Raw genomic sequence first — 50,367 nt, 5'->3', positions numbered from 1 at the left:
TTGAAAAAGCGATATTTCTTAAAAAGCAAGGATAGGTTAAATCCAACTGTTCGTGTGAAACCTGAATTACAAAGAAATATTGCGCTTAAGCATGTGAATTTAATGGATAGTCACTACGATATAAGCGAAACATTTGATGTAATATTTTGTCGTAATGTTTTGATTTATTTCGATAGAGCTACTCAGGAAAAGGTAATTGGTAAATTATGTAATTACCTAAAGCCCGGAGGAATCTTTTTTATAGGACACTCCGAGTCATTATCGGGAATGAAAGTGCCGTTGGAACACATTAAACCAACAATTTTTAGGAAAATATAACTAGTCCGGAATATAAAAATTTGATTATGAGCAATTTATCTGACAAACAACTTTTACGCGAACTCAGGTTACGACTTGAAGAACGGAAAAAGTTAGATAATGAGATGAAAGAACTTTCAAAAGACTTTCAGAATGTCACGAAGAAACTCAAAGAGTCTGAAGCTTTGAAAAGTCACTTTATTTCAAATATCTCTAACGAAATTGTCAATCCGTTTACTTCAATCTTAGGTTTGTCAAAAGCTATACTTTCAGTCGAAAAAAACGATTGGAAAAAGGTGGTGTCAATGGTTGCATTAATTCATAGCGAGGCATTTAACCTTGATTTTCAATTGCGAAATATTTTCGTAGCTGCAAAAATTGAAGCTGGAGAAATCGCTCCAAATATTACAAAGGTTAATGTCCGCAGCCTGGTACAAACAGTTGTTGATTCGTTTAATATCATATCTCGCAAGATGGGGATTGATATTAAGATTGAGTTTAATATTGAGCATGGATTCGGTAAGAACTTCTATTTCAAAACAGATTCAGAAAAGCTAAAGCTAATTTTAAGCAACTTGCTGAATAACGCTTTAAAATACAGCTATAAAGACAGCCAAGTAGTTCTTAAAATGTGGGTGGATGAAGATATTCTTCATGCTTCGGTACAAGATTTTGGTACAGGTATTTCAGAAAAGAATCAGAAGATAATATTTGAGCGATTCAAACGCCTTGACTCTGGCATTAACTCTATCAATAGAGGACATGGTTTAGGTTTATCAATTACCAAAGCATTATTGGATGTGTTAGGTGGAGATATTGATATCAAGAGTCAGAAAGGTGAAGGGTCGGTATTTTCAATCGCTTTGCCGGAAGCACGTAATATCGTGGAAGGTTTTAGCGGCGACGGTAACGACGTTTTCTTTGATGACGATGATGAGATTTTTTAAGACGATGATAGATGGATAATAGATATTTGCAACATTTTCTATACCCCTCTTCATTGTTTGCTGCCAAAGACCCGTATGTTATCAAAACAATACTTGGTAGTTGTGTTGCTATTTGCCTCTGGGATAAAAAGCTGAAAATTGGCGGAATGAACCATTTTATGCTTCCTAACTGGAATGGTAATGACTTAGCCTCTCCCAAGTATGGAAATATAGCTATTGATAAGCTTGTTGAAAGGATGTTATACTTGGGTAGTGATATTAAAAACATACAAGCTAAAATATTCGGAGGAGGTGAGTTGCTGGAATCAGCAACCGGTAATTCGAATATGATTGGAGAACGAAATATTCGGGTAGCACGCTTAATGCTTGAGGAGAAAAAAATTCCGATAGTGGCATCAAGCACAGGAGGAAGAAGAGGAAGGAAGATTATTTTTTTTAATGATACTGGAGAGGTAAGGCATAAATTTCTTGAAAAAAAGGTATATTAAACACTTGTTGAATAAACAAGTATGATATAAGAAAGATTGATATCAAAAAAGTTCAATCTGAAAAGATTTTTGGGCTTCGAATAATATATTGATACATTAGAATTAATAATATTTGAAGACATTGAGAGATAGCCAGGTATTTCAGAAATTGAAAAAACTTTAAGCGCATGAAAAAAAAGATTCGAGTATTAGTTGTTGATGATTCTGCGGTTGTCAGACAGAGTTTGTCATCCATCCTTGAATCTGATCCGGGCATTGAAGTAATGGGAACGGCGGCTGATCCCATTATTGCGGTTAAGAAAATAATGAAAGAAATACCGGATGTTATAACTCTTGACATTGAAATGCCGCGTATGGATGGTTTAACTTTCCTACGCAAAATTATGTCCCAGCATCCGATTCCGGTTGTCGTTATCTCCAGCTTAACAACCGAAGGAACAGAGGTGGCCATGAAGGCACTAGAGTATGGTGCCAGTGAAATTATTGGTAAACCAGCCATGAACGCTGCACAGTTTATCAATGAATCAAAAATTATGCTGTGCGATGCTGTTAAAGCTGCCGCTCAGGTTAAGCTTAAGCGTAGAAAAATACCAACTCCTGTTGCACAGACTTCTGTTAAACCAAAGTATTCTGCCGATGTGATTTTGAATAAAGCGTCTAGCTTTAAGCAAATCATCGATACTGAAAAAGTTATTGCATTAGGTGCCTCTACTGGTGGAACAGAAGCAATACGTAACTTCCTGAAAGCACTTCCGGGCAAGATGCCTGGCATTGCCATTGTACAACATATGCCTGAAGGGTTTACCAAATCATTTGCTAATAGCCTGAATAATATTTGCGGACTTGAAGTTAAAGAGGCTGAAAATGGAGATAAACTCTATCAGGGACGTGTATTAATTGCACCTGGAAGTAAGCACATGTTACTTAAAAGAGTTGGTAAAGAATACATGGTTGAGGTTAAAGAAGGACCATTAGTTAATCGTCACCGACCGTCAGTGGATGTATTGTTCCGCTCAGCAGCCCGTTACGCTGGCAATAATGCTACAGGCATCTTATTAACAGGTATGGGTAATGATGGAGCCAAAGGATTACTTGAGCTAAAAGAGTCCGGAGCCCACACTATTGCACAAGATGAAGCCTCATCAGTTGTTTATGGTATGCCAAAAGAAGCTGTTAAGCTGGGTGCTGCTGAAAAAGTTTTACCGCTTGAAAAAATGGCAGGCTATCTGTTATCCCGTCTGGGTTAATAGCAATTTTATTAATTTTATCGCTCGTCTACACAATAAGAACAAATTGTATGGTTAAGGTCAGTATTAAGAATATCAGAAGCAGATATACATTACGAGGATTTATGCTCGGGATCATTATTTATCTTCTAACATTAATTTCGAGTACAAGTATATTTGAACATGTTAACCAGCCAGTAACATTTTATAATCTTTACAGATTCTTTCCGGGCTTATGGTTTATTACGTTTCTACCATTAATTACAGCTTTTGCCGGATATATAATAGCGGGGAATTTTGCTGTTTTTATTCGTAAGCAACGAAAACACATTAAGCAGGAAGCCAATAAGAGTGAGAAGGTATTAGAATTTGTCGATAATCTTCGTCAAGATAACTTTGAATCGGATCTAAATCTGAATCATCGTAAAGATAGATTGGCGCAATCACTTTTAAGACTTCGTGATTATCTGATCAAAAGTAAGAAAGACGAAGAACAACGCCGGATTGAAGAGGAGCAAAGAACATGGGTAACGCAGGGGTTAGCGCATTTTGGGGAGTTGCTTCGCAAAGAAAGTGATAATCTGGAAGATTTAAGTTACAACATTATCCGCTATTTGGTTGATTACATGAAGATCAATCAGGCAGGATTTTATCTTCTCAATTCAATAAATGATACCGATAAATACTTTGAGTTAAAGGCTTGCGTCGCATACGATCGGAAAAAATTTGCTGATAAACGTATTAACTGGGAAGAAGGTCTTATTGGGCGTTGTGCGTTGGAAAAACAAACTATTCATTTAACTGATATACCAGACGATTATTTAAATATTACTTCTGGTTTAGGTGATGCTAACCCAAGATCTATTTTAATTGTACCACTTAAAACCAACGATGAAATTTATGGGGTTCTTGAAATGGCTTCTTTCAAGGATTTTGCAGAATTTGAGGTTGAGTTTGTTGAGAAGATAGCTGAAAGTATAGCATTAACAATTTCATCTGTACAAAATACAATTCGAACAACTAAGCTTTTGAAGGAGACTCAAAACCAGGCAGAGCGAATGCTTCAACAAGAAGAGGAATTGCGTCAGAACCTGGAAGAGATGCAAGCCACGCAAGAAGAAAGTGATCGTCGTGAAGTGGAAATGAAAGGTATATTGGAAGCAATTGATCATGCTGCTATTAGTTCGGAGTTTGAAACAGATGGCACACTTATAAATGTCAATCAGAACTTCTTGAGAACATTCCGGTATAATCCTGAAGAGATCGATGGTCAGAATATTAAAATCTTCTTCTTTAAAGATGATGTTGCGGAAATGGATCAGATACTTACAGATTTGCGCAACGGTCATAATTTTAAAGGACGCGTACGTCGCCGGACAAAGATGGGTGATGAAATTTACTTGTTAACCACTTACACACCGGTAATCGACCATGAAGGAGAGATAATAAAGATACTTAGCCTCGAAAATGATATAACTGAGCAAGTGAAGATGGAAGAGGAATTGAAGCACAGTAAAGATGAATTGGGAGTTATGCTCGACGAGGCCAAGAAAGAGATTATCGAACAATTTAAAGAAGTTGAATCGGTTAAGATACGTAACGAAAAAACACTTGAGGGTGCTCTTGATGCCATTATTACCACCAATAAAAATGGTGAGGTTGAGTTCTTTAATGCTGCTGCAGAAAAGCTTTGGGGGTACGAAAGAAGTGAGGTGCTTGGGCAAAATGTTTCCATGTTATTCTCCGATAGCAGTATTGCTAATGATGAATTTGTTTCGGCTTTTGTAGCAACCGATAAAAACAAAATTATTGGTGAAAGACGAGAAGCTCCAATAAAGAATAAAGTTGGAAGTGAAGAGCCGGTATTATTCCTGTTGTCAGAGGCAGAGGTAGGTGAAGATCATTCATATACAGCATTTATCCAACAAGTCGAGGTTGAATTGTTTTAGATCGCCGAGATCAAAATAAGGATTAAAATGGATTTTAAACATTATCTGCAAGTGTTGAAAGAGCATTCGCCGTATGATTTTAGTAATTATTCAGATAATTCTATCAAACGTCGATTGCAAAAGGTGATAGCTGATAATGACTTGAGTATTGAGGAGTTACTTTTAAGAACTCAAAACGACAATCATTTTGTTGAGCAGTTAGTTGAAGATATAACGGTCAATACTACGGAGTTATTTCGTGATCCTGAAATTTGGCCGTCTTTTTACGAACAGTTGTACCCACAGTTAAAAGGTAAAAAGACATTTAACATCTGGCATGCCGGAAGTAGTTCGGGAATGGAAGTATATTCAAATATGATCATTCTTAACGAGCTTGGACTATTAGATCGTGCGCGAATATACGCTACAGATATAAGTAAAAGCATGGTACGCCAATGTCAAATGGGTAGCTATCAATACGAATTTAATAAGGTTCAGATTGAGCAGTTTGAGCGTATATTAAAGAAGAATCCTATTAACGGAATTTCTCGAATTGATTTTACGCAATATTTCGATTTCGATAGTGATAATGACAGGTTGAATGTAAAGGATTTCTTAAGAGATAAGGTTCAGGTAAGGCAGCATGATTTGGTGCAGGAAAAGAGCCCGTTTTACAACAAGTTTGACATTATTTTTTGTCGTAATGTATTAATTTATTTTAACGCGGCACTACAATCGAAAATATATCAGATGTTTCATAAACAACTGTATCCGAAAGGATGCATGATTTTGGGTAACCATGAAAATCTGACCGGATTTTTTAAAACAAAGTTCAAGAAGAGTGGGCCTTTATATGTGAAAACCAATGTTTTTCACTTTAAATATCAATAGCATGGCAGTAGGTTTTAATATCAGTGAAATAAGAGAGTTATCTGAACAATTAAGTGTTCGGTTAAATATGCCATTCAGACATATGACTCATTCGTTTCTAAAACGTCGGCTTGCTATGTTTTTTGAAAAGCATGGTTTTCGAAAAATCGAAAACCTATATGAAAGCATCAGACAGCCTGAATTTGTTGATGATTTAAGCCAGTTTTTCTCAATTAATACAACTGAACTATTTAGGGATGCAGGTTTCTGGAGACAATTAAGGAAGATCTTCAATGAAAAGTTTATCGCTAAAGACTGCCATGTTTGGTTTCCTGATGTAGCCTCAGGAGAGGAGTTATATAGTCTGTTGATACTTGTTGAGGAACTGAAGATTGAAGGAAATGTGCAAATAACTGTTAACCACCAATCGAAAACTGCATTGACAAATATCCAGAAGGGACTTTTATCAGTAAGGAAGATGGATACCAATGCCTATAATTATAAACGTTTTGAAGGGATAAGCAGCATTGATAGTTATTTTGTAGAGAAACCTGAAGGCATTAATTTTAAGTCTGATCGGTTAAAGAAAGTAAATTATCAGCAAGGAGGCATTGAGAATATACCTTCAAAAAAATGTGATATCGTTATTATGCGTAACAACCTCTTATATTTTACCAAAGATTACCATGTAACTATTAAGGAATTTATCGATGAATGTCTTAACAAAGGAGGATATGTATGTTTAGGGGTTAAGGAGCAATTGCCGGTGCCATATAACGATCGCTTTGAATGCATTGACAAAAAGGAAAAAATTTTTAGCAAGTTTAGTTTTTTGAGAGATTAATGATAAAACAAAGATATAAAGCAGTTGTCATAGGTGGTTCGGCCGGAAGTTTCTCCGTTGTTTCAAAATTATTGTCGCAATTAAGAGCTGACTTTCCTTTGCCTGTTATCATCTGTTTGCATCGTTTAAAGCATGTCCGGTCCGGACTGGTTGAAAGTATCCGTTTAAAATCTCAGCTTGAGGTTATCGAACCAAATGATAAAGAACAAATTGTTGGGGGGAAAGTCTATTTAGCGCCATCAAACTACCATATGTTTGTTGAATATGATGGAACCTTTTCACTATCAACAGAAGAACCTGTTAACCATAGCCGACCTTCTATTGACCATACACTTTCATCTGCCGCATATGTATATCGCAATAAATTAATTGGTGTTGTTCTGACAGGTGCCAATAAAGATGGTGCCAAAGGGATGAAAGATATTGCAGATAAGAAAGGTGTTACCATTATTCAGGACCCCAAAACATGTGAGATGGATACCATGCCCAAAAGTGTTGCCCGTATTATTAAACCTGATATGATTTTGTCTCCTGATGAAATATCAAAATATTTAAATCAATTGGCAGTTTAGTCATTTATGACTGAATAAGTTGTATTAGTAAAACTTATACAAATGAAAAAGAATCGACATATTTTCCTGTTAGGCATCTTATTTTTCTTGTTTGCACTCTGTAAATATTTGTTCTTATCGGTTGAATTATCAACTACTTTTTTTGTCTTTGAGGTATTGTCGTTTCTGGTTGTTTTGTATGTTATTTACTATGTATTAAATCATATTGACTCTTGCGTTCAAGGTTCGGAACAAGGCGGGATGGATAAAGAATGTGTTAAACGTCTTGCAGAAATAGATCGCTTAAGGAAGAAACTTGAGCAGTATGAGAACCGGAGTACTGAAGGAGCGGAGAAAAGCAATGACAGAAGTGATTTGATATCAGAAATGAAGGATAGCTTCAATGGCTATAATGAACAAGCAGCTAATGACCTGTTGAGTTGCATCATTAAACGATATGAGGTAATGGCAGCTGTAGCTTATTATCGCAAAGATGAAGTATTTGAGCCGTCAAAAACATTTGGAATAGATGAGGATGCAAGTATTGCCTCTATTAAAGAAGATGATGGAATTCATGCTCAGGCTATAAAAGATAACAAAGCGATGGAGATTACTGATGTGCCAGAGAATTATATTGTTGGTTCAGGTTCTGGAAGTTCGAAACCAATGTTTTTGTACATCTTACCATTAATAGGAGATGATAAAGAGAGTGTTGTTCTTGAGGTTGCCAGCTTTAAAAAGCTCGATCTTGAAACTGTCTGGAATCAATTGCAATTGTCTTAGTATTTACTTGTGAAAAGAAAGATATGGCTAAACTATCTAAAAAAATAAAGCAATTATCATCCATGTCGGGATTGACTGAACGTGATTGGTATTTCTTATCACTGGGACTTTTCTTTTTGCTCTTGTTGATCTGGTCTGGTTTCATGTCTTTTGACGACCTGAATTTTAGCGGTAGAAACATTGTGGTTATACACCGATCTTTATTGGTTTGGGGAATCGATTTATTAGTAGTTTCTATTCCAGTATGCATATTGGCAATAATTAATTACAACCGTGAGCAAAAAAAGAAACTAAGTCGAGAAATTGAAAGACTGCGAAAGCAATTTAGCCATAATATTAATCTGGCGGAAAAAATTGGACGTGGTGAGCTGGATGATATTGAATTAGTAGAAGGGCAATTATCTGAAACCTTGTACAATCTTGGTGCTAATCTTAGGAATACAAAGTCAAAAGAAGAAGCCTATAATTGGGTTTCAAAAGGAAAAGAACGGATCTCAGATATCCTTCGTAGCCATAATAAGGTCAATTTGTTAGCAGATGATGTAATACGTGGTATCATTGAATATTCAGGTGGGGTTCAAGGATCACTGTATCTTCTGCAAGGAAAGGAATTGGTAAATATTGCTACCTATGCGCATAATCGAAAACGATTTGAAAAGCAAATAGTTCCAATTGGTAAAGGTCTTATAGGAGATGTGGCATATGAAAAGGAATTAATCTACCGAACAGAAATACCGGATGACTACTTTCATATAACCTCAGGTTTATTAGGCGATAAAAAACCTAAAAGTCTAATCATTGTTCCCCTACTTCAGGAAGAGGAGCTGCAAGGAGTATTTGAAATTGGCTATCTTCAACCAAGCTTACCAAAACACGTACTAAAGTTTGCTGAAGAGTTGAGCAGTGTAATCGGACGGACATTTTACAACCTTAAGATTAATGAACGTACCGAGTTGTTGTTGAAAGAGTCGCAGGAAATGACGGTGACGCTCAAAGAAAATGAGAAACAATTACAGTTAAATGCGGCTGAAATGCTGGAAGCTCAGGAGGAGCTTGAGAAATCAAACAAGCTTTTAGAAGGACATATTCAGGAGGTTGAGCACGCACAGCAACGCCTCGAAGCACTTTTGACCAATGCTTCGGAGTTTATTTCTATTTATAATGAGAAGCAGGAATTGGTATTTGAGAGCCCATCCGTGAAGCAAATACTAGGTTATGGTCCTGATGATGAGGTGAGTGGTATGGATCCGGAACTTATGACCCCTCGAGGTTATAAGACAATTAATAACCTGTTTCAATATTTATTGGTTACACCTGGAGGTGAACAAACCGCTCAATATACTTACTTGAAAAAGAGTGGTGAGAAATTGTTTCTGGAAACGACAGGTAAGAACCTGTTGCATGATCCGGCGATAAAAGGTATCATTTTTAACACGCAGGATATCACTGAAAGAAAGAGGGCCGAGAAAGAGGAGCGTATGAAAAGCCGTATGCAATCGCTTTCTGAGAATTCGCCCGATATGATCATTCGAATAAACACAGGTGGTAAATTGGTTTATGTCAATCCGAAGGTAGCTGACTTTGTTGGAGTACCGTCTACCGATTTGGTTAAAAAACGGGTGACAGAATTGGATATTGATGAACGCTTCAAAGCCTACATGCTTGATTCTCTGAAGCAGATAAGAGCTGGTGAAAAACAGATTATTTCGGAAGTAGAAGTTGAGGCTGGTGAACAAGTACTGATCATGGAGATCAAAGCGATCCCAGAGTTAAATGAAGAGAAGGATCTGGAATCAGTCTTGTTTGTTGCGCACGACATGACCGAGTTTAAAAAGATTGAACAAGAAATTAAGGAGAAAAACAAAAAGATATCTGATAGTATCAACTATGCGCAGCGCATTCAAACTGCCATATTACCAGATACAAATGTGTTGCAACAGTTTTTTCCGCGTTCATTTATTTTCTATCGTCCAAAAGATGTGGTGAGTGGGGATTTTCCCTGGATGTTCAAAAAAGATAATCATTTCTATGTGGCAGCAGTTGATTGTACAGGTCATGGTGTACCGGGTGCTTTGCTTTCGTTCATTGGGTACTTCCTGATGAATAATATTGTAAATGCAAGTGCTAACGTAACAGCGGCTGAATTACTGGATAAATTGCACCTGGATGTGCGTCGTACACTACGTCAGGATCAGGAAGGATCAAATGGTCGTGATGGTATGGATCTGGCTTTGGTCAAAATCGATTTAGACTCCAATGAATTGCAATTTTCAGGTGCTCATAACCCTCTCTATTTTTTAAGCGAAGGTGAACTAACCGTCTATAAAGGTTCACGTAAAGGAATTGGTGGTAAACCTTTGGCCCGAAAAGTTGAAAAAGATTTTGAGAACCACGTTGTTCAATATAATAAAGGTGATCAATTGTTTATTTTCTCCGATGGCTTACCAGATCAGGTTGGTGGACCAAAAGGGCGTAAGTATCAATCCAAACGTATTCGTGAAGCTTTAGAAGCTGCCCCAAATCAAACAATGGCACATTTCGAGCGTCATTTCTCCAATGATTTTTATGATTGGATGGGAGAATGTAAGCAAGTTGACGATGTTCTGTTAATAGGAATTGAGTTGTAGTTTTTGCTACAACTCAATGATTAATTAAACAAGCTCATTGGCCAGGGCTTTAATATCAATACCTGAAAAGTTACCAGAAGTCATAATTAACAGGTTTTTATTAACGTAGCACTGTTGTTTAAGCCATGAAGCCAATTCTCTGGATTGAGTAAATACCTTTAGGTCATCTCGTCCAAAAGCCTTCATCACATCTTCCTTATTAATTGGCGGTAGTTTTTTATGCTCTAATACCTTCGGGTTAAAAAATACGACAGCTTCATCAGCTTCGTTCATTGTGCTATTATATTGAGGCAGAAACTCCTTGTTTAAACTACTAAACGTGTGAAGCTCCATCACAGCCAATAATTTTCGATTTTTAAATTGTTGCTTCATGGCAGAGGTTGTGGCAGCGAGTTTACTTGGTGAATGGGCAAAGTCCAGGTAGATATTGCTTAAATCATTCTTAGCCAATAATTGCAAACGTTTAGCTGCACCTTTAAAGCTTTGCATCGAAGTAAAGAACTGATGATCATCGATTCCTAACTCTTTGCATACCAACCGGGCACCATTCATGTTTTGCAGGTTGTGATCGCCAAAAACCAACATTGAGTAGTGTTTGTCGTTCCAAACCACATTGGTTTGTCCATCCACATTCTCATGTGGAAGTGTATTGTATGCCTGTGTATTCAACCGTGGCTTAATGGCAGTGGTAATTTTTTCCAATTCAGGATCTTCATCAAAATATACCAATGTACCATCATCCTTAATACTATCGGCAAAGATGCTGAACTGACTGATATAGCCCTCCCAGGTTGGAAATACATTCATATGATCCCAGGCAATGCCGGTTAACATGGCTACATGCGGTTTATACCAATGAAATTTGGGTGTTAAATCAATAGGGGATGACAGGTATTCATCACCCTCAAAAACTGCAATTGGAGCTTCGTGTGTTAACTTAACCATGGTATCAAATCCCTCCAATTGCGCCCCTACCATATAATCAAAATCCATGTTCAGGTCCTTGAGAACGTGCATTACCATTGCTGTCGTAGTCGTTTTACCATGACTGCCCCCTATCACTACCCGCTTTTTATCTTTAGTTTGTTCATAAAGGTATTCAGGGTAAGAATAGATTTTAATGCCCAGCTCTTGTGCTTTGATCAGTTCAGAATTATCCTTTCGGGCATGCATACCCAGGATTATCGAATCTAACTCTTTGGTTATCATATCCGGGTTCCAGCCTTCTTGCTTAGGTAATAAACCATGTTGCTTAAGCCTTGACTTGGAAGGCTCAAATATCTCATCGTCTGAACCAGTAACTACAAAACCTTTTAAATGAAGGGCAATGGCCAGATTATGCATGGCGCTGCCTCCTATAGCTATAAAATGAACTCTCATATATCGTGTGTTTTTTGCCTGTAAGGCTAATAAGGTAAATATATAGAAAGTTCTCCAGAAGGCTACGTCCAGATAAATGAATAATCAGTTTTGCTATTGGGTCGACTTATGAATACATCCGTTGATAAGTATTGAAGAGAAGCGTGTTTTTCTGATAGAAGTGGTTTAAAGGCTATACTTGTTCTTCGAACATGATTTATACACAGAATATTGCAGTGTTAAGTTGGATGAAGGTTCAGTTATTGTTGATAAAACTTATAACCTGGTTGATCGATGTCTCGTGGAAGTATTTTAAATGCTTTGCAGCAGAAGTTAGCTGAAAGATTACTTTATTGTCAATTTAATGTTAACTTTGTGTTAACGAATAAAGGTTTTCGTACGTAGTATTGATACGAAGAGTATACACACAGGACTTTTGGGATTAGTATAAACGTTAAAAAGGAGGCCTTATGAAAAAGTTAGTATTAGTCATTGCAATGGTTGTGGGTATTATTTCTTCCAATGCCCAGTTAACTGAAAGAGACGGTAAATTTTACGACCAAAATAATAAGCTTTACTCAGGAACCTATGTTGAGTATTTCGATTCTGGAAGTAAAAAAGTAGAAATGACAGTGGTTGAAGGCATGAAGCAAGGTCCATCAACATTGTATTTCGAAAATGGTAAAATTAAGGAAGTACGATCCTATTCTGGTAACATGATGGACGGAACGTGGCTGACTTATGATACCAAAGGTGTCAAAACGGGTGAGGCAAACTATAAGTCCGGTAAAAAGCACGGTAAATGGTTCATTTGGGATGAAAATGGCACAAAACGCTACGAGATGTCTTATAACGATGGTGCCAAAGATAGCACTTGGACAATATGGGATGAATCAGGAAAAGTAGTAGGGAAGAAACAATATTAGAGATCAATAAGATTTCAATAATAAAAAAGGCGACCGTTAAAGTCGCCTTTTTTATTACTGGGAGTGTAATTTACAAATCAGACTTAAGCTTAATTTGTAATTCCTTATCATTTTCTGTATTCACCGATATTTTTTCCTCAGTTTTGTATGATATATAATTGGTAGTTACTGTATAGTCACCAACTGTAACATCATTAAACTGGAAGTTTCCATCAAAATCGGTATAAACAACTGTATTTATTTCTTCTAAAACTACCTTCACTCCAACAAGGCTTTCACCTGTTGCAGCATCTGTAATTGTTCCAGAAATAGAGGTAGTTAGTTTTGCATTGGTTTCTTTAGTGGTTCCTTTTTCTTTGGCTTCAATGTTTGAGAATCCAATTAATAAGGTAGCTGCTAGTAGTATAATTTTCGCTTTCATCATTTTCCTGTTTTGTTCGTTAACAAAAGTAGAGGGGTAATGTTACTTAATCGTTAAGGCCAGTTTATATGATGATTAAGGCTTTGTTAATTTTTTGTGCTTGAACTTTTTAGAAAGGATGAATATCTTGTTATAAATATGTATTAGATGAACATATCCAAGCCATTTGGAAATATTGCCACCGCTGTCCTGGAATTATTCTTCCCTCCAATTTGTACCTCGTGCGGAACACATTTGTTTAAGAAAGAGGTGGAGATCTGTCAAATGTGTATTCACCGTTTGCCCCGCACTTATTTTGAAAAACGCCCTGACGAAAACAAAATGTCGTTACTGATGTGGGGGCGTTGTCATTTAGAGCATGCTTTCTCATTATTCTATTATAAAAAGGGTGAACTGGTGCAGCGTTTGCTACACGAAATAAAATATCGACGGAATATAGAACTTGGACGTGAATTGGGCCGTCAGCTGGCGAAGGTGATTCGCCAAACAAAACCTGAAGAATATGACTGTATAATTCCGATTCCTCTCCATCCACGAAAATTAAAGTTACGGGGTTTTAATCAGGCAGAGATAATTGCAGAAGGAATGGCAGAGATATTATCTGTTACATTGGAAACAAACAGTGTTCAAAGAAAGGTTCATACAGATTCGCAAACAAGGAAGGGACGTTTTGAAAGGTGGCTAAATGTTGAGAATATTTTTAGTGTCGCCAATGCGAGCGAACTCGCAAACAAACATGTACTTCTTATTGACGATGTGATTACAACCGGCTCAACAATGGAAGCCTGTATTAATGCAATTAATGAGGTTGATGGCACAAAGGTGAGCATTGCTACTATTGCATGCGCTGGCTTATAAGAGTCGATTAATTGAATAATACAAGGTCACAACAAAATTATTATTGTACTGACCTGGTTTGCGACTCAGCCAATGCGGTTTGGGATTGTAAACAGGAATCTCACCATCGAATGGAATACGAATCCGGTTGATAGAATACAACAATCTGGCATTGATCCATAAATGCTCATTAAAATGATAGTTTAAGCCAAATACAGTAGCCCATTCTGTACCTTGAAAAGGAACAGGATCTGAGTTTGGAAGATCTTCAACAGGCGTACCGTCTATTTCTTCCTGACTATCAAGCAAGGCTCCAACAGAAATGCCTGCTTCACCCGAAAACTTTTTGTACTGATAGCGAGCCACCAATGGGAACTGGATATATGACAAATGTATTTTGTAATCGTCTAACCTTCCTTTGTCCGGTTTTGGAGCTTCGCGACTTCCCTTTTGAGTATAAGCAATATCTAATTGGATGGTCCATTTATCGGAAATAGGACGGTAAACAAAACCACCAACGTTAATACCAACCTTATTAAACCCGACATAACTATCACCATCAACTTGCGAAAAAGAGGTTCCAAGAAGTGGCCCTGCTCTAAAATCCTGAGCTTGCGAAATAATTGTTGAAATGAAAAAGATAAATAGGATTATATATTTATGCATGGCTTGTTGAGGTTAATTTGGTAATTAATTGTTGTACGCCAACCGTACCTTTTTCCTGTATAAATGTAATATTTTTAGAAGGAGTAAAGGCTGGTTGATGAGGGTCAATGATGTAAATAGGTTTTTGTGGGGGTACATAATTGAGCAATCCGGCAGCAGGATAAACATTTAAGGAAGTGCCAACAACCACAAATATATCAGCTTGTTCAACAATCTCAATAGCTGTTTCAATGGCAGGAACCGCCTCACCAAACCAAACGATATGAGGGCGTAATTGGGCCCCTTTCTCACAGGTATCTCCCCATTTCAATTCCCAACCATCCAATTCATATACAAGTGATTCATACTTTGTGCTGCGCACCTTCTTTAGTTCACCATGAAGGTGCAATACTTTTGAACTTCCGGCCTGCTCGTGCAGGTCATCCACATTTTGCGTGATGACATGAACATCAAAAAACTCTTCAAGCCTTGCTAAACCTAAATGTCCGGCATTGGGTTTACACTCAAGTAATTGCTTTCGTCGCTGATTATAAAACTCCAGAACCAGATGTGGGTTTCTTGCCCATCCTTCAGGACTAGCGACCTCTGTTACATCGTGATTCTCCCATAATCCATTATTATCTCTGAAAGTTTTAATACCACTTTCTGCACTAACTCCTGCCCCTGTTAAAACAACTAACTTCTCTTTATCCATAAATATTTAAATTAATGGCTCCTACCTTATCTTCTTAACCATTGCCAGATGACAAAGTTGATTTGCACAGATAAAAGTAAATGAATTGCATGAGTATTCAAACCCTGTATTAACCGCTTCCTGCAATTAATTTATATAAATTAATGCCTATTTTTCTATCTTTGTGCACTGCTCAAGACACTACTAATAATTCCTATAAATGATAGATCAGGTTACAGTTGATAAAGTTCTGGAAACGGCCAATAGCCAAATTATTGAGGTTGTTTCAGACTATGTGACACTGCGACGGAGAGGAATTAATTATTTGGGTAACTGCCCGTTCCATAACGAAAAAACGCCATCGTTCACTGTATCACCCCATAAAGGTATTTTTAAATGCTTTGGGTGTGGCGAAGGAGGTAATGCGCTTAATTTTGTAATGAAGCATGACCAGCTTTCCTTTGTGGATGCTATTAAGTATCTGGGTAAGAAATTTAATATTGAAATTGAGGAAGAGGAATACTCACCTGAGCAGTTGAAGCAGAAGAATGAACGGGAGAGTATGATGGTGCTGAGTGAATTTGCAGGTCAGTATTTTAGTAAGAACTTGACAAGTACTGACGAAGGCAAGTCGGTTGGATTAAGTTATTTCAGGAGCCGGGGATTTCGCGATGATATCATAGAGAAGTTTCAGTTGGGATATTCGCCCGAGCAGCGCGATGCCTTAACAAAAGAGGCTCAGAAGCAAGGCTACAAGATCGAATACCTGGAGAAAACAGGATTGACGGTAGTAAGGGAAAATTATCAGGCCGACCGGTTCCGGGGGCGCGTGATGTTTCCTATTCATAGTCTGGCAGGTAAGGTCATTGCCTTTGGAGGCCGTATACTTAAAAATGATAAGAAGACCGCTAAGTACCTTAATTCACCGGAGTCGGAGATTTACCACAAGAGTCGTGTATTATACGGCATTTATCACGCCAAACAGGAAATCACCAGACAGGATCGATGTTACCTGGTAGAAGGTTACACTGATGTGTTGTCGTTTCATCAGGCAGGAATCAGCAATGTGGTAGCTTCGTCAGGCACGGCCTTAACTTCTGATCAAATCAGGTTAATTGCACGCTTTACTAAGAACATTACTATAATTTATGATGGAGACCCGGCCGGATTAAAAGCATCGTTACGAGGGATTGATCTGGTGCTGGCTGAGGGTATGAATGTGAAAGTGCTTCTTTTACCAGAAGGAGAAGATCCTGATACTTTTGCCAAGGAACGTAATGACGAGCAACTAACGCAATATATCGATGAGCATCAGCAGGATTTTATAAAGTTTAAAACATCACTTTTGCTTGCTGATGCACAAAACGATCCCATTAAAAAAGCGCAGTTGATTCAGGATATTGTTCGCAGCATTTCCATTATACCGGATAGCATTACCAGATCGGTATATGTGAAGGAGTGCAGTACCTTGTTGAAGGTAGATGAGCGTGTATTAATGCAGGAGACAGGTAAGCTACAAAAGAAAAAGCAGGAGGAGGATTTCAGAAGAAGTGCACCGCGACAGTACACCGGAGGTCAACAAGCAACATCAGCACACACTACCGGACAGGCTCCGACTCCTCAGCAAACAACAACTGCCAATCCACTGGAATTGGAAGAGCGAGAAATATTACGCTTTTTGGTGAAGTTTGGTGAACGACCGGTTAATCCTGAAGAAGAGAACCCGGTATCGGTAGGTCAATATATTTTACACGAATTGAAGCAGGATGACTTGTTGAGTGCCAATCCGCAATACAATAAAATGATGGAGGCTTACGGAGCAGTTTGTGAAAATACAGAGCTTCCTGCCCTGAAGTTTTTTGTCAATAATGCAGACCCGGACTTAAGTCGTTTGGCATCCGATCTGGTAGGTAAGGAACATGACTTGAGTCGTATTCATCACAAATTTGGTGTGGTGACTAATGCAGAAGAGAAGTTACCTGAATTAGTTCCAAAGATTGTGATGGAGCTTAAATGGAAAAAAGTAAAAACCGTACTCAAGGAGAAAAGACAACAGTTGCAACAGTTGGAGGCATCGGGCAGTATGGAAGAGATGATGGAGTTGATGCAGGAACTAAGTACCTGGCAGCAGGTGTTGTCTCACATATCAAAAGAACTGGGAGGAAGAACAATTGTATAAATGCTAATTTATAGATATGCAAACATTAAATCATACCGATAAGGAAGTTATTGAAGCTATCATTTTAAAAGCCAACATCTGTTTTGTGGGGGTGGTTGATCAGGAAAACAAACCTTATGTGCTGCCGATGAATTATGGCTATAAGGATAATGTAATTTACCTGCATTCGGCTCCGGAAGGACGTTTGATCGATATAGTAAATAACAATCCGAATATTTGCATTTCCTTTTCAATAGATAATGAGTTGGTGTTTCAGCATCCGGAGGTGGCATGTAGTTATCGTATGACATCCAAAAGTGTGGTGGCAATGGGCAAGGTGCAATGGATTGAGGATATGGACGAGAAGCGGGAAGCTTTGGATATTTTGATGAAGACTTATAGCGAAAAAGAATTTAAATATAGCGATCCGGCCGTACGTAATGTCAAGATGTGGAAGATTCCGATTGATGAAGTAACGTGTAAGGAATTTGGTGCTCCTCATGATGAGTATAAACTAAAGCGTAACCTTGAGGAGTTAAAAAAGCATCCGGGTCAATAAACTTTTATAAATTAGTAGACGATTATTCACTTTAATGATATACAACTGAATGCGAACCTCTCAACTCTTTTCGATTATTCTTTTGGGAATTAGTTTGGCAGTCAATGCTCAAGATGAAGTTTTCAAATCTTATAAGACAATATACTCGCAAGGCTTTAATAAAGACAAATCAATGGTTGATTTTGATTTTTCTGATGGCTCAAAGTGGTTGATCAGTAAAATTGGAAAACCTGGTAAGTCGCTTAAATGCCTGGGAACCGGAGCTTATCAGAATCCTTTTGAGGGGCCTTCCATATTAGCGATATTAAAAGGCATTGAGCTGAAAGATTTTGTGGTGGAGATGGACATTGTTCAGGACGGTAAGGACTTTAGTTTGCTTGACTTTTGCATCTTTTTTGGAGTTAAGGACACGGCCAATTATTGCTATGCCCAAATTGCCAGCAGTGCTGATAAGAAGTGCCACAACGTATTTATGATCAAGGGAGACAAGCCAAAGCGAGTTGGAGAAGTGAAGGACGAAGGTGTGATATGGCACATGAAAGAGTGGCAACATATTCGTATGGAACGCACTTCGGCAGATAAAATGGTAAAGGTTTATTTGGATGAGCAATTGGTTCTGGAATGTGCAGACGAACAGTTTGACGCCGGGTTGATCGGTTTTGGCTCAACAAAGAGTGCTATTAAAGTGGATAATTTTAAGGTGAGTGCTCCTTCATACGAAACTTCAGATAAAACTTTTTTCTAAATCTATATGGCACTTAATTATCTGTGGATAGCATTTTTTATTGTGGCCTTTATCGTTGGCCTGGCTCGCCTGATTTTCTTTGGTGATATTGATGTTTTTCCGCAGATGATGAATGCAACCTTCGACAGTGCCAAAACCGGATTTACCATCTCACTTGGGTTGACAGGTGCACTGACACTTTGGATGGGACTAATGCGCATTGGTGAAAAGGGAGGAATGATCAATGTGATGTCCCGATTAATAGGACCCTTCTTTAGTCGATTGTTTCCCGAGTTACCGAAGAATCATCCCGCTTACGGGAGTATGATGATGAATATTGCTGCTAACATGCTGGGGCTTGATAATGCAGCCACACCTGTTGGACTGAAGGCGATGCAAGAGCTGCAATCGACCAATAAAAGTAAGGATACAGCTTCTAATGCACAGATCATGTTCCTGGTGCTTAATACCAGCGGGCTAACGATCATTCCGATTAGCGTGATGGCTATTCGGGCAACGAAATTAGCGGCCAATCCATCCGATATATTTTTACCAATTCTTTTGGCAACATTCTTCAGTACCATTGTGGGTATTATCGCTGTTTCGCTGGTACAGCGCATTAATCTGTTTGATAAAGTGATCCTTGCCTATATTGGTGGATTCACTGCCTTGGTTGGTGGATTTATATATTATCTGAATTCCCTCAGCAAAGAAGAGGTGAATACGGTTTCATTGCTGGGAGCTAACCTGCTGTTATTTTCCGTTATTATCACCTTTATATTAATGGCCATTCGTAAAAAAGTAAATGTTTATGATGCATTTATTGATGGAGCCAAAGAAGGATTTAATATAGCGGTTAAAATCATCCCATTCCTTGTGGCTATTTTGGTAGCCGTTGGTGTTTTCAGAGCATCCGGTACTATGGATTTTCTTTTAGAAGGAGTGCGTGCTTTTTGTGTCTTTATTGGTATGGATACGCGCTTTGTGGATGCCTTACCCACCGCCTTTATGAAACCTTTAAGTGGTGGTGCTGCCAGGGGTATGATGGTGGATGCAATAAATGCCTTTGGAGTGGACTCATTTGCCGCCAGAGCAGCCAGTACTATACAGGGCTCAACCGACACTACTTTTTATGTATTAGCCGTGTATTTTGGTTCGGTAGGCATTAAACGAACACGGCACGCGCTTACCTGCGGTTTAATAGCCGATTTTGCCGGCATAATTGCTTCGATAATGTTGGCTTATTTGTTTTTTGGTTAGTGAGATTGGGCTTCTTCCAATAGTCAAAGAATACTTAGATTATTATTCCTTTATAGATATTCTGATGCAGTATTGACGAACTGTAAAATTTCTTTGATAAAATGAGATTCACGAAAGGTTACATTGAAGTATTTTTATTGCTGAATTAATCAAGCCTCTTATGAATACTACAGACTATTTCAAATTACAAACCAAGAAAGACATTTTGTACCTAAAACTTAAGAATCGCTGGAATAATCAAGTCGCTGAAGTTATTGGGGATACATTTAAAAGACAATATGCCGCGGCTGTAGATGGTTTTAATGGTCAACCTTTTTACTCATTGATTGAAATGGCACCTGAGTTTAAACCAGTCGATTCGAAAGTGAAAGAATTGATGAGTTTCGGAATGAAATATTCCAATACACATAACCTTGTGCGATCGGTTCAAATAATGCCTGATGCATTGCAACGATTGGGTTTGCAAGACGCAGCTCAAAATGCCAATCACAACGAATATAGAATTGTTGTTGACTCATTGGAGGAGGGGTTGAAAAAGATTGAGGAGTTAAAAGGAGTTTAGTATAGTTCAACAAGCCTAAATGATGAAAGGCTTACGGAAGGTGACTTTAATAAGAATGTCGTAAAGCGATTGCAGCGGATATCTTTATATATTTGATTGCACTAATTGTCGTGTTTCTAACCTCATACAACAATGAAATATCATCTTTTACTGTTTGTGTTGATTTATTCTTTTTGTTATGCTAATGCACAGGATGAATCAACGAATCGCCTTAAAATTATAGACTTCCATGTTGGCCCAAGTTTTAGCAATTTTATCAATACCGAGGCCCCACATAAAAGTTTTTTGATGCTTTCGGAGGATGAATATATTTTAACATCAGATCCTGAATCGACTTTTCAGAATTATGATGCCAGCATTACAAAAGATATCCGGTATAGCATCTCTTTAGGCCTTGGTTTCGAATATAGCTTAAAAAAGAATTGGAGTGTTTATGCATCTTTTAATTATGAGGGAAAAGGCATTAACCTGGATGATTCGAATTCTCAATATGAAGAACATCATTACGAGAGTGAATCGCAGGAATATACCATCCAGGAAATGACTTCGGAAAAAACCAAGGTAAAGCTATCCAATAACTATCTGACGATGCCCGTTCTAATGAGAAAGTACTTTACTGATAAGCAAACTTTTTATCTGCAAGGAGGTATGTACCTTGCATACTTATTGAAGTCGGAAGGTAATATCTCTCTTCAAAAAGCAGAACAAACTTCGTTTTTACAATATAACGGATTCGGAAGTTTTAATGATGAAAATACGACTAGTTATTTTTCATCCTTTGATGTAACAATTGATGATAAGGATAAGGTACACACTGCGAAATTTGATTTTGGTCTTTCGTTTGGAACTGGCTTGAGATTGCCGCTAAACGATCAGCTATACTTTAAAGCCGACCTACTTTTTAACTTTGGGTTAAAATCCATTGATAGCTTGAATAATAATGAGTATGCAGAAAAGGATTTTCCTTCTTCAAGCGGATATTCTACAGCATTTCAGTCAAAAAACTATTATGGGCTTAATTCTAAAGCTAAAAATATCAATAGTGTATTAACTGTTGGAGTTGGGATTAAATTGTAAAGGTTTCTGGTAAGCAAAGTATCATTATTAGCTATTGCCGCAAGCTTCTTCGACATCGCCGCGCTCTGCGGCAGTATAGAATAATGATTCAGCAATAAAGAATAATCGTTCGGCGATACAGCCGCAAGACAATTCCGTGTCGCCGAGGGCTTCGGCAGAAGGGAATATTTATTCTCAGGTGTAGCCGCAAGTCTCTTCGACGTTGCCGCGCTTTGCGGCGGTATGGAATAATGATTCTGCGATAGAGAATAATCGTCCGGCGATACAGCCGCAAAGCAATTCTGTGTCGCCGAAGGCTTCGGCTAAAGGGAATAATTGTTCTTCGGTAGCCACAAAGCTATTATATATGGAAGGATTAAAAAAAGCACTGCCGAAACTCAGTGCTTTTATAGGATTAGTTGCGGAACTTCCGCATCTTTTTAACAATTTCACTGTCCTTGCCTAGGATACCAGAAATCAGGTCAGCAGCATCTGATGCTGCTTTATAGGCAATATCCAATTTTTCATTGGCTAACTTGGTGGCATCTTTGGCTGCAGCCTGTGCTTTTTGCTGCTGCAGTTCGGCCTGGTCGCAAGCCGTCTTGTTTTCACTTAATTCTGTAATTTTTGCATCGGCTGTATAGCCTTTTGTTGCTAATGTTTCTTTTTCATCGTTTAATAGTTCGATCATTTGTGTAACAAAGTCTCTTTTTTTCGATTCGTTCATCATTTCTTAGGATTTAATGGTGAATAATTTTTCTTTAGTGTTTCGGATGTACTATTAAGAAAGTAATTATTATCGAAAGTACAAAGAGAATTATAAAACTTAATTCAAGTATCCACTGATTTAAGTTATTTATGATACCCTACAACAGTTCAATCTAAAATTGTTAATAACTTTTTGCATCCCTTTTGTGCAGCGGACTTCGGTGTGTACTAGCAGATTGTATCAAATGAAATATTATTGATGAATCGAGAATTATTGGTTAGTTTCGGATATTTTACAAAATGGGAGATTATATTTTAGTTATATGTACCTATTTAAAATGGAACCAAATCTTTTGTAGCCTAACAATCGAAAATCTAATTAATAATTAAATATTTGAAATGAAATTAAGTGTATTATTCTGTTTTTTAACTTGCTCTTTAGCTGTAATGGCGCAATATGATGTGCCAAAAAAGGAGTATTGTGATGAATTAAAAAATCGAACTCTTGCCATTGAGTTACTCGAAGGAAATAGTGAAACTGTAACCAACCTTAATAAAACTCTTAAAGAGGTTTTTACAGATGAGTGGAAATGGTCGGGGATTGAGTTTTTAAGTAAGAGCGAGATAGATAATATTCTGGACTCAAAAAATACAAATTACTTTGTGCTTCGTCAATCAAGCACTGCCAAAGAGGATATTAGACGAGGATATATCGATAAGTATGGACGACGAAGTAATGTTGGTATTGGAAGTTCGTATTCATATGTAGCATTTTCTTTTGCTTATTATGATTTCAACTTGTTAATGCCTACGAATAAAAAGCCAATAAAAGTAATGGATGTTGGTTTAGCTAATGGGGACCTTGCCAGGATTGATTTTTTGTATGTAGCACAACAGTTGAACAGGCATATTAAGGCTTCAATCGATGAGGTAGGAATGAAAGAGTTCTATAATATAGAGCGTAATATTGAGGCATGTAAAAATAAGAAGATTATCATCTTACAGGATTTTATTAAAGGGAAAGAAAGAGCAAAAATTGGCAACTACTACAAAGGTGAATATGAGCTTGTTGATTATAATGCCTATCAGGATGTTATCTTAAAACAAACTCCAGGTAATGCTTACGTTAAAATAATTTGGTCAAATCAGCATAAGCTTTATGTATGGGTTGTTGCTGATGCTGAAACGGGAGAAACCTTGTCGTTATTATCATTCGGAGGTGTTAAGTTCGGGCACAATCACAAAGCCAATGATATCATTAAGGTGAAGCACTTTCAATATATTGATTTTAAAAAAGGACAAAAATTTAATGATAAATACAACTAATAGTAAATAGATTGTATTTTAAACAAAAAAGCCACCTCAAGGTGGCTTTCCTATATTTTGATACTCAATTCTTTTTCTACTTCTGCAACGCCTCTGCTCCTCCAACAATTTCTAAAATTTCAGTGGTAATAGCTCCTTGACGGGCTTTATTGTATTGAAGTTGCAATTCACCTAGCATTTCAGTGGCATTATCTGTTGCCTTGTGCATCGATGTCATACGAGCTCCGTGTTCCGATGCCAATGATTCCAAAATAACGCGGTAAAACATGGTTTTAAGTGCATCAGGTATTACCGTTTTGATAAAGGTTGTTACATCTGGCTCAATAATGTAATCTGTTGGAATAATACTTGCCTCTTCTGCACTGGGAAGTTCCATTGGCAGAAATTGCTCAGAGCGAATGATCTGCACAGCAGCATTTTTGTATTCATTATAAACCAACACCACCTTATCATAGGTTTTGCTGCGGAATGCTTCCATTAACTCCGCTGCTATTTCAATTACATTTTCAAAACTGGTTTCTGAATACACATCGTTAAAATCCTTTGTTACATTTAAGCCACGTAACTTAAGGATTTTCTGAGCCTGCTTACCAACAGCAAAGATGTCAACATTACCGGCATCATTTTGCTGTTTGAAATTAACCTTACAAAGCTTTTCTACCTCCTTAATCACATTGGCATTAAATGCCCCGCAAAGTCCACGATTTGATGAAACAGGTACGATCAGAATTTTATTGGGTTCGCGTACCTCAGACCAATCCAACTCAAACCCTTCTTCCAATGAGCCGGATAGTTTAAATATAATACCAGCCAGCCTGTCTACATAAGGGCGAATGTAAGAAATATCATCCTGCGCCTTTTTAAATTTAGCAGCCGACACCATTTTCATGGCACTGGTTACCTGCCGGGTGGTTTTTACCGAATTAATGCGAATACGTATGTCCTTTAAACTTGGCATAAGCTATTATTCTTCGGTTAAGTATTTGTGAGCAGCTTCGCTGGCAAGAGATTTCAACTTAGCAGTGATTTCATCGTTATATGCACCCTTTTTAATTTCAGTTAATAAATCAGGGTGACTGATCTGCAGATTTTCAATAAATTCTTTTTGCCACTCTTTAACCTTGTCGGCAGGTACATCCTTCAAAAGACCTTGTGTACCACAGTAGATTAATGCTACTTGTTCTTCAACTTTTACAGGCTGATATTGTGGCTGCTTTAATAGTTCTACGTTCTTACGTCCCTTATCAAGCACCAGCATGGTTGCCGGATCAAGATCAGAACCGAACTTGGCAAAAGCTTCCAGTTCGCGATATTGTGCCTGGTCAAGCTTTAAAGTACCGGCCACCTTTTTCATTGGCTTGATTTGTGCACTACCGCCTACACGAGATACTGAGATACCTACGTTGATTGCCGGACGAACACCTGAGTTAAATAGGTCACTCTCCAGGAATATCTGTCCATCGGTAATTGAAATTACGTTTGTAGGAATATATGCAGATACATCACCAGCCTGTGTTTCAATAATCGGCAAAGCAGTTAAAGACCCTCCACCTTTTACTTTAGAACGAAGTGAATCTGGCAAATCATTCATCTGGGAAGCAATCTCATCTGATTCGATGATTTTGGCAGCGCGTTCTAATAAACGGCTATGCAAATAAAATACATCACCCGGATAGGCCTCCCGACCCGGTGGACGACGTAATAACAAACTCACCTCACGATAGGAAACTGCCTGTTTTGATAAATCATCGTAGATAATTAAAGCTGAACGACCTGTATCACGGAAATACTCACCGATTGCTGTTCCTGAGAATGGTGCGTAAAACTGCATAGCTGATGGATCAGCAGCAGGAGCAGATACAACAGTAGTATACTCCATTGCTCCATGTTTCTCAAGCGTATTTACGATTTGAGCAACCGTACTTCCTTTTTGACCTACAGCCACATAAATACAATAAACAGGTTCGCCATCATCGTAGAATGATCGCTGATTAATGATTGTATCAATAGCAATAGCTGTTTTACCAGTCTGTCGGTCACCAATAATTAACTCACGCTGACCACGGCCAATAGGCGTCATGGCGTCGACAGCTAAAAGACCTGTTTGTAAAGGCTCCTTTACCGGCTGACGATAAATTACCTGCGGAGCTTTACGTTCCAAAGGCATCTCAAAGGTTTCGCCCTGAATCGGACCTTTACCATCAATTGGTTCACCAATGGCATTGATGACACGGCCAACCATGCCTTCGCCAACATTGATAGAAGCAATACGCCCGGTTCGTTTCACTAAATCGCCTTCTTTAACAGCTTGTGATGAGCCAAATAGCACAACCCCAACATTGTCCTGTTCAAGGTTAAGTACTACACCCATACATGAATCCAACTCAACCAATTCGTTGGCCTTAACATTGGTGAGTCCAAAAACACGGGCAATACCATCACCCACCTGTAAAACAGTTCCTACTTCTTCCAGGTCAGTTGACGTTTGGAAGCCTGCAATCTGTTTTTTTAATAAATCCGATACTTCAGCCGGTTTTATCGTGTCCATCCGAAATCAATTTAGTACGTTTAACTAAGCAATTGCTTTTTAATTTGTTTCAACTTTGAGCTCATACTGGCATCGGCCATTTTACCATCTACTTTCAGAATAAAACCTCCCAGTAGTTCAGGCTTGACCTTAACTGTCAGCTCAATTGGTGCTTTAAACTGATCTTGCAGAAATTGGTCAAGAATAGCCTGCTGCTTGGCATCAAATTCTACTGCAGTAAATACAGTAACCTCTTTAATGCCCTTTTCATTCTTATACAGCCAGATAAAGCGTCTGTTGATATCTTCAAGCAGAACTTCACGGTTGTTGGCAATCAATAAATCAACCAGATTTAAAGTGTTGTTAGCAACCTTACCTTCCAATACAGAATGAAATGCTTGCTTTTTCTGTGCAGGTTTCAATACCGGACTAGTGAGTAATTCTGTAAATCCTTCAGCTTCCTTGCAATAGGATTGTAACAAATTCACATCCTCGTAAATGCGCTCTAACTCTTGCGTTTCGGTTGCAAGTTTAAAGAGTGCTTTGGCATACCTGTCTGCTATCAAACTTCTGTTCATTCTCGTGTATTAGAATGGTGTTCTATTTGTTAGTAGTCGAAGAACGACTACCAAAATTATCGCATATTAGTCGTGCTCCGACTAATTATTAATTAAAATTCACTTCCTGCAGATATTTGTCAATAATTGCTTGTTGCTTATCTGTTGTCTGAAGTTCTTCTTCCAACAGTTTACCGGCAATATCAACAGAGAATTCTGCAACTTTTTCTTTCAATTGAAGGATGGCCTCATTCTTTTCACGCTCAATTTGCAGGCGGGCAGATGCAATAATTTTATCTGCTTCCTCCTGAGCCTTGTTTTTGGCATCATCCAGCATTGATTGTTTTAATTCCCGAGCTTGCTTGATCAGTGTATCACGCTCAGCCTTGGCTTCGTTCACTATCTGAACTTTTGTGGCATTTAAATCTTCCACTTCTGCTTTGGCTTTTTCGGCGGCTGCCAGTGCATACTCTATCGTCTCTTCTCGAGATTTAACCGCATGCAATATTGGTTTCCAGGCGTAACGCTTTAATATGAAAACCAGCAGGCCAAACGTAAGGGCTGACCAAAAGACTAAACCGGGATCTGGTGTTAACAATCCCATAATCGTTTAGTTTTATCCTTTCATCAAAGCAACTACAATCGCAAATAGTGCAGCACCTTCAATAAGCGCAGCAGCAATAATCATTGCAGTCTGAATTTTAGAACTAATTTCTGGCTGACGTCCCATCGCTTCCATAGCGCTTTGAGCAATTCGACCAATTCCATATCCGGCTCCGATAATGATTAAGCCTAAACCGATTGTGGTTAATGATAAACCTTCCATTGTATTACGTTTAAAAATATTAACTATTAATGTTCTTCACTGTGTACAGCCATACCAATAAATAAGGCTGATAATAAGGTAAATATATAAGCTTGCAATACTGCAACCAATAATTCCAACATAAACATCATCAATGCCATCAGTAATGAAACCGGCGCAATTGCGATAGACTTCATAACAAATATCAATGAGAATAAACTTAAGATAATGATGTGGCCTGCAGTGATGTTAGCCAACAGACGAATCATCAGGGCAAATGGTTTTGTAAACAGCCCGATAAATTCAATGACAGATAACAAAATACGAATGGGAACGGGAACTCCCGGCATCCAGAAGATATGCCCCCAATAGCTTTTTGTACCACTAAAGTTGGTAACAAAAAAGGTAATGAGCGCCAACACCATAGTTAGCGAAATATTACCAGTCAGATTGCTTCCTCCAGGAAAAAATGGGATTAATCCAATCAGGTTATTAATCCAGATGAAAAAGAAAAGGGTTAACAAAAAAGGAATGAAGCGATCGGCTTTGTGTTTGTCGATCTGTGCGTATGCAATATCGTCTCTTACAAATAATATTAAAGGCTCAACAAATGATTGAACTCCTTTGGGGGCTGAGGGAGGACCTCTGTAGCGTTTGGCGGCACTTGTGAATAACCATATTATAATAATAATGCTTAGCCACATGGATGCAACATTACGCGTTATGGAAAAGTCAATTGGCTTTGTGTTGATTACTTCATGATTATCATCGTATTCAATTGTTCCTTCTGCATCTGTTTTATATATTTTGCCATGATACAGTTTGTAATAGGTATCCCCTTTTTTTACCACTTCCTCACCATGATGAAAAGCTGAGGACATAAATACATGTATTCCGTTGTCGATTAAAATAACGGGTAACGGAAGTGTAATGTGCTTTTCTTTACCATCGCTTTTATAAGAAATAATGTGCCATTCGTGAGAATCTGCAATGTGGTGCATGATCATTTCCATTGGATCAAATTCTTTTTCGGAATCATCACCATGTTTATCGGCGGCAAAAGAGCTTTGTGAAAATGCCCAAAAGGCTATTAAGGCAAGAAGTAATCGTATATGTTGCATTAATTGTATATAGGCTGTTTTACTTGTCTTGTTTCATTACTCGAACTTTAAGCGTCAAATCGACGATTAATAGCGCGAAATAGTTCATTAAGAACAATAGTACTTCTCTTTTGTTTTCGGAAGCGCTTGGATTTAGAAAAAGAAATAAATATCCGAAAATGAAACACAGCTTTAATGTCATTAAAATCAAAAAGATAAAGCCTCCTTTTTCGCTGTGTTTTTTTTGTATTAAAACGAAAAGATAATAAAAAAGAAGGTAAACTCCGGTTAGAAAAAACAGCCCGGAATATACCTTTGATAATTCTATTTGTATCCACCAATTACATACCCAACAACCAATTGCCAGAAGAACTGAAATAAGTGGGTAATACAGTGATTTTAATATAACCTGAAATGCCGAATTACTTTTTAGCATTGGTGACTCCCGCTGATGGTTGAGTTACCTTCTCGTCCATTTTACAGGTTCCGGTGAAAATGGCGCCTGGTTCAATTGATAATTTGCTTGTTTGTACATCACCGTGAAGTTTGCTCGATGCTTTTAATGATAACAATTCACTAACTGTTAATTTTCCATCAAACGCGCCATAGATATCGCAATTGGTACATTTAACTTCACCTGTTACAGTGCCGTTTTGACCAATTAACACTTTACCTTTCGAAATGATGTTTCCTTCAATAGAGCCATCGATTTTGATATCTCCATTTGTTTCAATATCTCCCTTTATCTTTGTACCCGGACCAATCATGTTGGGTAACTTATTTTCAGGTTCGTAATTTTTAGCCATTTTCCTAATGTTAGTTGTAGTGAAAGCAAATATAGATAAATTATACTATAACATTTGTTAATTGGACACGAGGACTTTTAATTTTTGTAACTGACGTTCCTTATTCACCTGACGCAATTTACGTGCTGTACTTGTATAGTAAGTGTGACCGGATATAAACTCGTACTGAAGTTTATTCCATTCTTCCAGGCTCATTTTCCCATTATAAAGGTTTAGTTCTTTATAAAGGTTATCTGAAATGGATATGAAATCGGCTCGTCCCAGGTAATCGAGGTCAGCATCCTTCATTATTTTCTCAAGATAATTACGAGGCTGACTACCAACGCGTGTTACATTAATCAATTCAACTACCTGTTCAATCTGGTAACCTTCATAATAATATGTAGGCAGTACCTCCCTTGCAAAACTAACACTGTTATCCTCGTGGTTTTCATACTCCACAATGAAACCAACATCATGTAAAAGTGCAGCAGTCTTTAAGATTAATAAATCCTCTGAGCTAACATTTTCACCCCTGGCAATAATTTCAATTTGCGTTAATACATCCTGAGTGTGTTCTTTGTTGTGATAAAAAAGACCTTCCATTAGCTCAGTCTCAAGCTTTCTTAGAATAAAATTCTCAAGGTCGTCAAATCGAATGTGTTGTAGTTTAATGTTAAAATCTTTGTTGGGAAAAACTCCTGATTTATCCTTTGACAAGTGTGGTTTAATTCGTTTCACAAAGTACATGTCTGTTTCACCTTTGTATTTGACAGGCATTTTACCTCTGTAATCGCATTCAAAAAAGTCCTTAATCAATTCATAGGTGACGCCGGTAATATTAATCATACCGGGCATGCCTGAGCTTTCCATTCGGGATGCAATATTTACAGTGTCACCCCAAATATCAAAAGATACATTCTTGCGGCCAACCTCGCCTGAAATAACAGGTCCCGTGTGAATACCAATACGAAGTTCCCAAAAGCCTAACTCGCTATCCTGTTGTACCTTACTATCCTTCATGTATTTTTGCATCTCAAGTCCTGCTAACACTACTTCAATCGGATTTGTACGATTGATTGTTGGAATACCTCCGGCGCACATATACGCATCACCTATAGTTTTAATTTTTTCGATGTTATATTTTTCTACCACGCCATCCAGATAGAAGAAGAAGCGGTCTAATTCATCGATTAGTGTTTCAGGATTGATATGTTCAACAATTTTAGTAAAACCCTGAATGTCTGCGAAAAGAACGGTTACTTTCTGGTATTTCCGTGACCTGATACGTGCCTGAGCTTTGACTGATTGAGCATTTACGCCAACGGTTTTTTCACGTGCTTTCTGTTTTATTTTAAATGCTTTTCGAAATTCAGCTTCTATGTTCCGGGATATTTTCCGGATTCTTTGTCGGAAGAGAATAACGATTAAGCCAAAAGCCAGAAAGCTTATAAATACAATACTTGAAATATAAAACAGTGCATGATGCCAGAATGGTAAATCAATGAATATTGTTATTTCCTTTGTTTGTCCTGATTCTAACTCCAACAAGAACAGATACTCACCTTCCTTTAGATTGAAAAATGTTGCTGTGTTTTTATTTGACCAATCGCTCCAACCTTTGATTCCAGGAATGATGCGATAGCGATATAAAGCACTTTGGGTTGAATCAATATTCCAGAATAAGGAAAAGGATCTCGAATCAATTGTCTTTGAATTTTTATTAGATATTACCTCTTGATGAGTAGAGGTTTCCAATGTAAAAGTGATTTCTTTATTTTGTGCATTTGAGTTTTTGGCGAACAAAATCGTACAGGCTGCGTATACAACCGCGAGTAATAGATTTTTTTTGAAAAGTAATAGTGCAGATTTTGATATGTTGATTGCTCCCTTCGGCATAATGAATAGGTCTCGTCCCTTACTTGCAATTAGAATCAAAAGTACTATATTTATTCCGTTAATAAAGAACATTCAGTAGAGCTTTTTATGGACACATCAAAGAACACTATCCTAGTACCGTATGATTTTACCGAGGTGGCTGATAATGCAGTTCAGCATGCCATTAAGGTAGCCAATGAATTTGATGCTGATATTCACTTGTTACATATCGCAAAAAAAGAAGAGCAGATTCCTGGTTTGGAGGAACAGCTCAAGCGTCAAGCTCAACAAATCAAAGAAAAATGGAATGTATTGCCATCAAGCTCAGTTAAAGAAGGAACAATATTCAAAACAATTAATGCTGTTGTTGAGGAGTTGGACTGCCTTTTGGTTGTTATGGGAACACATGGCATGAAAGGATTACAGAAACTAACTGGCAGCTGGGCCTTAAAAGTAATTGTTGGGTCTAAGGTTCCATATCTTGTCGTTCAATCTGCTCCTAAAAGATCTGATTATCAAAAAATCGTTTTCCCAATTGATTATAAGGCTGAAAATAAGGAAAAACTTAAGTGGATTCAATTCTTATATCAGTTCTCAAAACCGAAAGTATATATTTATGCATCCGCTACCAAAGAGGGAATTATTGATAGTAGAACGAAAGCCAACGTGGTATTCTCTAAGAAATATTTGAACGAAAAGGGAATTGATTTCGAATTAGTGCTATCAGAGGGTGATGCATCTTTCTCTCAGGAAACTATTCAGTTCTCTGAAAAGATTGATGCCGATATGGTGTTGGTAATGACTACACGGGATATTGCCTTTCATGATTATGTGCTCGGTGCTTATGAACAATACATCATTGCTAATAGTGCCAAGATGCCAGTTTTGGTAATTAATCCGCGAACTGACTTGATGAAGTATGGTTATGGAGGATTTGGTTGATTTAGACAATTGAAAATATAGAGGCGACTTCAATTAAGGTCGCCTTTTTTATGTGATGTGTTTTTTTCAATCATTTAAAATACTTTTGTATACCATACGTTTAATAGTAAAATGAATTTAGATGAAACTGGTATTTGCAACAAATAACCTACACAAATTAGAGGAAATTAAGGCTATGCTTGATACTAATAAGATTGAGTTGATGAGCCTTGCCGACATTGATTGTACTGACGAAATTCCAGAAACAGGAGCAACGTTAGAGGCAAATGCCAGTCAAAAATCAGAATACATACACAAGAGGTATTCGATAAATTGCTTTGCTGATGATACCGGTTTGGAAATTGAAGCACTGAATGGAGAACCGGGCGTTTATTCGGCTCGATATGCCGGAACAGAGAAGGACGCTGAGGCCAATATGAATAAAGTTCTAGCGAAGATGAAAAGTGCTACTAACCGAAAAGCTAGGTTTCGGACAGTAATTTCATTGATAATTGACAACCATGAACATCAATTTGAAGGAGTTGTGGATGGGATTATTTTGGAACAAAAATCGGGACAAAAGGGGTTTGGATATGATCCGATATTCAAACCAGATGGTTTTGACAAGTCGTTTGCAGAAATGGACGCCGATTCGAAAAACAAGATAAGTCACCGCGGAAGAGCAGTTAATAAATTGATTGAGTTTTTAAAGTGAAATTTGTAAAGTTTCTTAGTGGGCATGACTATGTAAAAATTGCTTTTATAGTCATATTGGCCTATTGGCCTATTAGTTTTTTTATTGCCTCTGTTAAATGGGATGCAATGAATATTTCTATACCTTGGCGGTATTATATTGCTGGATCATTGAAAGGTTTTAATCTGCCTTTATGGTATCCTAATCAGAACTTAGGATTTGCACAATATATTGATCCACAGACATGGTATTGGCCATCGTGGTTATTAAGTATTTTTGGCTATACAAACTTAACATTTCATATAGAGTTTGTTTTTCACCTTGTTGTTGCAGCAATAGGTGTTTATCATTTTTCATTGTATAAAAATATCTCGCGAAGTTCAAGTATAACGGTTGCAATAGTCTATAGTTTATCAGGTTTTTTTATTGGTAATGCTCAGCATTTTGGGTGGATAGTAAGTGCTACATGGATACCTATAGTAATGCTGCACTTTATTAAGTTTATTAAAACATTCTCTTATAAAAACCTTGTAGGTACAAGTTTATCACTGTTTTTATTAACGACAGGTGGCTATTGGGGATTTGTAATAAGTGTTTATTATTCTTTGGTTATCGTTTTTTTATTTAGATTTTTATTCTTGGTAATTAATAAAAAAAGTAGTCTGTCAGAGATTGTACTACTAATTAAACGATCATTGCTTCTGGTTATTCTAAATGTGCTTACAACAAGTATTGTTCTTTACTCTACAATAACAAACATTGAATTGATTGAAAGAGGAAACTTGGAGATTGAACAACTTTTATATGGGTCACTTTTCCCTGTAGACTTTCTGTCTTTATTTGCACCAATTGCAACGTATGTAGAAAGCTTTGCCTTTTGGCAAGGCGATATTTCCTTAATAAATATATTTATTGGATCCTTTTCGGTTCTTATTATTGTTTATAGCTTATTTTTTAATACTCACTTGATTAGGTTACATTGGAAGCTTGTTCTGGTAATCGTTATTAGTTTTGTTTTGGCAATGGGTGAAACACTGCCGTTGAGGCGCCTGTTGGCATTATATGTTCCTCTGTTTGATTATTTTAGATTTCCATCTTTGTATCGGGCTTTTGCAATATTCGCCATTTGTTTGTTGTTAGGGCATTGTATTGATCAGATAAGATCTTGGAGGTTATTTTCACAGTATCTTATGTTGGTAGTAGCTTGTTATCTACTTACTGCAATTATGTTATTTGTCATGTATTTTGATGAATTGAGATTGTTTGTTGCTAAGCTATCGTTAAAACCAAGAGATATGCCACTTGAATTGTTATTTATTGTTCAATTATTAATTTCAATGGCATTTTTTCTAGGCTTTTTAATTATATATAAAAAATATCGATTTAAGGCGTCTGCCCTATTGAAGTTTTTTTTAATCGCGGAGGTTATTTTAGTAGCCCAATTAATGTTTCCTCATACTGTTGTTAGCATAAAGTCGAGTCCTGTTTCAATATATTCAAATATTAAAGAATTAGAGAACGCTTCCAAAAATTTACTACTTGATAAAATATCTTTAAATGAGGCAGAGAACTTGAGTAGAAAGAGTTTTGAGTATGGATTAAATAAAGCGACATATTTGGGTTTAGTTTCATATTGGGCATATACACCTTACCAATTTAAGAATTATACAGTTCTTGAGAATGATTCTATTATGGAAAAGATTAAAAGCATGCCACTCATATACCTTAGTGATAATAACGGGCCTATAAAGGCTGATTATTATAAGCTAAACACTACAGTTGAACCCAACAAATTTACATTTGTTATTGATAATAAATGTGATGAGTATCTGAAATTGAATCTTTCGCAAAATTATCATTTTGGATGGCATTGTTATGTAAATAAGGAAAAAGTAGATATTAATATGAGTAATATAAGTTTAATGAGCATTGATTTAGCTTCGGGAAGAAGCGAAGTTGAGTTTGTATTTAGACCAGATTATGTTCATATTCTATTTGTTTTATCTGTAATATGTTTCTTGTTTCAGTTGTATTTCTACCTTAAAATTAAAGATTAATGATTCGATTAATTTCTATTTTTTTTCTATTAAATATTTGCATTCAAAATTTGGTCGCTCAAATATGGAAAAATCATCAGGCAATGAATTCTGCAACATCCATTGCATCAGGTGAAAAAGAAGTTGTTGTTGGGACATCATCCGGTGTTTATGTGTATTCTTTCCTATCAGGTGACATGAATACATTCAATAAAGGATTGCCCTTAAATGATGAAGAAGTCACTTCCGTTGCTTATGCTGACGAATTTGGGTATTTTATTATTGGTTATGCATCAGGTAATATTGATTTATTAATTGATGACTCAATTTATAATGTGCCGGGGCTCTCATTATATCCTGCAGCAAGTTCAAAGCGAATCAATGATATTGAAGTGAAAGGTGTGTTTGCGTACTTATCATCTGATATAGGGTTAGTTAGATTTGATCTTGAAAAACAAGAGATAAGGGAAGTTTACCCAATTATAGATCAAAAAGCACTGTCAGTTAATGAGGCTATAGTATTCAATGATAAGATTTATGTTGCAAGTGATGTCGGCGTGTATTATGCAGATGAATTTCATTATAACCTTATTGACTCTAAGGCATGGGAGCAATTGCAACTGCCAGTAACACAAAGTGATGTTTATAATGCAATTGAGAATGTGGCAGACAGCTATTTTGTCGTTAATTGCCATGTTTCAAATGGAATTGATGTTACTTATAAAGTAAACGATACAGGTATATTAGAAATAAAGACAGATGTTGAGGATGTCTATAAGATTGTGTTTAATGAAAATATTTATATAATTGGAGACAACCAAATCAGACAATTTGATGAAAATTTTAACTTTAAAAATGCGTTAAATTCTTATAATACAGAGAGCGGTTTAATCAAAAATATATATCCTATTGATATATCCCTATCTAAGGAACAAGCTTTTATTAGTGATAGAAGGTATGGGCTAATTTGGAAAAATAAAATCGATAAAATTATCATGCCTGATAGACCAGAGTCTAGTTATAATATTCACATGTGTTATGATGAAATGTTGGTTGTCGCTACTGGGAGTTTTGAGGGAGCAACCCAAATACCAGCACACTGGAATTTATTTTCAGAGAACTGGAATACGGTCAGAACAGAATCAAAGGTGTATGATATTATTAAATCCGCTGTTGATAGAGATGATAAATCGACAATATATGGTGCTAGTTGGGGGTATGGACTTATAGAAATTGGCAATGAAGAAATTGTTTATAATGAAAAAAACAGTCCTCTTCGCAAATTTGATAATTATTTAATTTGGGTAGGAGGGCCTGCTCTGGATAGTGACAATAATTTATGGATGACAAATTCTTTGGTGGATAATCCGATCCATGTTAAGTTGAACGAACCGTATTCAAATCAGAGCGATTTTATCGGTGATTACCCCGGCTGGTTAACACTTGATTATCCAGGTATTGTTACAAATATAGATGGATCTGAAGGTAATTTTCTTCCTGATATCTTTATTGATAGTCGGGACTATAAGTGGATAAATGTAGCCAATAATGGACTATTTATTTTTCATACAAATAACACACTCTTTAATTACAAAGATGATCAATATCGAGGACCATTAGCAAATACCATCGATAAAGATCCTCGTAATAAAGGACAGCTTCGGTTATGGGATGAAAACCGCAAAATTATTACTAATGTGGTGCTAAGTATAACAGAAGATAAATACGGTCACATCTGGTTAGGAACTGATGTTGGGGTTTTGGTTTATTATCGACCTTGGGCAATTTTTGATGAAGAATACCCCGTTGCCAGCCGAATAAAAGTTCCTCGAAATGATGGTAGCAATCTGGCTGATTTTTTATTAGAAGGAGAGCTCGTTACTTGCATTGAAGTAGATGGTGCAAATCGTAAATGGATAGGTACAAAGCACTCTGGATTGTATCTGGTTTCAGAAGATGGATTAAAGACATACCAATCCTTTAATGTGGAAAATAGTCCTTTACCCTCTAACCATATAACAAGTATTGCTATATCACCAAATTCGGGAGAGGTATTTATTGGTACTGAGAATGGAATAGTGTCATATAAAGCCAAAGCGACAGAAGGTTCAGATGCATTTAGTAAAGTTTATGCATATCCTAACCCGGTTCGGGAGGATTATAATGGTGAAATTACGATAACAGGTCTTGTGCAAAATAGTATCGTCAAAATAACTTCGGTTAGTGGTAAATTAGTACATGAAACAACCTCGCTTGGTGGTAATGCATATTGGGACGGAACAAACTTAACTGGTGAAAAGGTTAAAACAGGAGTGTATTTAGTTTATGTTAGTTCAACAGATGGTACACAATCGGCAGTAACTAAGATTTTAATCATTCGGTAGAAAGGTGTCTTTTTTTTTGCCCATTTAGCCTTTCAAAACTAGTTTTGTAATTGTGTTTTATGCACACGTTACATTTATTTTTAACCGAACAGCATTTAAAAATGAAGAAAGGTTGGGTTGTACTTACCATTGCAATTAGCTGCGCATTACTGGTATATGTATTTTTTCAGATTAATAGAATAAAGAGTTACAACAATGAGCACGCCTTGGGTGTGATTCCATCAGGTGCCGCAATTATTCTGAAAGCAGATAATTTCAATAGCCTTTATAATGCCTTCTTTAAGACGATTGATTATCAAGAGGCTATTAACAATGCTCATATGTTTCGGAGTGTTGGAGATGAACTGAAAATGCTCGATTCTATTAAAACTTCAGAGGGTGAGCTAATATCATCTGCGTTAAAAGATTTTCCGTTCTATTGTTCATTTCACTCTCAAGGAAAGGAAAGGGTTAGCAGATTGTGTGTGTTTGAGATACCCAATCGTCGAATTGAATCAAAAATAGAAAGATCTGTTAAGTATTTATCAGAACTCGGATTTCATGTAAGTGATCGTAAATATAACTCTAAGACTATTTATAAAATTAGCCAAGGCAATTCGCATCAGTATTTGTGCCTAGATAATGGAATTCTGTTACTAAGTCAATCTAATTTACTTATTGAATCGTCTATCAGGCAGCAACAAACACCTGATAATTGGATTGATAATGATGATTTTCAGCAAGTTTATAAAACCATTGGGGCAGGTTCAGAAATAAACTTGTTTGTCAATTTTGAGTATCTGCCGCCAGTTTTAAAACCTATCACGAGCAAGAACGAATGGAAGAAAGCAGAGATGCTCAAATACCAGAGTAATTGGGCTGAAATGGATGTTGATATTTCAGAAAATGCTTTGTTATTTAATGGTTTTTTAAGTACCAATAATAACGGAATTATAAGCCAAATGCTGATTAATGAACAGCCTCAAAGGGCTCAGATGCATAAGGTACTGCCAAGTAATACGAGAGCCTATATTTCTTATTCTCTGTCAGGAGGAGATGAAATGAAAAAGCGCCTCGATAAATATCTTAAGGAAAATAATCTTGAATCAGCACATCAACAGCGAGTAAGTAAGATCCGGAAACAATACGGGAGCGACGTAGAATCAAAATTATTTGATCTGATCACCGGAGATCTGGCTTTAGCTTACACAGATTATAATCATTTGCAACCAGATGCTAATGGATTTCTAATTTTAAAACTTAAAAGCTCTTCTGAAGGAAAAGAAACCATTCTTGAAATGTTGAAAAGAAATAATGGCGCATCAGGTGCTCCTAGGATTGTCAAAGAATATAAACCGGATGAAGGAGTTGGGTTTAAAATATATGAAGGTTTTGAACATGACTTGTTAATGAACAGTTTGAATTCGATGTTCCCTAAAGTTCCACAAAAATATCTGGCATTTTATGAGGATAATCTGATATTCGCTGATGCAACAGTATTAATCGAACAGTTTATTTATGACAATATCTTAAATAAGACACTGGGAAATGATAAGACGCACCAGATGTTTTTGAGTCATTTTTCGAGTCGTGAAAATGCTTTTGCGTTTTGTGAAACTGCACACTGGGCTTCTTTGTTAGGTTCCTATTTTAAGCCATTATTTACAGATTTATCAGAAGGACAAAAGGAAGCACTTAATAGTTTTTATGGATTAGGTATTCAGCTTAGCGGAACTGGTAAAATGATCTACACTACATCATTTCTGCAATATATGCCAAAACGAGAGTCCGAACCTCGTACAATCTGGCAGAGCTTGCTCGATACTACAGTTTATTCTAAACCGGCTTTGGTTAAGAATCACTATACGAAAGAACGCGAAGTAGTTGTGCAGGATAATGCAAATAATCTCTACCTGCTAAATAATAGTGGTCGTGTGCTATGGAAGAAACCATTGGATAGTCCGTTGATGAGTGAAGTAGTCCAAATTGATTATTACAGAAATAACAAGCTTCAGTATTTATTCAATACTGCACAAAGGATTTACCTTTTAGACAGAAATGGTAATCACGTTGCCAACTTTCCTGTTAAGCTACCATCAAAAGCAACAAATGGAATGGCCGTGTTCGACTATGACAACAACCGTAAGTATAGATTTTTTATTGCTTGCGAAAATAGGCATGTGTACTTATACAATGACAAAGGAAACATAGTTTCTGGATGGAAGTTTGGAAAGACAGATGGAAAAGTGACTTTGCCAATTCAACACTTTAGATCAAATAATAAAGACTACATCGCCTTTGCAGATGAAAAGCAAAATTATATCTGCGACCGTCGCGGAAACATTCGTGTTAAACTCAATAAACAGTTTGAACGAAATGCTAAATCTCCTTATTTTTTGTTGAATAAGAATCAAAGTGGAGATTGCCTTGTCACATCCTGTTCTGAAGGACTATTGAAGAAAATTGATTTAAATAGTGGCCATGTTTCTAGTTCAGATGAACTGCTTGTAGAGGGAGCACATGCTTTTGAAGTATGTAATGCAGGCACTCAGTTATGTTACCTGACTTCCGAGCCGCATCGCGTCGTTTGTCAGACTGTGGCAGGTAAAAAGCTATTTGATAAAGAATTTGATAATGAGATTAACCTGGATATTGATAGGTATCAATTTTCTGCTCAGAATATAAAATTTGGAATATCTGAAAAAGACGCAGGTAGTATTTATCTTCTTAATAGCGATGGAAGAACTTACAAGGGATTCCCATTAAAGGGGAATTCGCGATTTAGTATTGGATTTTTAAAGTCCTCAGCTTCGAGGTTTAATTTGATAGTTGGAGGCACCGAAAATTATATCTACAATTATCAGGTTGATTAATCTTGATGCGATGAAAAAAATAAAATTAGGAGTCCTTGGTGTTTCAAATCACTTTATCAAAAGAATTGTCCTGCCTTTAAAAGAACAGGAAGACATTGAGTTGAAAGCAATAGCATCGCGCTGCAGTGCCAAAGCATCAGATTGTGCTTACAGATTCGAAGTTCCAAAATCATTTAAGGATTATCAAAGCTTATTAAATAATGAGGAAATTGATGCAGTTTATATCCCTTTACCCAATCATCTACATGCCGAATGGATCAAAAAAGCAGCGTCAGCAGGTAAGCATGTTTTATGCGAAAAACCCTTGTGCTTAAATGCCGATGAGGTAGAAGAGGTTATAGAGCATTGCCAAAAAAATAATGTGGTTTTGATGGAGGCTTTCATGTATAAGCATCATCCACAATGGATCAAAGTACGTGATATTGTCCGAACAAACAATATTGGGACCATCCGATACATCAATACCTCATTTTCTTATAATAATCCAACTGCAACAAATATTCGAAACATTAAAGAGTATGGTGGTGGCGGAATGCGTGATATCGGGTGCTATGCTATTTCAGTTGCCCGATTCTTATTAGAGAAGGAGCCTAAACAAGTGATAGGATTGTTGGATTATCATTCTGAATTTGGTACAGATATTTTATCAACCGCAATACTTGATTTTGGAAAAGCACGAGCCACCTTTAATGTGTCAACTTCAGCCAATGCCTTTCAAAAAGTGGATATAGTTGGTTCAGCGGGACGCATTACAGTTCATCTTCCATTTAACACCTATACTGATGTAATAGCCCGGGTAACTGTTGATACGGCAATTGGTGAGCGCGAGATTCATTTTAAACCTAAAGATCAGTATGGTATGATGTTGGCTGATTTTGCAAGAATGATTAGAAGCGAGGAATCTGTTTCAAAGGAAGAAGAAGACGCTTATTTAAATCAAAAAGTAATTGATGCAGTCATAAAATCAGCTGATTCAGGTATTTGGGAGCCGGTTAATTAGTTGTTTTTCACATTTTTTAAACAACTTTGGCATGAATAATGCGTAACACCAATGATTCTATATTGTGGGTGATATGAGAAAACGCATTAATTATAATATTCTTGAGTTAACCAGTCGTACTCAGTTTGTTCCGGCAAAAGGGTATAATGAGAAGATCGAATTACTTCAGATCAGAAAGAATTCAGATTACGATTATCCGGTACCTTTTGAAAATCAGTTAAAGAAGGATTGGTGGAATAACTTATCTCTAAACAGAGATATTCTTGGCAACTTTCTGGCATATCCTGAGGTGCATTTCTTTATTGCCCTCTATAATGGAAATATCATTGGATCATTTGATATGATTGTATTGCCTGATCGACAAGTTGAAATCAAGAATTTTGGGATAACCGATGATTCATTTGACTTTGACATACGGGCCATGTTTTTGTCAAAGGCCGTAGATTATTGTTTTCAGTATGATCCCAAACGCATTTTTTTTCAAGCAAATGAGTTTGATAAAATGTCTGCTATCTCCAACTACTTATCTCAAGGTTTTAGTATTAGTACTCATAATGGGGAAATTGATGCCTCAAAAAGCAATAAAGAGCAAACAAAACTGCAATCCAATTTTCTTTTGAACCTCAACTAAATAAAGTATTATATTAGAAATAATACTAGCTGCACCTATTATTAAGGGATGCTATTAATCATCTCAAATTACCCATTAGTTCTGCACAATTGTCGATTAACGTAAATTATCACAACAAATCTGATATTTTTCCGTACTAGCACAGACGTGAGGCGAAAGAATTATTTATATCTTGGTCATCGCGTAATGATTGGTTAGTTACTAATCAATCATTAAGATGCAATTTCATTATGGGAACGAACAATTAGTTTACGTTGTTCTTCCTATTTTTGCATTTTTATTTGTAGTTGAATAAAGATTAGAAGTAGTAAGTCTAACACACTTCAGAGTATGGATAATAATAAAGAAAATCATGGTTTTCTGGACTTTGCTTATCAGATGTATAAGACGATGAAAACCAATGAAATTAATTTGGTTTATGAAGGTGAAGTAACACAGGAAATAACAAAAACATTTACCTCAATTACGGAAAAAAGCCTTGAAAAAAGCCAGGAATCAAATTCGGTTCAGAGAAAAGTATTTAATGTGATGGTTGAATGTCTCCAGAACATTAGTAAACATGCCGATTCGTTAGATAATGATGAGGAGGAACGCCGCGGAATTGTTATGGTGAGTCATGGTGAAAGCAGCTATAACATTATTACAGGTAATGTTATTAAAAATGAGAAAATTCCTGAATTGAAATCAAATCTTGAACAAGTCAACAGCCTTGATAAGAAAGGACTTAGCGAATTGTATAAAAAGCAAATGCGCGAAGGTAGAATATCCGAAAAGGGTGGTGCCGGTTTAGGCTTCATTGATATTGCAAAAAAGACAGGTAGCCAACTAACCTACGAATTTAAGCGTCTGAATGACGAAGTGAGCTTTTTTATCCTAACATCAACTATTAAACGAAATTAATCTGATAATATAATGGAAGTAATCAATATTGTGGGAACTGATGATACCCCTAATGTAATTCTCGATAAAGGCAACTCTAAGTTCGAAATATCAGGACGCTCTCTTCCTGAGGATGTAAATATGTTCTATGAACCAATATTGGAGTGGATTGATACATATGCTGAGGAACCGGTTGGAAAAACAGAGTTTCATTTCAAATTAGAATACTTCAATACTGCTTCATCAAAAGTAATTCTGGATATACTTTTAAAATTTGAAGAGATAGTTGAAAATGATAATGATGTCGTGATTAAATGGCATTATCACGAGGAGGAAGAAGACATGTTAGAAGCGGGTGAAGAATATGCCGACATCGTTGAAATTCCTTTTGATTATATATCATATACCGACTAGTAAAAACATATCGAGAATTAGAGTATGAGTGAAGAGATTCTGAAAGCACTGATGCAGTTGTTTGGTCTGATTGCTAAACAAGATGGGGGTGTTGAGGTGAATGAGACTGAGTATGTGCGAACTTTTCTGGAGCAACAACTAAATGCTGAGGCAGTAGAAGAATACTATTCGCTCTTTCTTAAATTTTCAAAAGATTCAAAGCTCGGAAAAGAGACGGAGGGGAAAGTTAAGCTGACATCAATGAAGGATTCCGTAAAGATTCTCGGGATCTGTAAGAAGATTAATAAAAAGCTTAACAAGGAGCAGAAGGTCGTTGTATTACTGCGATTGTATGAGTTGGTTAATGCCGATCATAAATTCACCGAGCAACGCATGGCTATCATCAATACAGTGGCCGATGTATTTAAGTTGCCTAAAGAAGAGATTGAGGCTATTGAAACTTATACAGTAAACAATGAATTGACAAAGCTTGATCTTGATGATGTGTTGGTGGTTAACCACATCGATCCTAAGCATAAGAATGCTAAACATATTCAATCGGGTGAATTGGATGGTGAGGTGTTAATACTTAGGGTTAAGAGTGCAGGCCTGTATTTCGTAAGGTATACTGGGAAGCAGGATATATTCCTGAATGGCTTATTAGTTAATAATCGTCGTATTTATCTTTTCCCCAAGGGAAGTTTTGTAAAATTACCCAAAGGGCAACCAGTTTATTATACCGATGTTGTATCGCACTTTATGTCCGATTCAGCAGTTTCAAAAATCTCTTACGAAGTCAAGAATGTAGGTTTTCAGTTTAAAACTGGTGGCATTGGTTTACGTGATGTTAATATTGCAGAGGAGCAGGGTAAGCTCATTGGCATAATGGGAGCAAGTGGTGCTGGAAAAACCACACTTCTAAATGTGCTCTGTGGAAATGAAACCCCGACAACGGGTGAAGTTTTAATCAATAGCTACAATCCTCATCATGAGCGGGATAAGGTTGAAGGTGTTATTGGTTACATTCCTCAGGATGATCTGTTAATTGAGGAATTAACAGTCTATGAGAATCTTTATTACAATGCTAAGCTATGTTTTAAGGATAAAGGAGAAGCTGAGATTGAAGAGATGGTGAACAACACCCTCATGAGTCTTGGTTTGTATGAACGCAGAAACCTGAAAGTTGGATCAGCACTCAACAAGATGATTAGTGGTGGACAGCGAAAACGACTTAATATTGCCTTAGAACTAATACGTGAGCCTGGAATTCTGTTTGTCGATGAACCAACTTCAGGCTTGTCTTCTCGTGATTCGGAGAACGTGATGAACTTGTTGCGTGAATTGGCACTGAAGGGGAAGCTGATTTTTGTAGTAATTCACCAGCCATCATCAGACATCTATAAGATGTTTGACAAGATGTATATACTTGATACAGGAGGTTATCCTGTTTATTACGGTAATCCAAGTGAATCACTTATTTATTTTAAACGGTTAGATGCTCAGATAAACAGTGATCAGGGAGAATGTGCCACTTGTGGTAATCTTAATCCTGAGCTGATCTTTAATATTATCGATGCCAATGTGATTGATGAGTATGGAAACTATACCAATAAACGGAAAACATCGCCTGAAGAATGGCACGACCATTACAAAGAAAATATAGAACTGCCTAAAGTAGAGCAAGTCAACTCTACACCTCCAAAATCATTAAATATACCATCGTGGTTTAAGCAGTTTTTTATTTACACTCTACGCGATTTTAAATCTAAAATCAGTAATAAGCAATACATCTTGCTTAACCTGCTCGAAACACCATTTCTGGGTTTTGTTCTGGCCTATCTTATTCGCTATATTGTTGATCCGGAATCGGATACCTATGTATTTCGTGAGAATGAAAATATAGCGCCCTTCGTTTTTATGGGCATTATCGTGGCTTTGTTTTTTGGCCTTATTGTTAGTGCCGAAGAGATTTTTAAAGATGCAAAAATACTTAAGCGCGAGAAATTTCTGAATCTCAGTCGTTCGAGCTATCTGGCATCTAAAATATTGATACTGTTTACGCTCTCAGCTATTCAAATGATATCGTTTGTGCTGGTATCTAATGGTATACTCGGTATTAAAGGCCTAAACTTTGAGTTTTGGTTAGCTTTATTCTCCATTTCGGCATTTGCCAATATTTTGGGGCTAATCTTGTCAGCTTCCTTTAACTCAATCGTAACTATTTATGTGTTAATACCATTGGTAATGATACCTCAAATGGTATTAGCCGGAGCAGTGTTCACCTTTGATAAGCTCAACAAAGACTTTACGAGTATTGATAAGGTACCTTTTGTGGCCGAGGTGATGCCATCGCGCTATATCTACGAGGGACTTATTGTACATCAATACAAGCACAATAACTTTAAAAAGAACATTTTTGATATTGAACTTCAACAAAGTAGTTCTGACTTTAAAAATGTTTATTATTTGCCCGAATTGGAGGAGGTAATTGACGCCTGTAGAATTGCAGATAAAAACAGCGAAAGTTTGAGCAAAGATCTTGCCCTCCTTCGAAATGAATTATCAAAGGAAATGAAGCGGGTTCCTTCAATAAAGCAGGATAATTTGATTGAGAATCTGACTGTTGACCGTTTTGATGAAAAAGTTGCCGAACAAGCCAAAGGTTATGTGGATTTATTAAAAGGCCACTATCGTGACATTTTTAATTCGGCTGACAATACCATTAACAGGTTTTTATCAGAGAATATCAGGAATAACAAAGAGCGTTTTAATGCCATTAAAGATGCGTACTACAACGAAAGCATTAGTGATATTGTGCGTAAAACATTTGATAAGAATAAAATCTTGCGTGATGGTGATAAGTTGATTCAGGTGGTTGATCCAATCTATCAAATTCCTGAGCCAGAATCTTTGTTGTCATTCAGAACTCATTTTTTCGCACCACAAAAACATTTCGCAGGTAAGTTCTTCGACACTTTATGGTTCAATATAGCAGTAGTTTGGGTGCTGACTCTATTGCTCTATGTTGTGCTATACTTTGATTGGCTTAGGAAGGGGCTTGATTTCTTTAGTGAATTAAAACTGTTTAAAAAGTAACCTTTTACCAAATAATTGAGTATAATTGCTTCAATCGAAATTAAAAACGTACTAAAATGTTGAGAAAATTTAGTTACCTAACTTTGATGATTGCCGTAATAAGTGTACTGTCAGCATGTTCAGGATCATCAAAAAAAGGCAGTGAATCAGATGAATTAACGCTTTCGGCTCCGGCAGAAAGTGGAGCTCTTGAGCTTTCTGAGGAAGTGATGAGCGATGTCATTCAAAATATTTCGTCGCCAGTTGAAATGGCTGCTATTATTAAAGCTACTGGTGTTGATTTCTCTCAAAAAATATTGAATAATACCGATCAGGTTGATAATTACAATACAAGCTACAAGCGTGCATTAAATTTAGGAGTTTATAGTGCTGACCTTGGTTATATCAACACATTTGATAAAAACAATATTGTTGTTTCTTATCTTGTGGCTATCAAATCTTTGTCAGAAGGTATTAAGGTTGGTCAATTCTTTGATTTCAATGCATTAAAGAGAATGGCTACCAATAACAACAACCTTGATTCGTTAATGCAAATTTCTATTTCAAGTTTTAACCAGATGGATTCATATCTGCGTAGTCAGAAACGTAGCAACGTATCTTCTTTAATTGTAACTGGTGCCTGGATAGAAGGATTATATCTGACAGGTAATGTTATTGAGCAAACGAATAACGAGAGTTTAGTTAATCGTATTGCCGAGCAAAAGGATATCATCAACATTATCGAGATTATTATTAAAAACTATGGTAACGATCCTGATTTTGCGGAGTTGGCGCAACGTTTAGGTAAGTTAAGAAGTGCCTATGAAGGCGTTAAGATTACAACTGAATTTGCCGAGCCACAAACCATTGAGCAAGACGGTAAGTTAATCATTGTTCAGGATGAGATTAGTCATGTGGAAATTACGCCAGAACAGATTGCGTCTATCATTGCTGAAATTAAGTCATTAAGAGAATTCATTGTGTCGTAAGTCTGAGTGTTTGAAAAAAAGTTATTTTTGCAAATGTTCTTACCCAGACCAATTAAAATAGATACCATGAAAAAGATACTTTATAGTTTCCTAATTCTTTTTATAATGAGTGCAGTAAGTACATCAGCTCAGTGTGGAGATGATTTGCTTAAAACAGCATTAAAAGAAATGGGATCGAGCCAGTACATCAAAGATTTTACTGTTGAGATGGTGAAGGAAAAGAAAGACACCAAAACAGGATATGTAAAATTCTCGGTTGTACTTCAGAGTAATACACAGTACAAATTTAATATTGTGAATGGGGCTTCAAATCCTGAAAAAATGATCATGCAACTTAAACAAAATGAAAAGTTGATCAGTAGTAACTTTCATAATGGTAAAATGTATGATGAATTTCAATTCATATGTCGCAAAACTGGTGTTTATCATCTCTATTTCTCATTTAAAGGTGGTCAGGAAGGTTGTGCAAAATCGGTATTATCTCTTGTGAAGCAACTAAAGTAAAATATCAATACTCTATATTGGAAAGCCGTTCAGTAATGAGCGGCTTTTTTGATTTTGGTGAAGAATGTTTTGGTCTTAATAGTTTAGATTGTTTATGATACATGGTAAGATCGTTCGTTTATAAAGGTTATCGAGATGGTTATTTGAATGTTTGGGGTATGAGTATAAATGGGTAACATTTATCTGGTATTAATATGTAATTGTTGCCACCTTCATTATTAATATCATTCATTTTTACACTAGTCTGGATTGAAGTAATGGTCTGTATTTAAGATTGTTGCGAATGTTGTATGCATAGATGGTTACCTCATCATATAATTTTTCTTTTTAGGCATTTATACGAATGTCTAAAATTTTGCTTGAACTTACTACAAAAAGGTAACTAATATAAAATATCTACGTAATCAAGATCTGTCACTGAATAATAATTTAATTAACTGAACCTAATTGAATGTTAGGAATATTTTGACATGATAAAATATGCACTTAAGTTTTTGCTTATTCTTTTAAGCATTTTCATTCATCAATATTTAACAGGACAAGAAAGTAAGGTTGCCAAAAAGTCAAAACAAATACTTCAAGCAATAGATCGATATCATTATCAACCTCGACCGATTGACGATGAATTCTCAGCTTTCTTGTATTGTGATTTAATTAAAAGTCTGGACGAACGAAAGTTGATGTTTTCAACAACAGATCTGGAACAGCTTAATGAGTTTAGGGATGAACTTGATAATCATATAAATAACAATGACTATTCATTTATTAAAGAAATCTCAAACCTATACGATAAAAGATTAAATGAAACTATAGCTTTCCTGAATAAACAAAAGAATATAGAATATGATTTTGAGATAAATGATTCCATATATATCTATAAAAACAGAGGACATTTAAGTTCAAATGATCTTAAATCCAGATATCAAAAGTTGATTAAATATTCAGCATTGAGGTTATACTACCAACAGTTAGATACTGTTGTAAAAGATTATTCTATTGATATAGAAAAGCTGAAAACATATAAAGAAGAGGCAATAGAAGGCGAGCTGTGTTGGTTAATGAAAAGGTTAACTCAGGGAAATTTTATAGATCAGTATGTTGAAGATTCTTTTTTAAAATCCTTATCGAATGCTTTCGATCCCCATACCTTATACCTGTCTCCATCAGAAAATGATTTCTTTAATAATTCACTATCTAAAGAAAGTCTGTCGTTTGGTATTGAATTGTACAGAAATGACCGGGGAGAACTTGAGATTGAATCTTTGATTCCTGGCGGGCCTGCATGGAAATCTAATCTGCTAAATGAAGGTGATGTCATAACTGCTTTAAAAGATGAAAATAATAGTAAGATTGATTTAAAATGTATTCCAACCAAAGACGCTGTTAAAATCATCTATTCAGATAATATTAAGGAGGTGATTTTTTCTATTCGTAAGAAGAATGGAAAACAAGAGGAGGTTAAGCTGCAGAAAGAAGTTATAGATGTTGAAGAAAATGTCATACAAAGCTTTGTTTTAGAGGGAGAAAAGAAAATAGGGTATATTTATTTGCCTTCATTTTATACAAATACTGAGGATTGGTTTTATCCGCAAGGATGTGCTAACGATGTGGCAAAAGCTATCTTTAACCTTAAGCGGGAAGGTATTGAAGGTTTAATTTTTGATATTAGGAATAATGGTGGCGGTTCGATGTATGAAGCAATTAATATGGCTGGTATATTTATTAACTATGGAGCAATTAGTATAAGTGATAGTAAAGGAAATGGAAGGCAAACTATTAAGGATATGAATCGAGGAATGGCTTTTACAAAGCCAATAGTTGTGCTTCAGAACCAATATAGTGCTTCGGCATCTGAACTTTTTGCTGCTGCTATGCAAGATTACAACAGGGCAGTTATTGTTGGGGCCCATTCGTATGGAAAATCTACTATTCAGCAAATTGTTCCTTTATGTAATGATCTGGATACTCTTACTTCAAATGTTGGTAAGGATGGTTATTTGAAAGTTACCATTGGTAAGTTTTATCGAATCGATGGTACAACACATCAAAAATCAGGCGTACAACCTGACATTAAATTGGCTAATTCATTTGATAAAGATTCTATCGGAGAAATTAATGTATCAAACGCTTTACTTAATGACACGATTCAGAAAAAAGTGTATGCATACCCTTTACCTGCTCTTCCGATTGGTACTTTAAAATTAAGAAGTAAGGACAGAGTTAAGAAAGATAGTCATTTTGAGAGACTTGCAGTTAATAATAGTTCCAATAAAGAAGAAGTAACGCATATCATTCCTTTAAATGCACAATGTTTTGTCAGTTATTTTAAAGAGCAAAAGGCTGAAAGAAAGAATGAGTTCGATAAGATCTCTTTATACAAAGTTTTAAGTCCGGCTTATTTAAAATCGTATGGCTTAGACAATGATTTAACAACTAATGAACAACAAATAAAAATTGCTCAGGATGAATATATTACTGAGTCTTTTCAAATTATAAATGATCTAATTAATATAAAATGAACCAGTTTATGAAAAACTTAAACTTAAGAGTAGTACCATTAA

Annotated in this window: 45 protein-coding genes; 32 read left to right on the top strand and 13 right to left on the bottom strand. The window is 36.5% G+C overall.

Annotated features, from left to right (window positions below):
- The 10 genes from AC4MRQ_RS07490 to AC4MRQ_RS07445 all read left to right on the top strand — a co-directional run.
- Positions 1-318: CheR family methyltransferase (locus AC4MRQ_RS07490; protein ID WP_491197040.1), on the top strand; the 318-nt coding region annotated here is incomplete at its 5' end.
- Positions 319-344: 26 nt separating this feature from the next.
- Positions 345-1,244 (top strand): sensor histidine kinase, encoded by a 900-nt coding sequence (locus tag AC4MRQ_RS07485; protein ID WP_491197039.1) that lies wholly within the window; start codon positions 345-347, stop codon positions 1,242-1,244.
- Positions 1,245-1,255: 11 nt separating this feature from the next.
- Entirely contained in the window at positions 1,256-1,732 is a 477-nt protein-coding gene (locus AC4MRQ_RS07480) for a chemotaxis protein CheD (RefSeq protein ID WP_491197038.1), read from the top strand.
- A gap of 167 nt (positions 1,733-1,899) precedes the next feature.
- A complete protein-coding gene (locus AC4MRQ_RS07475) occupies positions 1,900-2,979 on the top strand; it encodes a protein-glutamate methylesterase/protein-glutamine glutaminase (protein WP_491197037.1) in 1,080 nt (359 codons plus the stop codon).
- A gap of 50 nt (positions 2,980-3,029) precedes the next feature.
- Positions 3,030-4,907 carry a PAS domain S-box protein gene (locus AC4MRQ_RS07470; RefSeq protein ID WP_491197036.1) on the top strand — a complete coding sequence of 626 codons (1,878 nt, stop codon included), beginning with the start codon at positions 3,030-3,032 and terminating at the stop codon, positions 4,905-4,907.
- A 27-nt stretch (positions 4,908-4,934) separates the two neighbouring features.
- Positions 4,935-5,777 (top strand): CheR family methyltransferase, encoded by an 843-nt coding sequence (locus tag AC4MRQ_RS07465; protein WP_491197035.1) that lies wholly within the window; start codon positions 4,935-4,937, stop codon positions 5,775-5,777.
- 1 nt (position 5,778) lies between these two features.
- Entirely contained in the window at positions 5,779-6,600 is an 822-nt protein-coding gene (locus tag AC4MRQ_RS07460; protein WP_491197034.1) for a CheR family methyltransferase, read from the top strand.
- Positions 6,600-7,172 carry a chemotaxis protein CheB gene (locus tag AC4MRQ_RS07455; RefSeq protein WP_491197033.1) on the top strand — a complete coding sequence of 191 codons (573 nt, stop codon included), beginning with the start codon at positions 6,600-6,602 and terminating at the stop codon, positions 7,170-7,172. The genes AC4MRQ_RS07460 and AC4MRQ_RS07455 overlap by 1 nt, the downstream gene beginning before the upstream one ends.
- Positions 7,173-7,214: 42 nt before the next feature.
- Positions 7,215-7,934, top strand: a complete 720-nt coding sequence (locus tag AC4MRQ_RS07450) for a hypothetical protein (protein ID WP_491197032.1) — start codon at positions 7,215-7,217, stop codon at positions 7,932-7,934.
- Positions 7,935-7,957: 23 nt separating this feature from the next.
- The gene (locus AC4MRQ_RS07445; RefSeq protein WP_491197031.1) at positions 7,958-10,561 is read left to right on the top strand and encodes a PAS domain S-box protein; all 2,604 of its coding nucleotides are present in this window, start codon (positions 7,958-7,960) and stop codon (positions 10,559-10,561) included.
- A gap of 24 nt (positions 10,562-10,585) precedes the next feature.
- Here the strand turns inward: AC4MRQ_RS07445 and AC4MRQ_RS07440 are convergent, their stop codons facing one another.
- Positions 10,586-11,941, bottom strand: a complete 1,356-nt coding sequence (locus AC4MRQ_RS07440) for a UDP-N-acetylmuramate--L-alanine ligase (RefSeq protein WP_491197030.1) — start codon at positions 11,939-11,941, stop codon at positions 10,586-10,588.
- Positions 11,942-12,390: 449 nt separating this feature from the next.
- Between AC4MRQ_RS07440 and AC4MRQ_RS07435 the strand changes: the two genes are divergently transcribed.
- Positions 12,391-12,846 (top strand): toxin-antitoxin system YwqK family antitoxin, encoded by a 456-nt coding sequence (locus AC4MRQ_RS07435; RefSeq protein WP_491197029.1) that lies wholly within the window; start codon positions 12,391-12,393, stop codon positions 12,844-12,846.
- A gap of 70 nt (positions 12,847-12,916) precedes the next feature.
- Here AC4MRQ_RS07435 and AC4MRQ_RS07430 read toward each other — a convergent pair whose 3' ends face one another.
- Positions 12,917-13,267 carry a carboxypeptidase-like regulatory domain-containing protein gene (locus AC4MRQ_RS07430; RefSeq protein WP_491197028.1) on the bottom strand — a complete coding sequence of 117 codons (351 nt, stop codon included), beginning with the start codon at positions 13,265-13,267 and terminating at the stop codon, positions 12,917-12,919.
- Positions 13,268-13,414: 147 nt separating this feature from the next.
- Here AC4MRQ_RS07430 and AC4MRQ_RS07425 point away from each other — a divergent pair, with 147 nt between their 5' ends.
- A complete protein-coding gene (locus tag AC4MRQ_RS07425; protein WP_491197027.1) occupies positions 13,415-14,125 on the top strand; it encodes a ComF family protein in 711 nt (236 codons plus the stop codon).
- On the opposite strand, the gene AC4MRQ_RS07420 is transcribed toward AC4MRQ_RS07425, so the two are convergent.
- Positions 14,120-14,770 carry a porin family protein gene (locus AC4MRQ_RS07420; RefSeq protein ID WP_491197026.1) on the bottom strand — a complete coding sequence of 217 codons (651 nt, stop codon included), beginning with the start codon at positions 14,768-14,770 and terminating at the stop codon, positions 14,120-14,122. The genes AC4MRQ_RS07425 and AC4MRQ_RS07420 overlap by 6 nt on opposite strands.
- Positions 14,763-15,464, bottom strand: coding sequence for an SIR2 family NAD-dependent protein deacylase (locus AC4MRQ_RS07415; protein ID WP_491197025.1), 702 nt, complete (start codon positions 15,462-15,464; stop codon positions 14,763-14,765). The genes AC4MRQ_RS07420 and AC4MRQ_RS07415 overlap by 8 nt, the downstream gene beginning before the upstream one ends.
- Before the next feature lie 199 nt (positions 15,465-15,663).
- Between AC4MRQ_RS07415 and dnaG the strand changes: the two genes are divergently transcribed.
- The 6 genes from dnaG (at position 15,664) to AC4MRQ_RS07385 (ending at position 21,783) form a co-directional block, all read left to right on the top strand.
- Positions 15,664-17,622 (top strand): DNA primase, encoded by a 1,959-nt coding sequence (dnaG, locus tag AC4MRQ_RS07410; protein WP_491197024.1) that lies wholly within the window; start codon positions 15,664-15,666, stop codon positions 17,620-17,622.
- A gap of 16 nt (positions 17,623-17,638) precedes the next feature.
- Complete coding sequence (locus tag AC4MRQ_RS07405; RefSeq protein ID WP_491197023.1) at positions 17,639-18,160, top strand: pyridoxamine 5'-phosphate oxidase family protein; 522 nt, start codon at positions 17,639-17,641, stop codon at positions 18,158-18,160.
- Between the two features lie 49 nt (positions 18,161-18,209).
- Entirely contained in the window at positions 18,210-18,905 is a 696-nt protein-coding gene (locus tag AC4MRQ_RS07400) for a hypothetical protein (protein ID WP_491197022.1), read from the top strand.
- Between the two features lie 6 nt (positions 18,906-18,911).
- Positions 18,912-20,144, top strand: coding sequence for a nucleoside recognition domain-containing protein (locus AC4MRQ_RS07395; protein WP_491197021.1), 1,233 nt, complete (start codon positions 18,912-18,914; stop codon positions 20,142-20,144).
- A gap of 160 nt (positions 20,145-20,304) precedes the next feature.
- Entirely contained in the window at positions 20,305-20,706 is a 402-nt protein-coding gene (locus AC4MRQ_RS07390) for a hypothetical protein (RefSeq protein ID WP_491197020.1), read from the top strand.
- Positions 20,707-20,838: 132 nt separating this feature from the next.
- Complete coding sequence (locus tag AC4MRQ_RS07385; protein WP_491197019.1) at positions 20,839-21,783, top strand: porin family protein; 945 nt, start codon at positions 20,839-20,841, stop codon at positions 21,781-21,783.
- 394 nt (positions 21,784-22,177) lie between these two features.
- On the opposite strand, the gene AC4MRQ_RS07380 is transcribed toward AC4MRQ_RS07385, so the two are convergent.
- Positions 22,178-22,492: a hypothetical protein gene (locus tag AC4MRQ_RS07380; protein ID WP_491197018.1), complete on the bottom strand. Its 315-nt coding sequence runs from the start codon at positions 22,490-22,492 to the stop codon at positions 22,178-22,180.
- Between the two features lie 377 nt (positions 22,493-22,869).
- Here AC4MRQ_RS07380 and AC4MRQ_RS07375 point away from each other — a divergent pair, with 377 nt between their 5' ends.
- On the top strand, positions 22,870-23,796 hold the full coding sequence (locus AC4MRQ_RS07375; protein WP_491197017.1) for a hypothetical protein: 927 nt from the start codon (positions 22,870-22,872) through the stop codon (positions 23,794-23,796).
- A gap of 76 nt (positions 23,797-23,872) precedes the next feature.
- On the opposite strand, the gene atpG is transcribed toward AC4MRQ_RS07375, so the two are convergent.
- From atpG to AC4MRQ_RS07335, 8 genes are all read right to left on the bottom strand, one after another.
- The gene (gene atpG, locus AC4MRQ_RS07370; protein WP_491197016.1) at positions 23,873-24,754 is read right to left on the bottom strand and encodes an ATP synthase F1 subunit gamma; all 882 of its coding nucleotides are present in this window, start codon (positions 24,752-24,754) and stop codon (positions 23,873-23,875) included.
- A gap of 6 nt (positions 24,755-24,760) precedes the next feature.
- Positions 24,761-26,344 carry a F0F1 ATP synthase subunit alpha gene (gene atpA / locus AC4MRQ_RS07365; protein WP_491197015.1) on the bottom strand — a complete coding sequence of 528 codons (1,584 nt, stop codon included), beginning with the start codon at positions 26,342-26,344 and terminating at the stop codon, positions 24,761-24,763.
- Between the two features lie 20 nt (positions 26,345-26,364).
- Positions 26,365-26,901, bottom strand: coding sequence for an ATP synthase F1 subunit delta (gene atpH / locus AC4MRQ_RS07360; protein ID WP_491197014.1), 537 nt, complete (start codon positions 26,899-26,901; stop codon positions 26,365-26,367).
- 88 nt (positions 26,902-26,989) lie between these two features.
- Complete coding sequence (gene atpF, locus AC4MRQ_RS07355; RefSeq protein ID WP_491197013.1) at positions 26,990-27,484, bottom strand: F0F1 ATP synthase subunit B; 495 nt, start codon at positions 27,482-27,484, stop codon at positions 26,990-26,992.
- A gap of 12 nt (positions 27,485-27,496) precedes the next feature.
- Entirely contained in the window at positions 27,497-27,706 is a 210-nt protein-coding gene (gene atpE / locus AC4MRQ_RS07350) for an ATP synthase F0 subunit C (RefSeq protein ID WP_143301005.1), read from the bottom strand.
- A 26-nt stretch (positions 27,707-27,732) separates the two neighbouring features.
- Positions 27,733-28,806 (bottom strand): F0F1 ATP synthase subunit A, encoded by a 1,074-nt coding sequence (gene atpB, locus AC4MRQ_RS07345; RefSeq protein ID WP_491197012.1) that lies wholly within the window; start codon positions 28,804-28,806, stop codon positions 27,733-27,735.
- Between the two features lie 401 nt (positions 28,807-29,207).
- Positions 29,208-29,591: a bactofilin family protein gene (locus AC4MRQ_RS07340; protein ID WP_491197011.1), complete on the bottom strand. Its 384-nt coding sequence runs from the start codon at positions 29,589-29,591 to the stop codon at positions 29,208-29,210.
- Between the two features lie 57 nt (positions 29,592-29,648).
- The gene (locus AC4MRQ_RS07335; protein ID WP_491197010.1) at positions 29,649-31,469 is read right to left on the bottom strand and encodes an adenylate/guanylate cyclase domain-containing protein; all 1,821 of its coding nucleotides are present in this window, start codon (positions 31,467-31,469) and stop codon (positions 29,649-29,651) included.
- Between the two features lie 87 nt (positions 31,470-31,556).
- Between AC4MRQ_RS07335 and AC4MRQ_RS07330 the strand changes: the two genes are divergently transcribed.
- The 13 genes from AC4MRQ_RS07330 to AC4MRQ_RS07270 all read left to right on the top strand — a co-directional run bounded on the left by AC4MRQ_RS07330 (position 31,557) and on the right by AC4MRQ_RS07270 (position 50,325).
- A complete protein-coding gene (locus AC4MRQ_RS07330) occupies positions 31,557-32,390 on the top strand; it encodes a universal stress protein (RefSeq protein WP_491197009.1) in 834 nt (277 codons plus the stop codon).
- A 121-nt stretch (positions 32,391-32,511) separates the two neighbouring features.
- Complete coding sequence (locus AC4MRQ_RS07325) at positions 32,512-33,084, top strand: non-canonical purine NTP diphosphatase (RefSeq protein ID WP_491197008.1); 573 nt, start codon at positions 32,512-32,514, stop codon at positions 33,082-33,084.
- A 107-nt stretch (positions 33,085-33,191) separates the two neighbouring features.
- Positions 33,192-35,120 (top strand): YfhO family protein, encoded by a 1,929-nt coding sequence (locus tag AC4MRQ_RS07320; RefSeq protein WP_491197007.1) that lies wholly within the window; start codon positions 33,192-33,194, stop codon positions 35,118-35,120.
- On the top strand, positions 35,120-37,483 hold the full coding sequence (porZ, locus tag AC4MRQ_RS07315; protein WP_491197006.1) for a type IX secretion system anionic LPS delivery protein PorZ: 2,364 nt from the start codon (positions 35,120-35,122) through the stop codon (positions 37,481-37,483). The genes AC4MRQ_RS07320 and porZ overlap by 1 nt, the downstream gene beginning before the upstream one ends.
- Positions 37,484-37,584: 101 nt before the next feature.
- Positions 37,585-40,335, top strand: a complete 2,751-nt coding sequence (locus AC4MRQ_RS07310) for a DUF3352 domain-containing protein (RefSeq protein ID WP_491197005.1) — start codon at positions 37,585-37,587, stop codon at positions 40,333-40,335.
- A gap of 10 nt (positions 40,336-40,345) precedes the next feature.
- Entirely contained in the window at positions 40,346-41,335 is a 990-nt protein-coding gene (locus tag AC4MRQ_RS07305) for a Gfo/Idh/MocA family protein (protein ID WP_491197004.1), read from the top strand.
- Positions 41,336-41,408: 73 nt separating this feature from the next.
- A complete protein-coding gene (locus tag AC4MRQ_RS07300; protein WP_491197003.1) occupies positions 41,409-41,966 on the top strand; it encodes a hypothetical protein in 558 nt (185 codons plus the stop codon).
- Between the two features lie 330 nt (positions 41,967-42,296).
- Positions 42,297-42,866, top strand: a complete 570-nt coding sequence (locus AC4MRQ_RS07295) for a SiaB family protein kinase (protein ID WP_491197002.1) — start codon at positions 42,297-42,299, stop codon at positions 42,864-42,866.
- Positions 42,867-42,878: 12 nt separating this feature from the next.
- Positions 42,879-43,259 carry a DUF1987 domain-containing protein gene (locus tag AC4MRQ_RS07290; protein ID WP_491197001.1) on the top strand — a complete coding sequence of 127 codons (381 nt, stop codon included), beginning with the start codon at positions 42,879-42,881 and terminating at the stop codon, positions 43,257-43,259.
- Positions 43,260-43,283: 24 nt separating this feature from the next.
- Positions 43,284-46,334: an ATP-binding cassette domain-containing protein gene (locus AC4MRQ_RS07285; RefSeq protein WP_491197000.1), complete on the top strand. Its 3,051-nt coding sequence runs from the start codon at positions 43,284-43,286 to the stop codon at positions 46,332-46,334.
- A 56-nt stretch (positions 46,335-46,390) separates the two neighbouring features.
- Positions 46,391-47,302, top strand: coding sequence for a hypothetical protein (locus AC4MRQ_RS07280; RefSeq protein WP_491196999.1), 912 nt, complete (start codon positions 46,391-46,393; stop codon positions 47,300-47,302).
- Positions 47,303-47,368: 66 nt separating this feature from the next.
- Entirely contained in the window at positions 47,369-47,806 is a 438-nt protein-coding gene (locus AC4MRQ_RS07275) for a hypothetical protein (RefSeq protein WP_491196998.1), read from the top strand.
- A gap of 470 nt (positions 47,807-48,276) precedes the next feature.
- Positions 48,277-50,325, top strand: coding sequence for a carboxy terminal-processing peptidase (locus tag AC4MRQ_RS07270; RefSeq protein WP_491196997.1), 2,049 nt, complete (start codon positions 48,277-48,279; stop codon positions 50,323-50,325).
- Positions 50,326-50,367 lie beyond the last annotated feature (42 nt).

It is taken from the genome of Carboxylicivirga sp. (assembly GCF_982718395.1).
The sequence above is the reverse complement of the archived record's forward strand: the minus strand, read 5'-3'. Positions and strand labels throughout refer to the sequence as shown.

Coding starts and splice junctions, on each gene's coding strand:
- atpH (WP_491197014.1), bottom strand. CDS start 26,901: ATGAACAGAAGTTTGATAGCAGACAGGTATGCCAAAGCACTCTTTAAA.
- atpF (WP_491197013.1), bottom strand. CDS start 27,484: ATGGGATTGTTAACACCAGATCCCGGTTTAGTCTTTTGGTCAGCCCTT.
- AC4MRQ_RS07280 (WP_491196999.1), top strand. CDS start 46,391: ATGTTGAGAAAATTTAGTTACCTAACTTTGATGATTGCCGTAATAAGT.
- AC4MRQ_RS07290 (WP_491197001.1), top strand. CDS start 42,879: ATGGAAGTAATCAATATTGTGGGAACTGATGATACCCCTAATGTAATT.
- AC4MRQ_RS07480 (WP_491197038.1), top strand. CDS start 1,256: ATGGATAATAGATATTTGCAACATTTTCTATACCCCTCTTCATTGTTT.
- atpB (WP_491197012.1), bottom strand. CDS start 28,806: ATGCAACATATACGATTACTTCTTGCCTTAATAGCCTTTTGGGCATTT.
- AC4MRQ_RS07450 (WP_491197032.1), top strand. CDS start 7,215: ATGAAAAAGAATCGACATATTTTCCTGTTAGGCATCTTATTTTTCTTG.
- AC4MRQ_RS07430 (WP_491197028.1), bottom strand. CDS start 13,267: ATGAAAGCGAAAATTATACTACTAGCAGCTACCTTATTAATTGGATTC.
- AC4MRQ_RS07400 (WP_491197022.1), top strand. CDS start 18,210: ATGCGAACCTCTCAACTCTTTTCGATTATTCTTTTGGGAATTAGTTTG.
- AC4MRQ_RS07270 (WP_491196997.1), top strand. CDS start 48,277: ATGATAAAATATGCACTTAAGTTTTTGCTTATTCTTTTAAGCATTTTC.
- atpG (WP_491197016.1), bottom strand. CDS start 24,754: ATGCCAAGTTTAAAGGACATACGTATTCGCATTAATTCGGTAAAAACC.
- dnaG (WP_491197024.1), top strand. CDS start 15,664: ATGATAGATCAGGTTACAGTTGATAAAGTTCTGGAAACGGCCAATAGC.
- AC4MRQ_RS07420 (WP_491197026.1), bottom strand. CDS start 14,770: ATGCATAAATATATAATCCTATTTATCTTTTTCATTTCAACAATTATT.
- AC4MRQ_RS07320 (WP_491197007.1), top strand. CDS start 33,192: ATGAATATTTCTATACCTTGGCGGTATTATATTGCTGGATCATTGAAA.
- AC4MRQ_RS07470 (WP_491197036.1), top strand. CDS start 3,030: ATGGTTAAGGTCAGTATTAAGAATATCAGAAGCAGATATACATTACGA.
- AC4MRQ_RS07330 (WP_491197009.1), top strand. CDS start 31,557: ATGGACACATCAAAGAACACTATCCTAGTACCGTATGATTTTACCGAG.
- AC4MRQ_RS07310 (WP_491197005.1), top strand. CDS start 37,585: ATGAAGAAAGGTTGGGTTGTACTTACCATTGCAATTAGCTGCGCATTA.
- AC4MRQ_RS07395 (WP_491197021.1), top strand. CDS start 18,912: ATGGCACTTAATTATCTGTGGATAGCATTTTTTATTGTGGCCTTTATC.
- AC4MRQ_RS07340 (WP_491197011.1), bottom strand. CDS start 29,591: ATGGCTAAAAATTACGAACCTGAAAATAAGTTACCCAACATGATTGGT.
- atpA (WP_491197015.1), bottom strand. CDS start 26,344: ATGGACACGATAAAACCGGCTGAAGTATCGGATTTATTAAAAAAACAG.
- AC4MRQ_RS07435 (WP_491197029.1), top strand. CDS start 12,391: ATGAAAAAGTTAGTATTAGTCATTGCAATGGTTGTGGGTATTATTTCT.
- AC4MRQ_RS07385 (WP_491197019.1), top strand. CDS start 20,839: ATGAAATATCATCTTTTACTGTTTGTGTTGATTTATTCTTTTTGTTAT.
- AC4MRQ_RS07305 (WP_491197004.1), top strand. CDS start 40,346: ATGAAAAAAATAAAATTAGGAGTCCTTGGTGTTTCAAATCACTTTATC.
- AC4MRQ_RS07335 (WP_491197010.1), bottom strand. CDS start 31,469: ATGCCGAAGGGAGCAATCAACATATCAAAATCTGCACTATTACTTTTC.
- AC4MRQ_RS07295 (WP_491197002.1), top strand. CDS start 42,297: ATGGATAATAATAAAGAAAATCATGGTTTTCTGGACTTTGCTTATCAG.
- atpE (WP_143301005.1), bottom strand. CDS start 27,706: ATGGAAGGTTTATCATTAACCACAATCGGTTTAGGCTTAATCATTATC.
- AC4MRQ_RS07465 (WP_491197035.1), top strand. CDS start 4,935: ATGGATTTTAAACATTATCTGCAAGTGTTGAAAGAGCATTCGCCGTAT.
- AC4MRQ_RS07275 (WP_491196998.1), top strand. CDS start 47,369: ATGAAAAAGATACTTTATAGTTTCCTAATTCTTTTTATAATGAGTGCA.
- AC4MRQ_RS07460 (WP_491197034.1), top strand. CDS start 5,779: ATGGCAGTAGGTTTTAATATCAGTGAAATAAGAGAGTTATCTGAACAA.
- AC4MRQ_RS07445 (WP_491197031.1), top strand. CDS start 7,958: ATGGCTAAACTATCTAAAAAAATAAAGCAATTATCATCCATGTCGGGA.
- AC4MRQ_RS07405 (WP_491197023.1), top strand. CDS start 17,639: ATGCAAACATTAAATCATACCGATAAGGAAGTTATTGAAGCTATCATT.
- AC4MRQ_RS07415 (WP_491197025.1), bottom strand. CDS start 15,464: ATGGATAAAGAGAAGTTAGTTGTTTTAACAGGGGCAGGAGTTAGTGCA.
- AC4MRQ_RS07375 (WP_491197017.1), top strand. CDS start 22,870: ATGAAATTAAGTGTATTATTCTGTTTTTTAACTTGCTCTTTAGCTGTA.
- AC4MRQ_RS07485 (WP_491197039.1), top strand. CDS start 345: ATGAGCAATTTATCTGACAAACAACTTTTACGCGAACTCAGGTTACGA.
- AC4MRQ_RS07285 (WP_491197000.1), top strand. CDS start 43,284: ATGAGTGAAGAGATTCTGAAAGCACTGATGCAGTTGTTTGGTCTGATT.
- AC4MRQ_RS07455 (WP_491197033.1), top strand. CDS start 6,600: ATGATAAAACAAAGATATAAAGCAGTTGTCATAGGTGGTTCGGCCGGA.
- AC4MRQ_RS07425 (WP_491197027.1), top strand. CDS start 13,415: ATGAACATATCCAAGCCATTTGGAAATATTGCCACCGCTGTCCTGGAA.
- AC4MRQ_RS07475 (WP_491197037.1), top strand. CDS start 1,900: ATGAAAAAAAAGATTCGAGTATTAGTTGTTGATGATTCTGCGGTTGTC.
- AC4MRQ_RS07380 (WP_491197018.1), bottom strand. CDS start 22,492: ATGATGAACGAATCGAAAAAAAGAGACTTTGTTACACAAATGATCGAA.
- porZ (WP_491197006.1), top strand. CDS start 35,120: ATGATTCGATTAATTTCTATTTTTTTTCTATTAAATATTTGCATTCAA.
- AC4MRQ_RS07300 (WP_491197003.1), top strand. CDS start 41,409: ATGAGAAAACGCATTAATTATAATATTCTTGAGTTAACCAGTCGTACT.
- AC4MRQ_RS07440 (WP_491197030.1), bottom strand. CDS start 11,941: ATGAGAGTTCATTTTATAGCTATAGGAGGCAGCGCCATGCATAATCTG.
- AC4MRQ_RS07390 (WP_491197020.1), top strand. CDS start 20,305: ATGAATACTACAGACTATTTCAAATTACAAACCAAGAAAGACATTTTG.
- AC4MRQ_RS07325 (WP_491197008.1), top strand. CDS start 32,512: ATGAAACTGGTATTTGCAACAAATAACCTACACAAATTAGAGGAAATT.